Genomic DNA, 55188 nt, shown 5'->3' with positions numbered 1-55188 from the left:
TTGATTCACGATCCGCGGGAATTTGAGCAGCGCTTGGCGCAGCGGCAGCAGGTCAATACACCTTTGCCTTTCGCGCTTTAAGATCAAAAGATCGCAGCCTTCGGCAGCTCCTACATGGAATCACATAGGAGCTGCCGAAGGCTGCGATCTTTTTCTATGGGTTTACAGAGATTCCAGGCACCCGGCCAGATCGTTACCCAGCTTCTCCAACACCTGCTCATAGCCCTGAGCCGTCGCCGGTGTATACCCGCCCAACGCATCCAGCTCAGCCAGTTTCACTGGCAGGCCAGCGACCAATGTCTCCGCCAGACGCGGACGCAACGGCGGCTCGCTGAACACACAAGTCTTGCCGACTTCCTGCAAACGCTTGCGCATCGCCGCGACATGCTGTGCACCCGGCTGCACTTCCGCTGCAACACTGAATACCCCAGCGTGCTTCAGGCCGTAAGCCTCTTCAAAGTAATCAAACGCCTCGTGAAAGACGAAGTACGGCTTGCCTTCAACACTGGCCAGACGCTGCTTCAAACGCTGATCCAGCGCATCCAGACGCGCGTCAAACGCCTTGGCATTGCTCTGATAACGCTCGGCGTTGGCCGGGTCGGCAGCGCTCAAGTCTGCCGCCATCTTGTCGGCAATCACCCGCGCATTGACCGGCGACAACCACAAATGCGCATCCAGCGTGCCCGGACGGTGGTCGTGATCATGCTCGTCGGCCTCTTCCGCGTGGGAGTGGCTGTCTTCAGCAAAACGCCGCAGTTTCATCCCCGGCAGATCCTGCACGGCGACGCTCGGCAGCGTACGACCATTCAGCACGCGCGGCAGGAAACCTTCCATGTCCGGGCCGATCCAGTAGAGCAGATCGACCGATTGCACCTTCCGTACGTCGGATGGCCGCAGCGCGTAATTGTGCGGCGACGCACCCGGCGGCAGCAGCACTTCGGGAATCGCCACGCCGTCCTGCACGGCCGCTGCAATCAGCTGCAACGGTTTGATGCTGGTGAGGACTTTGACCTCGGCCTGAGCCGAACCGATCAACAGAAAACTGGCGACAAAAGCCACAAAAACAGAAAAAAGTCGGGACACGATGACCACTCAAGGAGGCGAGAACGGGTAACATAATAACGTCTCTATCAAAACTCGTCGCCGCCCATGCCTATTACACCGATTGCCAGCCGTCCCCACGACCACTCTCATTGCGTGCATAGCGCTTTGTCCGAGGCCGATACCTTGTGCGCCCAGAAAGGCTTGCGCCTGACCGCGTTGCGCCGCCGGGTGCTGGAACTGGTGTGGCAGAGCCACAAGCCGCTGGGCGCCTACGACATTCTCGCCGTGCTCAGCGAGCAGGACGGCCGCCGCGCCGCGCCGCCAACCGTGTACCGCGCGCTGGATTTCCTGTTGGAAAACGGCCTGGTGCACCGCATCTCTTCGCTCAACGCCTTCGTCGGCTGCGTCCACCCCGAGCATGCGCATCAGGGCCAGTTCCTGATCTGCCGCGATTGCCACGCCGCCATCGAACTTGAGCAAAAAGTGATCAGCGACGCGATCATCAACAGCGCCAAAGACGTCGGTTTCATCGTCGAAGCACAAACCGTCGAAGTCGTCGGCCTGTGCTCCGGTTGCCAGGGGGCTTGATGAGCAATGCGCTGATCCGTCTGGAACAGGTCGCCGTCACGTTTGCCGGGCAGACCGTGCTGGACAACATCGAGCTGAGCGTCGAGCCGGGGCAGATCGTCACCCTGATCGGCCCTAACGGCGCTGGCAAGACAACGCTGGTGCGCGCCGTGCTCGGGCTGTTGAAGCCGGACAGCGGCAGCGTCTGGCGCAAGCCGAAGCTGCGTGTCGGCTATATGCCGCAAAAACTTCACGTCGATCCGACCTTGCCGCTGTCGGTGCTGCGCTTTCTGCGCCTGGTCCCGGGCGTTGACCGTCCGCGTGCGCTGGCGGCGCTGAAAGAAGTTGGCGCCGAACACGTCATCGACAGCCCGGTGCAAAGCGTTTCCGGCGGTGAAATGCAGCGCGTGCTGCTCGCTCGAGCGCTACTGCGCGAGCCGGAATTGCTGGTACTCGATGAGCCGGTGCAGGGCGTCGATGTCGCCGGGCAAGCCGAGCTGTACAGCCTGATCACCCGTCTGCGCGATCGCCATGGTTGCGGCGTGTTGATGGTGTCCCACGATTTGCATCTGGTAATGAGCACCACCGACCAGGTGGTCTGCCTCAACCGTCACGTCTGCTGCTCCGGGCATCCCGAGCAGGTCAGCGGCGATCCGGCGTTTGTCGAACTGTTCGGCAAGAACGCGCAGAGCCTGGCGGTTTATCACCACCATCACGACCACGCCCACGACCTGCACGGTTCGGTGGTCAAAGGGCCGGTTATTGGCCAACCTCACGTTCACGGAGACAACTGCAAGCATGGCTGATTTTCTGTTGTATGCCCTGCTTGCAGGTCTGGCGCTGGCACTGGTGGCCGGGCCGCTCGGTTCGTTTGTGGTCTGGCGGCGCATGGCTTATTTCGGCGACACCTTGTCCCACGCCGCGTTGCTCGGTGTGGCTTTGGGCTTTCTGCTGGATGTCAGCCCGACCGTTGCGGTGACCGTTGGCTGCCTGCTGCTGGCGGTGCTTTTGGTGACCTTGCAACAGCGCCAACCGCTGGCGTCTGACACGCTGTTGGGAATTCTCGCACCAAGCACGCTCTCTCTCGGCCTGGTGGTACTAAGCTTCATGCATGAAGTGCGGATCGACCTGATGGCCTATCTGTTCGGCGACCTGCTGGCGATCAGCCCGACCGACCTGGCGTGGATTCTCGGCGGCAGCGCGGCGGTGCTGGTGTTGCTGGTGACATTGTGGCGGCCATTGCTGGCGATCACCGTGCATGAAGAGCTGGCCAAGGTCGAAGGCCTGCCGGTTGCAGGTCTGCGCATGGCGCTGATGTTGTTGATTGCGGTGGTGATCGCCGTGGCGATGAAAATCGTCGGTGTGTTGCTGATTACTTCACTGCTGATCATTCCGGCGGCTGCGGCACAGCGTCACGCCCGCTCGCCGGAGCAGATGGCGGTGGGCGCGAGCCTGCTGGGCATGCTCGCCGTGTGTGGCGGGCTGGCACTGTCGTGGTTCAAGGACACCCCGGCCGGGCCGTCAATCGTTGTGACGGCGGCCGCACTGTTTCTGTTGAGTTTTGTTCTGCCCCGTCGTGGGGTGTAGACTTGGCCGCTTTTTGCGCAATTAGAGAGTCGCAGGAATGAAGCCGTTCGCCTCCCGTTATCTGCTCCTTGTCGCATTTTCAGTGCTGCTGGGCGCCTGCCAAAGCACGCCGCCGGTGGCCGAAGTCCCCGATGCGCGGGCTACGGCCATCGCACAGCTGGAGCAAAGCCTGGCCAGCAGCGAACTGGCCACCGCCGAAGACCAATTAGCTGCTTTGCAGAAAGAAACTCCCAATGATCAATCCCTTGAGCAATACCAGCGGCAGCTTGCCGAAGCGTATCTGCGTCGCAGCCAGATCGTGCTGCAGAAGGGAGATGTGAATGCCGCTGCTACGGCGTTGAGCCGTGCCCGCGCGTTGATGCCGAAAGCGCCGGCGCTGACCGGTGGCGTCAACGGCGCCATCACTGAAGCGCGCAAGGCTGAGCTGGAAAAGGCTGAAGCGGCGCTGCTGGCCGCTGAGGCCAAGCCGAAAGCCAAGGTGATCGATCCGACTGCCGAGAGCACCACGGTTGCGTTGAATATCACTGATAGCCGCAAACTTCGCCGGCAACTGGATGCGATTGCCGCCGATGTAGTGAATTATGAGTGTGGGGTGACGATTCAGGCGCCTCGGACCAATGATTATCCTTGGTTGGCGACGTTGCTGACCAAGCGGGTGAAGAAATTGAATCCGGATTTTGATCTGAAGATTGTGAAGCAGACCGTGCGCACGGTGCCGGCGCAGATGGTTCTGAGTCCGCGTAAACCTTAAAAAGATCGCAGCCTGCGGCAGCTCCTACAAAGTCATTCCCTGTAGGAGCTGCCGCAGGCTGCGATCTTTTGCTTTTTAAGCCGGAATGGCTTTCGCCTTAGGCTCACGATCCCAAACCCGATGCTGCCCGATCGCCGCAAAGAACGGTTTGGTCAACGCACCCACATCCTTGCCCTCCAGCAGCCCGGCATCTTTCTCCAGCTTCAACACATCCAGCAGCTGCTTGGCTTCGCCCTGCAACGCGATTGCCTTCAAGTGCTTGTAAGCCTCCAGCACGTAATGCAACGCCACGCCGTCGCCGCTCAACGCCTTGACCGACGCCGCACCACCCGGCACAAACACCGCGTCAAAGATTACTGACGGCATGCCTTCCATCGAAGCGTCCACGGGCAGGCTTTTGCCGTCCGCCGTTTTCACCGGCGCCGAAGTCGGGCCGAGCAATTTCGCGTGCGCACCTTCCGCCGCCAATGCTTTCTTCATCGCCTCAATCGCCGCACCATCGACGCCGTTAGCAGCAAGAATCGCCACTTTTCGCGTTTTGATGTTTTCCGGCAGCAGATTCGCCTGGCTCAGTGCTGGCGAGTGATCGAACGACACCTTGCGCGCATCCACCGTGCCTTTGGCAGGTGCAGGCAGACCCAGATTGGCCGCCACACGCTTGGCCAGTTCCAGATCGATGTTAGCCAGAATCTCGTTCACCTCGCGCGCCCGGATGAACTCGCGTTCAACCTTGCCCAGCTCGAAGCTGTAGGCGGCGATAATGTGCTCTTTCTCGTGGTCGCTCATGCTGTTGAAGAACAACGTCGCTTGGGAGAAATGGTCGCTGAACGATTCGCTGCGCTGGCGGATCTTGTTTGCATCGATGCGTTCCGGATAACTCTCGAAACCACCGTCCTGCGCGGCCGGTGGTGTCTCTTTCGGCCAGCCGCCATCAATCGAGTTCGGCTCGTAGGAAGCACGGCCCTTGTCGATCACCGTACGGTGCTGCGCATCGCGCTGGCCATTGTGGAACGGCGCCACCGGGCGGTTGATCGGCAGCTCATGAAAGTTCGGCCCACCGAGTCGGCTGATTTGCGTATCGGTGTAGGAAAACAGCCGACCTTGCAGCAGCGGATCATTGGAGAAGTCGATGCCCGGCACGATGTGGCCAGGGCAGAACGCAACCTGCTCGGTCTCGGCAAAGAAGTTGTCCGGGTTACGGTTCAAGGTCATTTTGCCCAGCGGCGTGATCGGCACGATTTCTTCGGGGATCAGCTTGGTCGGGTCGAGGATGTCGAAATCGAAGTCGTGCTCGTTTTCCTCCTCGATGATCTGCACGCCGAGTTCCCATTCCGGGTAGTCGCCCATCTCGATCGCTTCCCAGAGGTCGCGACGGTGGTAGTCGGTGTCTTTACCGGCAAGCTTCTGCGCCTCATCCCAGACCAGCGAGCACGTGCCGGCAGTAGGGCGCCAGTGGAATTTGACGAAGCGCGATTTGCCCTCGGCGTTGATCAGCCGGAAGGTATGCACGCCGAAGCCCTGCATGCTGCGCAGACTTTTTGGAATCGCCCGGTCGGACATCGCCCAGATGACCATGTGCGCCGATTCCGGCACCAGCGAGACGAAGTCCCAGAAAGTGTCGTGAGCAGAGCCACCGGTGGGAATTTCATTGTGCGGCTCGGGTTTCACCGCGTGGACGAAGTCGGGAAACTTGATCGCGTCCTGAATGAAAAATACCGGCATGTTGTTGCCGACCAAGTCGAAGTTGCCTTCATCGGTGAAGAACTTCACCGCAAAGCCTCGCACGTCGCGTACGGTATCGCCGGAACCACGCGGGCCCTGCACCGTGGAAAAGCGCACGAACACCGGCGTCTTTTTCCCCGGATCCTGTAGGAAACCGGCCTTGGTCAGCGTCGAATGGTTCTCGTAGGCCTGAAAGAAACCATGCGCGCCAGTGCCGCGCGCGTGGACGATGCGCTCCGGGATCCGCTCATGGTCAAAATGCGTGATTTTTTCCCGCATGATGAAGTCTTCAAGCAGCGACGGCCCGCGCGGTCCGGCCTTGAGGGTGTTCTGGTTGTCAGCAACCTTGACCCCCTGATTGGTACGCAGGGCCTGGCCGGTGGCGTCGGAGCGAAACTTTTCCAGGCTGTCGAGTTTGGCGTTGGTGTTGGCGCGATCCGGGGTATCGGTTCCTGCCATCTGGCTTTTATCGGTCGTAGGCTTCTTGCTCATCAGTCGTAAACTCCTCGGTTGACCCCGATGCTTGTCGGGGACTCTTGAGTGGTTCCCAGGCACGGCACCCAGGGTTTTCAAGTCGCTTACTTAGTGACTGATGAGGCACTCGGGGCGTTCCTTTTTTATGACCTTTGATCTTGTTATTGCCAAATCGAAGGTTAATTGAGAAATAAATGCTAAGAACCTCTATACGGACAGGCTAAAATGCGCGCCCGGCTAACCGCTGATCCTTTTCTAACGCGCCCCACAAGGTTCGCTACGTGATCGAGTTTCAAAACGTCCACAAGACTTACCGCGTCGCCGGTAAGGATATTCCCGCGCTGCACCCGACCAGTCTCTCTATCGAGAACGGGCAGGTGTTCGGCCTGATCGGCCATTCCGGTGCGGGCAAAAGTACCCTGCTGCGTCTGATCAATCGCCTGGAAGACTCCAGTGGCGGCAAGATCTTCGTCGACGGCGAAGAAGTCACCGCGCTGGATGCCAACGGCCTGCGCCGTTTCCGCCAGCAAGTCGGGATGATCTTCCAGCACTTCAACCTGTTGGCCTCCAAGACCGTGGCCGACAACGTTGCATTGCCGCTAACCCTGGCGGGGGAGTTGTCGAGCAGCGAGGTGAATCAGCGCGTCGCCGAATTGCTCAAGCGCGTCGGCCTGTCCGACCACGCGAAAAAGTACCCGGCGCAATTGTCCGGTGGCCAGAAGCAGCGCGTCGGCATCGCCCGCGCCCTGGCAACCAAGCCGAAGATTCTGCTGTGCGACGAGGCCACCAGTGCCCTCGACCCGCAGACCACCGCTTCGGTCCTGCAACTGCTGGCCGAGATCAACCGTGAACTGAAACTGACCATCGTCCTGATCACCCACGAGATGGATGTAATCCGTCGCGTCTGCGATCAAGTCGCGGTGATGGACGCTGGCGTGATCGTCGAGCAAGGCTCGGTGGCCGATGTGTTCCTGCATCCCAAGCACCCGACCACCAAGCGTTTCGTTCAGGAAAGCGAGCAGATCGACGAGAGTGAACAGCGTGATGACTTCGCTCACGTGCCGGGGCGCATCGTGCGTCTGACCTTCCAGGGCGAAGCGACCTACGCGCCGCTGCTCGGTACCGTCGCCCGGGAAACCGGCGTCGACTACAGCATCCTTGCCGGTCGTATCGACCGCATCAAAGACATTCCGTACGGGCAATTGACCCTCGCCGTCACCGGTGGCGACATGGAGGCGGCTTTCGCCCGCTTCACCGCCGCTGACGTTCACATGGAGGTATTGCGCTAATGGAAGACCTGATCAGTTTCTTCACCAATATCGACTGGTACGAAATCTGGCTGGCCACCGGCGACACCATGCTGATGCTTGGCGGTTCGCTGCTGTTCACCGTGCTGCTCGGCTTGCCGCTGGGCGTGTTGCTGTTCCTCTGCAGCCCGCGTCAGTTGCTGGAAAGCCGTGGCCTCTACGCGTTCATGTCGTTGGCGGTGAACATCCTGCGTTCGCTGCCGTTCATTATTCTGTTGATCGTGATGATCCCGTTCACCGTACTGATCACCGGCACGTCGCTGGGCGTGGCCGGTGCGATTCCGCCGTTGGTGGTGGGTGCGACACCGTTCTTCGCGCGTCTGGTGGAAACCGCGCTGCGTGAAGTCGATCGCGGCATTATCGAGGCGACCCAGTCGATGGGCGCGACCACGCGGCAGATCATCATGAACGCCTTGCTGCCGGAAGCCCGCCCGGGCATCTTCGCGGCGATTACGGTGACGGCGATTACACTGGTGTCCTACACGGCGATGGCCGGTGTGGTCGGCGCCGGTGGTCTGGGTGACCTGGCGATCCGTTTCGGTTACCAGCGTTTCCAGACCGACGTGATGATCGTCACCGTGGTGTTGCTGTTGATTCTGGTGCAAGTGCTGCAGATGGTCGGTGATCGACTGGTCGTGCATTTCTCGCGCAAATAACCGGTTTTGTAATCAAGAGATGAGCCGGCCATTCGCTGGCAGGCGCCAGACGGGCGCTTTGAAAAGGAGTTAGCTGAATGAAAAAACTGATCGCTGCTTTTGCTGCCGTTGCAGCATTCTCGGCCCATGCCGAAACCCTGACCGTTGCTGCCACCCCGGTGCCGCACGCAGAAATCCTCGAGTTCGTGAAACCAGCCTTGGCCAAAGAAGGCGTGGAGCTGAAGGTCAAGGTCTTCACCGACTACATTCAGCCGAACGTACAGGTCGCTGAAAAGCGTCTGGACGCCAACTTCTTCCAGCACCAGCCGTACCTCGATGAGTTCAACAAGGCCAAGGGCACTAACCTTGTCGCCGTGACCGGTGTGCACCTGGAGCCGCTGGGCGCTTATTCGAGCAAGCTCAAGGATCTGAAGGATCTGCCAAGCGGCGCCAACGTGGTGATTCCGAACGACGCCACCAACGGCGGCCGTGCCCTGTTGCTGCTGGCCAAGGCTGGCGTGATCACGCTGAAGGATCCGACCAACATCCTGTCGAGCGTCAAAGACATCGCGACTAACCCGAAAGACCTGAAGATCCGTGAACTGGAAGCCGCGACCATCCCGCGCGTGCTGACCCAGGTCGATCTGGCGCTGATCAACACCAACTACGCGCTGGAAGCCAAGCTCGATCCGTCCAAGGATGCGCTGGTGATCGAAGGTAACGACTCGCCATACGTGAACATCCTCGTGTCCCGCCCGGACAACAAGGACAGCGACGCGATGAAGAAACTCGCTGCAGCACTGCACAGCCCGGAAGTGAAGAAATTCATTACCGAGAAGTACAAAGGCGCGGTATTGCCGGCGTTCTGATTTAGATTGCTGTAACGAAAAAGGGACGCCACTGGCGTCCCTTTTTTGTGTCTGAAATATCGCTCCGGTAGCACTAAATTTGTGGTGAGGGGATTTATCCCCGATGGGCTGCGCAGCAGCCCCAAATGCAGCATTTGCGCGCTAACTGGTGTGCTGCATTCAGGGGTATTGGGACGGCTGCGCCGTCCATCGGGGATAAATCCCCTCGCCACAAAGGGTTCTCGGTGCGTCCATTGGTGACTTATTTGCGGTTTAGCATCACCGGGAGTTGCGCCACCAGTTTGGCGTTGTTCAGCGGCGCACGAATAAACCCCCGCTGCGTCCCGTCCGGCCCGATCACTGCCAGATTGCCGCTATGGTCGACGGTGTAATTCGGCTTACTGGTATCCGCCGGAATAAACGGAATACTCACCGCATTCGCCACCTTCTGCAGCTCTTCAATCGAAGTCGGCGTCAAGCCAATGAACTGCGGATCAAAGTAGCCCAGATACTGCTTCAACTGCTTCGGGTTATCGCGGTTCGGGTCAACGCTGACCAGCACGATCTGCAATTTATCCACAGCGTCCTTCGGCAGTTCACTCTTGATCTGGCGCAGCTGTGCGAGGGTAGTCGGGCAGATGTCCGGGCAGAAGGTGTAGCCAAAGAACAGCAAACTCCACTTACCTTTCAACTCATTGATCGCCACCGGTTTGCCGTCCTGATCGGTCATTGTTACGTCCGGTAGATTCCTGCTCTGCGGCAGCAGAATAATGCCTGCATCGATCAGCGCCGTCGGGTCGCCCTGGCCCTTGCCGCTCAGCACTTTGTTAACGGTAAGTCCCAGGATCAGCGCGATCACGGCGACGAGGATGAAGACGGTTTTCTGGGTTCGAGTCATAGGTTCAACAGTAAGTAGTGGTCTACGAGCAGGGCGATGAACAGCAGAAACAAGTACCAAATAGAGTACTTGAAGGTGTTGATCGCCGCGTGCGGCCGAGTGCCACGGTACAGCACCACGGCCCATTGCAGAAACCTTGCGCCCAGAGCGAGCGCGCAAATCAGGTAGAGCACGCCGCTCATGTGGATCACGTACGGCAGCAGACTCACCGCCAGCAGCGCGAAGGTGTACAGCAGAATGTGCACTTTGGTGTAGTGCTCGCCGTGGGTGACCGGCAGCATCGGTATGTCGGCCTTGGCGTATTCCTCTTTGCGGTGAATCGCCAGCGCCCAGAAGTGCGGCGGCGTCCAGGCGAAGATGATCAGCACCAGCAACAACGGTTCGGCGCTGACATGGCCGGTGGCAGCCGTCCAGCCGAGCAGTGGCGGGGCGGCGCCGGCGAGGCCACCGATGACGATGTTCTGTGGCGTCGCACGTTTGAGGAAACCGGTGTAGATCACCGCGTAACCGAGCAGCGAAGCGAGCGTTAGCCACGCCGTCAGCGGATTGGTGAAAGCCAGCAACAACGCCTGACCAAGCAGCGCCAATGCCAATGCAAAGGTCAGCGCTGCTGCAGGCGAAACCCGACCTTCAGCCAACGGCCGTTTATGCGTACGCGCCATCACTGCATCGATGCGCCGATCGACCACATGATTGACCGCTGCCGCGCCGCCGGCACATAGCGCAATCCCCAGATTGCCGAACACCAGCACCGTCCATGGCACCCCGGCGCGGGTCGCGAGGAACATGCCGACCAGCGAGGTGATAAGCATCAGCACCACGACTTTCGGTTTGGTCAGTTCCAGATAATCACGCCAGATCGCCTGATGCGGACGTTCGCCAATCAGAATCGCCACGGCGTTTCTCCTTTAATAGTGATGGGCGCGGCCGCGTGTTTGCGCGGGCTCAGGCGCCAGCGTGCAAGCACCGGTTGCTTGACCCGAACCAGACTGGTGCGCGCGTGATAATTGACCAGCACCATGGTCAACAACAGCGCGGCCCCGCCGGCGTTATGCGCGACCGCCACTGGCAGCGGCAGATGGAACAACACGTTGCTGATGCCGAGGGTGATTTGCGCCGCGAGGGCGACGAGAACCAGACCGGCCAACCGCGTCATGCCAACCACTTTTAGTTGCCAGGCGAGACCGAGCAGCACCAACGTCACCAGCAACGCGCCGATACGATGAGTCAGGTGAATCGCCGTGCGCGCATCGCTGTCGAGTTGCCCGCCGAGATAATTCGGGCCGATGTGTTGAGTCAGGTGAAATCCATTAGCGAAATCCGCTGGCGGCAACCACTGCCCGTGGCAGGTCGGGAAGTCGATACACGCCACCGCCGCGTAGTTGGAACTGACCCAGCCACCCAGCGCGATCTGGCCAATCACCAACAACAATCCCGCCGTCGCCCAATACTGCAAACGCTTGGGCACGGTCAGCGCCGGCAGCACGCCGGACAATCTCAACGTCAGCAAAAACAGCAGACTCAACGTCGCAAAACCGCCGAGCAAATGCCCGGTGACCACCTGCGGCCAGAGTTTGAGCGTCACCGTCCACATGCCGAACGCTGCTTGGGCAAACACCACCGCCAGCAGAAACAGTGGCAGCTTCAACGGCTGCCCCGGATGACGACGGTTAACCCACGCGCGCCCGGCCAGAATCGAAACGAGCAGGCCGAGGGTGCCGGCGAAGTAGCGGTGGATCATCTCGTTCCAGCCCTTGTGCGCCTCCACGGGCGAGTCGGGGTAATGCAGTTCGGCATGGGCCAGTTGGGCTTCGCTTTTCGGCACGCTGATAAAACCGTAGCAGCCCGGCCAGTCCGGACAGCCGAGGCCGGCGTGGGTCAGGCGCGTATAGGCGCCGAGCAGCACCACAATCAGCGCCAGCAGGGTGGCAAACAGCGCGAGGCGAAATCCAGGTTTGGCCATGACGATGCCCTTATCCGATGTTCGACAGTTTCAGCAGGTGACGCAGGTCGTTGAGCAGATCCTTGCCCTTCACATTCGGCTCATAACGCAGCACGAGATTGCCGTGGGGGTCGATGATCCACAGTTGCGGCGTGGCTTTGTCGCCCGTGGTTTTACTGAACACAGCGGCGTCCAGCGGGTAGCGTTGCAGCTGTGGATATTCGCGGTTGAGCTTGGCGTCGTAATCAGCGCTGACCGGTTGAGCAGCGGCGAGGGCATGGCTGGCGCGGCCGGCATCGCGGCCCAGACCGATCTGGATCTGCCGCGCCAGATACACCAGTTGCTGGCAATCCACCGCGCAATCTTTCGGCGCGGTGACCAGGATCTGCCAACGATCCTCGTCGGCCTGCACGCCGAGGTCGGCGCGGGTCTGGCCGTTGCCGATCAGTTCACCGTGATAGCTGCGACCTTCCGGTACCCAGAACTGCAACTTGTACATGCCGGTGGCGAGCACCATCGGGCCGATCACGCCGAGCACAATCAGCAGCAACTGAACGCGCCCGCGACGGCGGCTGGCGGCAGGTTTCGCCTCAGACATGCTGGGTGGATTCATGGCCGTTCCCATGGTGTTTCTCCTTTGCGTTGTGCAAGCCCAAATAGACGTAGAGGCCGAGCAGGGCGGTGGCCATGGCGAACCACTGCACGGCGTAACCGAGGTGTTTTTCCGGGCCCATCGCAACCACCGGCCAATCGGCCTCGTAGCTGGCCGGGCCGGGTTCGGCGCGTAATTCGTAGGCGAAGCCGTCGCGGTCGAGGGTTTGCCACAGCTTGGCGGGTTCGACGGCAGTGATGGTTTGCGGCCAAGTGCTGCTGACTGGATCAGCGTGCAACTGGAAAGTGGCGCCGGGGGCGACGTAGACCCAGGCATCGACATTCAACGACTCTGTGGGCGTGGTGAATTGCGGCGGTACGCGGCGATCCGGCCACGGCAACCAGCCGCGGTTGACCAGCAGCCACAGACCGCTGCGTTGATCCTGAAACGGTTGCAGCAACTCGACGCCGACTTTGCCGTTACGTTGGCGGTTATCCAGCAGCAGACTGTGCGCGGCATCGAACTGGCCGTGCAGATGCACGCGGCGATACGCCGGATCGGCGCTGTTCAGCAACTCAGTGCTGGCCATCGGCTCGGCCGCACGACGTTCGGCGTAACTGGCGAGCAGGGCGGTTTTCTCCGCGCCACGGCTCAGTTGCCAAAAGCCCAGCGACACCAGCAGCGGCAGCAACAACGCCACCACCACGGTTGGAATCACGCCCGGACGAAAGCGCTTCATGGCCGTGCCACAAAGTCAGTCGTTGCGATCGCTATACTCAACTGCATCGCCTGTCCCCCGGAGTTCTTCCCATGCTCAAAACAGCGATCGTCCTGATGCTGATTGCCACGGTGATCAGCCTGTTCAGCGGCCTGTTTTTCCTGGTCAAGGACGACAGCAGTTCCAATCGCCTGGTCATCGCCTTGAGTGTTCGGGTGGCACTGGCCGCTGGCACCGTCGGCTTGATCGCCTGGGGCTTTTACAGCGGCCATTTGGTCTCGCATGCACCTTGGTAGGGTTGTTCCTCAGAGTACGTAAACGAAGATAAACAGGCCGATCCACACCACGTCGACGAAGTGCCAATACCAGCTCGCCGCTTCGAAACCGAACTGGTGCTCGTTGTCGAAGTGGCCCTTCATGATGCGCATCAGCATCACAAACAGAATGATCGTGCCGATTGTCACGTGAGCGCCGTGGAAACCGGTGAGCATGAAGAACGTCGCGCCATAAATGCCCGAACCGAGGGTCAGGCCCAGTTCGTGGTAGGCGTGAATGTATTCCTCAGCCTGAAAACCGAGAAACGCGCAGCCAAGCAACACGGTGATCGCCAGCCAGATTTTCAGCGCACCGCGATGGCCCTTCTTCAAGGCATGGTGGGCGATGGTGATGGTCACGCTGGAGCTGACCAGCAAAATCGTGTTGATCAGCGGCAGGCCCCACGGGCTGATGACGTCCTTGGGCGGCGGGAACAGTTTCGGATCCGGCGTGTGCAGCAGCGGCCAGGTGAACTGGAAGTTCGGCCACAGCATGTGCGCGATGCCTTTGGTACCTTCCCCGCCGAGCGCCGGGCCGGAGACGTGGCGCACGTAAAACAGCGCGCCGAAGAAGGCGACGAAGAACATCACCTCGGAGAAGATGAACCAACTCATGCCCCAGCGGAACGAGCGATCCAGCTGCGCGCTATAGAGGCCCGCGCGGCTTTCCTTGATCACCGCGCCGAACCAGCCGAACAGCATGTACGCCAGTAACAGGCCACCGACGAAAAAGATGTACGGGCCGTGGGATTCCGGGCGCGCTGCCTTCAGATCGTTGAACCACGTAGCGAGGCCATACACGGTGATGGCCATGCCGAAGGTCGCGATGATCGGCCATTTGCTTTGCGGCGGAACGTAATAATGCTCATGAGTTGCCATTTATTGTTCTCCTTATCGGGCACGCTCAACCGCCAGTGTTTGCAGCCACCGGCGGATGTCGGGCGGTGATATCGAACAGCGTGTAGGACAGCGTCAGGTGCTTCACTTCCTTGGGCATGTCGCGATCAACAATGAAACGCACTGGCATCTCGATCTGCTGACCGGGCTGCAGCACCTGCTGGGTAAAGCAAAAGCATTCGGTCTTGTGGAAATACGCCGCCGCGTTACTCGGCGCGATGCTCGGCACGGCTTGCGCGCTCATCGGTTTGTCGGTGGGGTTGCGCGCGATGAAGATCATTTCGTTGACTGCGCCGGGATTGGCGGTGAGTTCGTCATGCTTGGGGTAGAAATCCCAAGGCATGTCGGCGGTGTTGGTCGACAGAAACTGCACGCGTACCTGGCGCGAAGTGTCGACCACTTGCTCGCCCTCGTACTGCCCGGCGGTCTTGCCGTTGATGCCGAAGGCTTTGCACATCACGTCGTAGATCGGCACCAGGGCAAAGCCGAAGACAAACATCGCCACCACTACACCGAGCAGACGGGTGACCAGTTTTTTCAGCGAGATCGAGTCAGCCATGATTTTCAGCCTCCACATGAATCCTTGTGGGAGCTGGCTTGCCAGCGATGGCTGCCTGCCTGACACACTGCGCTGGCCCTATCGCTGGCAAGTCGAATCGTCGCACCGCAGCTCCCACAGGGTTTGTCACAGGACTGATGGTGTTCATTTCACTTCCGGCGGTGTGGTGAAGGTGTGGTACGGCGCCGGTGACGGCACGCTCCACTCCAGACCTTCCGCACCATCCCACGGTTTGGCCGGTGCTGGCGGGCCGCCGCGAATGGTTTTGATCACGATGAACAGGAAGAAAATCTGCGTCGCACCGAACATGAACGCGCCAATCGACGAGACCATGTTGAAGTCGGCGAACTGCAGGTTGTAGTCCGGAATCCGTCGCGGCATCCCCGCCAGCCCGACAAAGTGCATCGGGAAGAAGGTCAGGTTCATGCCGACAAACGACAGCCAGAAATGCAGCTTGCCGAGGGTTTCGTCGTACATGTGGCCGGTCCATTTCGGCAGCCAGTAATAGGTCGACGCGAAGATCCCGAAGATCGCCCCCGGCACCAGCACGTAGTGGAAGTGCGCGACCACGAAGTAGGTGTCCTGGTACTGGAAGTCCGCCGGGGCGATGGCCAGCATCAGTCCGGAGAATCCGCCGATGGAGAACAGGATCACGAACGCCACGGCAAACAGCATCGGCGTTTCGAAGGTCAGCGAGCCTTGCCACATGGTGCTGGCCCAGTTGAACACCTTCACCCCGGTCGGCACCGCGATCAGCAGCGTCGCGTACATGAAGAACAGCTCGCCCACCAGCGGAATGCCGACCACGAACATGTGGTGCGCCCAGACGATGAACGACAGGAAGGCAATGCTCGCCGTCGCATAGACCATCGAGGTGTAGCCGAACAGCGGCTTGCGCGAGAAGGTCGGGATGATCGAGCTGACGGCGCCGAATGCCGGCAGAATCATGATGTACACCTCGGGATGCCCGAAGAACCAGAACACATGCTGGAACAACACCGGGTCACCGCCACCGGCCGCACTGAAGAAACTGGTGCCGAAGTGGATGTCCATCAGCATCATCGTTACGCACCCGGCGAGTACCGGCATCACCGCGATCAGCAGAAACGCGGTGATCAGCCAGGTCCAGACGAACAGCGGCATTTTCATCAGCGTCATGCCGGGGGCGCGCAGGTTGAGAATGGTCGCGACGACGTTGATCGCGCCCATGATCGAACTGATCCCCATCAAGTGGATGGCGAAGATGAAGAAGGTCACGCTTTCCGGCGCGTAGGTCGTCGACAGCGGCGCATAGAACGTCCAGCCAAAGTTCGGCCCGCCACCGGGGGTGAACAGGGTCGAGACGAGGATCAGGAATGCCGCCGGCAACAGCCAGAAGCTGAAGTTGTTCATCCGCGGCAGGGCCATGTCCGGCGCGCCGATCATCAACGGGATCATCCAGTTGGCGAGACCGACGAAGGCCGGCATCACCGCACCGAAGACCATCACCAGACCGTGCATGGTGGTCATCTGGTTGAAGAACGCCGGCTCGACGATTTGCAGCCCCGGCTGGAACAGCTCGGCGCGAATCACCATCGCGAACGTACCGCCGAGCAAGAACATGCAGAACGCAAACCACAGGTACAGCGTGCCGATGTCCTTGTGGTTGGTGGTCAGCACCCAGCGCATCAGGCCTTTGGCGGGGCCGTGGGCGTGGTCGGCATGACCGTGGTCATCGATGACAGCGCTCATGGCCGGTCTCCTTTACGTGAGTGGGCGGGGCGGGCCGGGGCGCGTTGCCCCGGCCGTTTCACGAAGTACGCGATAGACCGGCTCATTTGCTTTCCGCCTGTTTCAGCTCCAGCACTTCTTTTGGCGTGACCATGTCGCCCTTGTTGTTGCCCCAGGCGTTACGTTCGTAAGTCACGACCGCTGCGATATCTACTTCCGACAGCTGCTTGCCGAACGCCGCCATGGCGGTACCGGGCTTGCCGTGGAAGACAATGCTCAAGTGGCCTTCTTTCGGGCCGGTGGCGATTTTCGAGCCCTTGAGCGCCGGGAACATTGGCGGTAGGCCCTGACCTTCGGCCTGGTGACAGGCGACGCAGGTGGTGTGATAGATCTTGTCGCCGCGTTCCTTGAGTTCGTCGAGCGTCCATTCCTTGCTGGTCAGCTCTTTAAGCTGCGCGGCTTCGGCTTTGCGCTCGGCAAGCCATTTGTCGTAGTCGGCCTTGTCCTTGACCTCGACCACGATCGGCATGAAGCCGTGATCCTTGCCGCACAGTTCGGCGCACTGGCCACGGTAAATTCCGGGCTTGTCGATGCGCGTCCACGCTTCGTTGACGAACCCAGGAATCGCATCGCGTTTAACTGCGAAGGCCGGCACCCACCACGAGTGGATAACGTCGGCGGAGGTCACGAGGAAGCGCACCTTGGCCCCGGTCGGCAACACCAACGGCTTATCGACCTCGAGCAAGTAGTGCTCGCCCTTGGCTTCCTTGTTGTGGATCTGCTCGGCGGGGGTGGCCAGGTTGCTGAAGAACTCGACGTCCTGCCCCAGGTATTTGTAGTGCCACTTCCACTGATAGCCGGTGATCTGGATATCGATATCCGGCTCACTGGTGTCGTACATCTTGATCAGGGTGGCAGTCGCCGGCACGGCCATCGCCACCAGAATCAGAAACGGTACGACGGTCCAGAGAATTTCGACGGTGGTGCTTTCGTGGAATTTTGCGGCGACCTGCCCGGTAGAACGGCGGTGCACCATCATCGACCAGAACATGGCGCCGAAGACGATGATCCCGATCACCACACAGATCCAGAAAATGGTCATGTGCAGGTCGAATACTGCGTGACTGATTTCAGTCGCTCCAGGCGCCATATTCACAGTCCAGGCAGCGTGTGCCGGACTGAAAATCGACCACAACAGGAGGCCCATCCAGACGTGTGGATGTCGCATCATTGCGGGTTCCCCTTATCGTTCTTGTTATCCCGCCGGCTTTCGCCTGCGGCAAGGGAGCGGCTGCATCAGACTACGAACTTGAATCGCCGGGCCTTGCTGCGGGTGCAGTCGGGCGTCATCAGCTAACTCCATTCACTGGCGAGTATAGTCAGCGGCTGAGAAATGCAATGTGCTGAAGTAAATGATCTGAAACAGCGGGTGCTTGCATTCGAGGGCACGAATGGAGAAGGATGCAGACGAGTGGTGGCAAATCGATATAACGCAGTTGCATCAAGGATGAAATAATTATGACAAATGCGTCTTAGCATTTTTCGTAAGCCAGCTAACTTATGTCTTCCCTATTTCATTGCCTTGTTTCCTGGAGTTTTCATGAACACCGCCGCATTGCGCGAGCAGATCCAAACAGCCCAACAACATGAGAAAGACACTGGCCTGCTGACCCGTCAGCTGGAAAGCAAGCTGCCGCATCTACACCCGTCGATCCAGTTACCGGAAGCCGACGCCAATGGTGTGCTGACGCGTTTTGTCGCCGCCTACATCGATGAAGTGCCGGACCTGCTGGACGCAGCCAATGAAGTCGCCAGGGAAGCGGGAATCGAATCGCAGATCAAACCGGTGCTGAAAATCGCCGAGCAGTATTTCCTCCAGCCGCCGGCCATCATGGCCGGGCACGTTGGCCTGGACAGCCTGCTCGACGAAGCCTACCTGGCGCACCGTTTTGTCGAAGAGGTCAACGACCTGTACATCAAGCATTTCGGCCAGCCATTGATCCCCCTGGACATGACGGTCGCCAACTTGATTGCTCACCAATTGATCGGTGAGGAATTTGCCAACCAACTGGACGAAGCGGTGCATCACGCCATCGACGAGATGCTCAACGACGAGAGTTTTGCCCTGGAATCGGTAGAAGCCTACCGCGACAAACTCAGCAGTCCGGACACCGGCGCCGCGTGGAAACGCTGGCCGTGCATGGGCCGCCGCCTGGGCGTGGGCCTGGAACTCGACCAGCCCGCCGCCTGAGTTCACACGATCCAATGTAGGAGCTGCCGCAGGCTGCGATCTTTTGACCTTGTTTTTTACAATCAAGATCAAAAGATCGCAGCCTGCGGCAGCTCCTACAGCGGTTGAGTTCAGCCAGCAAATTTATCCGGCTGCACCGATGCCTGTTGTTGTGCGAATCCGCCCTTCAAGCCTGCGCTTCAACCCCCGCGACTCGATCAACAGTTTCGAGCCCTTCGCCGCATTCGCCCGGCCCCACTCCTCCAGCAACTCCAGACACGAATGGTCGATGTAGCTCAGGTTATTGAGCGGCACATGCACCGTCGTGCCCAGCGGAATGCTGCCCAGCACCTGCGTCAGCGCCGGCACCTTGAGGAAGGTCGCCGCGCCGACCAGACGCAACTCCATTTCGCCTTCCTGCGGCAGATCGATCAGGCTGATCTTCAACCGCGAAGCCTTGAACGCCAGTTTCAGCAGGGTCATACCGAAACCGATCAGCACACCCGTCAGCAGGTCTGTGAAGATGATCGCCAGCGCCGTAGCCGCGTAAGTGAACATCGGCATCCGTCCGTAACGACCCAGACCACGAAATGCCTTGAGGTCGACCAGTTTGAAACCGGTATACACCAGCACCCCCGCCAGACTCGCCACCGGAATGCTTTGCAGCACGCTCGACAGCAACAGCACGAACGCCAGCAGCCACAGGCCATGGAAGATCGTCGAGTAACGCGTGGTCGCACCGGCCTGAACGTTGGCCGAACTGCGCACGATGACCCCGGTCATCGGCAGCGCGCCGACCAGGCCGCAGAGCATATTGCCGATACCTTGCGCCGACAGTTCACGGTCAAAGTCCGAGCGCACACCGCTGTGCATTCGATCCACCGCGGCGGCAGACAACAGGGTTTCCGCACTGGCGATAAATGCCACGGCGAACGCCGCGATCAACAGCGTCGGGTCAGCCAGGCTGAGCAGATCGGCAGGCCTGAGCCAATCAATCGCTTCCGCCAGGTTCGCCGGTACTTCAACGCGTTTCACCTGTAACGCCAGCAGCAGACTCGCCCCTGTCGCCAGGCCGACACCGAGCAATGCCCCGGGCACGAAGCGCAGCGAATGCGGGCGAAACTTCTCCCACAACCACATCACCGCAATCGTCGACAGCCCGAGCAACCCGGCCTGCCAGCCGAACGACGGCAGCGCTTGCGCCACGGCTGCCGGGAACGCCGTGAGGTTATCCAGCCCTGAAGGTTTCGGTGACGCATCGAGCATCACGTGCACCTGTGACAGCACGATCAACACACCAATCCCCGCCAGCATCCCATAGACCACCGCTGGCGCCGTGACCCGAAACCAGCAACCGAGCTTCAAGCGCCCGGCCACCAGTTGCAGAAAACCGGCGAGCAGCAGAATCGGCCCGAGCATCTCGATGCCGTGCTGGCGCACCAGTTCAAAGACCAACACCGCCAGACCCGCCGCTGGCCCACTGACCTGCAACGGCGAACCCGCCAGCCAACCGACCACCAGACCACCGATGATGCCGGTGATCAGACCCTTGGCCGGCGGCAACCCTGAGGCAATCGCAATGCCCATGCACAGCGGCAGGGCGACCAGAAACACAACCACTGAAGCGAGCAGCTCCCGTGGCAACACCGCTTTCAATTGAGCCGCACGCATGGCGATTCTCCCGAAGTTTTCTTCAGGCATGGCAAGGCCGGGTCGCTGAATCAGCGACCGGCGTCAAACCACACAGATGTTTAGGAGGATTTAGAAGCGCGCTTTGGGCGTCGCCACCGGAATCGGATGGCTGCCATCGAGCGGCAGGAAGCGTCCCTGATCCGCGTCGTAAGCTTTGATTTCGCTGGTTTCGATGTTGTAGACCCAGCCATGGATGAACAAATGACCGTTCGCCATGCGCGAGGCTACCGAAGGATGGGTACGCAAGTGCTGCAACTGGGCGATGACGTTTTCCTCGGTGAGGATCGGCATGCTTTCTTTTTCGTCGGCGCAGTGACAGTTGTCATGCACCATGGTTTTCGCGACTTCGGCGTGGCGCAGCCAGGCTTTGACCGTCGGCATTTTTTCCAGGCTGTCCGGGTTGAGCACCGCACGCATGGCGCCGCAATCGGAGTGGCCGCAGATGATGATGTGCTGCACGCCGAGGGCCAATACCGCGTATTCGATCGCGGTGGACACGCCGCCGTTCATCTGGCCGTAAGGCGGGACAACGTTGCCGACGTTACGGGTCACGAACAGGTCGCCAGGCGAGCTTTGGGTGATCAGCTCGGGGACGATGCGCGAGTCGGCGCAGGTGATGAACATCGCTTTTGGCGACTGGGCCGTGGCGAGTTTCTTGAAGAGTTCTTCCTGCTGCGGAAAAACCTCATGATGAAAATGCAAAAAGCCATCTACGATCTGGCGCAGCGCTGCATCGGCGGATTCCGCTTCTGGGGTTTGCGCCGACGCAGCCAGCGGCTGTTTATCCTTATCACTCATGATTCATCCTCTTTGACGGATTCAGGGAATCTTCCCCGGTATTCCGGTATGAAGCCAGTGGCTGTTTAAACTATCCCGGTCATCCCGACCGGTCAGTCACTCGATGAACAAGGTAGCCGCCGAAACTTAACTCAAACTGAATCAAACGCTCTAGAACGTGTGTTCCAGGTCACAAAAAACGTGACTGGCGACTTTCGACGGAAGGATTCCAACCCCTCAACCCAGAGCTAATTGTCGCTAAATCAACGACATCTGGCGACCCGGCGGACAGAAGGCTGTGCAATCGAGGTTGTAGCCTTCGCGATGATTCAGACCAAGACGTTTAATCGCCTTCGAAAACCGCTGAGCCAACAGATCGGCAAACACTCCTTCGCCGCGCATGCGTGCGCCAAAACGACTGTCGTACAGCTCGCCGCCACGGCTCTGACGGATCAGGCTCAAGACATGCGCCGCCCGTTGCGGATAGTGCGCCTGCAGCCACTCTTCGAACAGCGGCGCCACTTCCAGCGGTAGACGCAACATCATGTAGGCGGCACTTTGCGTGCCGGCGGCGTGGGCCTCGTTGAGCAGGTTTTCGATCTCGCTGTCGTTGATCATCGGAATCATCGGCGAACACAGCACACCGACCGGAATCCCTGCTTCGCGCATTACCCGAATAGCGCGCAATCGCGCCTTGGGCGCCGCCGCGCGCGGTTCCAGAATGCGTTTGAGTTCATCGTCCAGCGTGGTCAGGCTGATCATCACCGCTACCAGCCGCTGCTGCGCCAGCTCGGTGAGCAGGTCGAGATCACGCAAGATCAGCGAGCCTTTGGTGACGATGGTCACCGGATGCTTGTAGCGCAGCAGCACTTCGAGGATCTGCCGGGTGATTTTGTGTTCGCGCTCGATCGGCTGATACGGATCGGTGTTGGAGCCCAGATTGATCGGCGCACATTGATAACCGCGTTTGCTCAGTTGTTCTTCCAATACCTGAGCGGCGTTGGTCTTGGCGATCAGCCGGGTTTCGAAATCCAGCCCCGGCGACATGTCCCAATAGGCATGGCTGGGCCGCGCGTAGCAATAGATACAGCCGTGTTCACAGCCGCGGTAGGGATTGATCGAGCGATCGAAGGGCAGATCCGGCGAAGTGTTACGGGTAATGATGGTTTTCGCGGTTTCGATCATCACCTCGGTGTTCTGTGTTTCGGGCACTTCCTGATACCAGCCGTCGTCCTCGGCCACCGAACGATTCGGTGCAAAGCGGTTGTGCGGGTTGGTCGCGGTGCCGCGACCGCGAGGTGGCAATGGAGTAGACATGAAAACGCCCCGATACTGTATATGTACACAGTATCGGGGCGTTGCGCATCTGGCTAGTGCCGTCGGGCGACTGGTCAGTTGTGCTGTGTTACCTGACCGAGATCATCGCTGGAGGTGTGTTTCATATCCTCCTTGCGCAGCTCGGCAACATCAGCAGCCTTCACCGGCGCACCCTTGTTGCCCCAACTGCCACGAATAAAACTCACCACGTCTGCCACTTCCTGATCCGACAAACGCCAGGCGAAACCCGGCATGGTGAAAGTAGAAGGCGCGGTGTGCGTCGCCGGCAGGGTGCCGCCCTTGAGCACGATGTGAATCAGCGAGGTCGGGTCTTCCGATTGCAGCACCGGATTGCCAGCCAGGGCCGGGAACACTCGCGTGTAGCCGTGACCATCGGTGCGGTGACACGCCGCGCAGTTGTCGATGTACACCGAGGCACCGCGTTGGCTGTCGTCGCCGTTCCACAGGGCTTTGGCGGCTTTCTCGTCGTACTGATGCGGTTGATCGTTTGGGTCATTGGCCGGCAGCGACTTGAGGTAGCGGGCGATGGCGGTCAGGTCGGCGTCGGTCATGTATTGCATGCTGTGGGTGACCACATCACTCATGCCGCCGAACACCGCGCTGCGATCGCTGCGACCGGTCTTGAGGAATTGCACCAGTTGCTCTTCGCTCCAGCCGCCGAGCCCGTCCTTGTGATCGCCGCGCAGACTCTTGGCGATCCAGCCTTCCAGCGGCGCACTGCCGGCGAGGAAGTTGCTGCCATCGGCCGCGCTTAAGGATTTTTCCTGCATGGTCAGCGCACGTGGCGTGTGGCAGGCGCCGCAATGGCCGAGGCCCTCAACCAGATACGCCCCTCGGTCGATCACCGGGTCGGCACTGGTTGCTTGGTAGTCCTCGACCTTCGGCGCAAACATCCAGCGCCAGCCCATCAATGGCCAACGCATGCTCAACGGCCACGGAATATCGCTGGCCTTGTTCTCTTGCGCGACCGGTTCTACGCCATGCATGAAGTACGCATACAGCGCCTGCATGTCGGTTTCGCTGACACGCGCGTAGGACGGATAAGGCATCGCCGGGTACAACGTACTACCGTTTTTGGCGACGCCATGGCGAACGGCCTGATCGAAGTCCTCGAAGCTGTATTCACCGACGCCGGTTTTATCCGGGGTGATGTTGGTCGAATAGATCGTGCCGATCGGCGTTTCCATCGGCAGACCACCGGCGAACGGCTTGCCGCCCTTGGCCGTATGGCAGGCGACGCAGTCACCGGCGCGGGCGAGGTATTCGCCTTGTTTGATCAAACTTTGATCAGCCTCAGCCGCGTGGATTGAGGCACTGCCGAGCAGCGCCAGGGTGGCGATAACGAAATTTTTCATGGTCATCGCTCCTTAAGCCTGAACCAGCGGGCCGGGGTTTTTCAGGTACTGCTCGCGGATCGCTTTTGCCGACCAGTAGGTCAGTGCAGCCACCAGTCCGGTCGGGTTGTAGCCCAGGCCTTGCGGGAACGCCGAGGCGCCCGGAACGAAGACGTTATGCACGTCCCAGCTCTGCAGGTAACGGTTCAGCGCGCTGGTCTTCGGATCGGTGCCCATGATCGCGCCACCGTTGAGGTGGGTAGTCTGGTAGGACGCAGTGTTGAAGTGGTCGCCGACTTTCTTGCCGATCACCGCAATGGCTTTCGGGCCCATCGCTTCGGCAACCTTGCCCATTTTCTCGACCATGAAACGGTTCATCTTGATGTCGTTTTCCTGCCAGTCGAAGGTCATCCGCAGCAGCGGCAAACCGTAGGCATCGCGGTACACCGGATCGAGGTCGAGGTAGTTGCCACGGTAGGACTGATGCGCGCCGTGGGCGTCCATCGACACCTGGTGGGTGTAGTAATCGGCGGTCGCGCGTTTCCAGTCACTGCCCCAGGCCGGGGTGCCCGGCGGGTTCGAGGTGCCGGCAATCGGCCGGCTGCCGGCCTGGTTGACCCACATCGGCGAGCCGCCGACGAAGCCGTGCGGGCCGTGGTCGAAGTTGTCGGCGTTGAAGTCGTCCAGCGCCACGCCATTGCCGCCAGCGCCGATGAAGTTGTTGGTGTGGGTGTCCTTGTCAAAGAACGCCTTGATGGTCGCCATGTTCTGGTAGGCGAAGTTACGCCCGATCACGCCTTCGCCAGTCTTCGGGTCGTACGGTTTGCCGATGCCGGAGAGCAGCATCAAACGCACGTTGTGCAACTGGAACGCGCTGAGGATCACCAGATCCGCCGGTTGCTCGATCTCGCGGCCCTGGCCGTCGACGTAGGTGACGCCGGTGGCTTTGCTCTTGGTGCTGTCGAGGTTGATCCGCAGCACGTTGGCGTTGGCGCGCAGCTCGAAATTCGGCAGCGGTTTCAGCGCCGGCAGAATGTTCACGTTCGGCGAAGCCTTGGAGTACATGTAGCAAACATAACCGCTGCAGAAACCGCAGAAGTTGCACGGACCCATCTGCGCGCCGTAAGGGTTGGTGTACGGCCCCGACGTATTCGCGGACGGCAGGTTGTAGGGTTTGTAACCGACTTCTGTAGCCGCTTTGCCGAACAGCTGTGCGGACACCGTATTCTTCTGCGCTTCCAGCGGGAACGGGTTGGAGCGATCGGGCGCGTATGGGTTGCCGCCCTTGCCCTGACCCACCAGTTGACCTTTCACGGTCCAGGCCTGGCCGGAGGTGCCGAAGACTTTCTCAGCGAAATCGAAAAACGGCTCCAGCTCTTCATAGCTGACGCCGAAGTCCTGGATGGTCATGTCCTTGGGGATGAAGCTTTTGCCGTAGCGCTCTTCGTAGTGGCTACGCATGCGCAACTCGATCGGGTCGACCCGGAAGTGCACGCCCGACCAGTGCAGGCCGGCACCGCCGACGCCGTTGCCCGGCAGGAACGCGCCCAACTGGCGGTTCGGCAGGGCGATGTCGTTGACGCTGTGGCGAATGGTGACGGTCTCTTTGGAGATGTCTTGAAAGAGTTTTTTACGCACGCTGTAGGTGAGTTCGTCGATCACCTGTGGATAGTTGCCGTCGGGGTAAGTGTCCTGCATCGGCCCGCGCTCCAGCGCCAGCACATTGAGACCTGCTTCGGTCAGTTCCTTGGCCATGATTGCGCCAGTCCAGCCGAAACCGACGATGACTGCGTCAACCTTCTTCATTACCGTTGCCATGCTTACGCCCTCTCGCCGCGAATCGAAACTGCCGGGAAGGGGTATTGCTCGTTGCGTTCCACCCAATCCATGAAATCGGCGCGGGCGCCGGGGAAGCCGATCATGGTCCAGCCGACCATGCCTTTATTGCCACCGTGGATCGGGTCGCAGAAGAACCCTTCCTTGGTGTTTTGCAGCAGCAGATTGAAGAAAATCTTCGCCGGAACCGCATCGAACTGTGGTTTGCCGGCTTCAAGTTGCTTGAGCAAATCGTCTCGGGTAGCGCTGTCTTGCTCAGCAAATACTTTACCGTTGAGGGATTTTGCCCACTGATCCGTGGCGGCGATGCCGAGGCGATAGATCTCTTTGGGCACCAGTTTGCTCTGCCAGCCCATTTCCGGAGCGGCGTCGGCGTTGAACGGGCCTTGCATGTACCAGAGGGCGCCGGCGGCGTACGGCGTGTTCATCTGCCGGTCGATGTATTCCGGCACGCCGGCTTCGAGCGCGCCTGGGCCTTGGGCATCGTTGGGGATCAATTGCGCGACGGCGGCATTGATGAACGCCCATTCTTCGGCGGTGAAGTAATTCGGCTGATACGCGCTGGCGTCAGCGCGAGCGGCTTGCGCGGCCGGTGCAGCAGGCGCGGCTGCGGGCGCCGCTTGCAGCACGCTGCTGCCCAGACCGGTACCGGCCAGGGTGACCACCGGGATCAGGGTCAGGGATTTGCGCAAAAACTCACGCCGCGGGTTGTCTCGACTTTCATCAGACATGGGGTGCACCTCATCAGGCATCAGGGGGTAACCGTTTCTGCGAACGGCTTGAGGATTTTTCGTCGCGACGCGGCCGGATGACCCGGAAAAGGGCGACGCGTCTGCAACATCGTGTGACAAATGGTAGCAGGCTAAGCTTCGGGATGAACCGATTCAGTGGAAAAAAGAGCGGTTTTGTTGGCTGTACGCCATGAAACAGCGCTGATTGACGATTCTTTTACAAAAGGCTCACGGGGCTTTGACCGCCGAACATCGAAGCTGTGGTTCCTCTCACCGATGAATCACGACACGGTCACCAGCATGTCCCAAGTGCGTTTGTTCTCTGCTTTGTGTTTATCGCTTGTAGTGCTGCTGCCCTGGATGCCGGCCCATGCCGCGTCGGCAACGGCTGTTCGTCCGACTGAATGGGCGCAGCCGGTCGAGGCGCAATACAACTTGTTCCAGATGTCGCCAACGCTCTATCGCAGCGCATTACCCGATGGCGGCGCGGTGCCGCTGCTGAAAAATCTCAAGGTCGCCACGGTGATCAACTTCCTCCCGGAAGCGGACAGCAACTGGCTGTCGGAGCCGGGCATCAATCAAGTACAACTGCCGTATCGCACCAACCACGTCGACGACGCCGATGTCCTCAAAGCCCTGCGCGCCATTCAGGCTGCTGAAGCCAACGGCCCGGTGCTGATGCATTGCAAACACGGCTCCGACCGCACGGGCCTGATGGCCGCCATGTACCGTGTGGTGGTGCAAGGCTGGAGCAAAGAGGACGCCTTGAGCGAAATGACCCAAGGCGGATTCGGCGAGAGCGGCCACTTTCGCGACAGCGTGCGCTACGTGATGCAGGCTGATGTCGACAAACTGCGCACGGCGCTGGCCAATGGTGATTGCAGCACCAGCGCATTCGCTACCTGCTCGATGAAGAGTTGGTTGCAGTCGGTGAATCTCAAGTAAGCGCAGGGTTCAATTCGCCTTCGACTGCCGTGGGTTCAAGGCTGACGGGCTGACCGAGGAACATTTGCATGGCGCTCAGTAGCGAAGACGAATCGCCGGATAAAAACGCTTCGCGAAACGCCCGCCCGGTGTGCGGGTTGAACACGCCATCGTGCTGAAAACGTTTGAACGCCTCGGTCGCCAGCACGCCTGACCATTTGTAGGCATACACCGAGGCTTCGTAGCCGGTGGCCAGATAATCGAAGCTGTTGGCGAACCGGCAATAGTCCGGCATTTGTAGCGTGGGAAATTCGCGCTGCACCGCCTCGAATACCTGCGCAATACTGCGGCCGTCGCCGTGGCTTTGGTGCAATTCAAAATCCAGTAACGCCCCCATCAGCAACATCGCCGTGGCCCTGCTGGTCTGTGCCTCAAGCGCGGTCAGTGCGGTGTTGACCCGCTCTGCGGTCAGACGCTCCCCCGTTTGATGGTGAGCTGCCAGCCACAAGAGAAACTCCTGCGACAAACACCATTGCTCAAACAACTGCCCGGTGAATTCGGCGCTATCGCGGGCGAATTGTGAAATGCCTGACAAATTGAAGTGCGGCGAGCGCGTCAGCACCTGTTGCAGGCAATGCCCGAATTCATGGAGCAGCACCCGCAGATCGTGATGCGAAAGCAGGCACGGGTGCTCAGTCGTCGGGGCGGTGAAATTGCTCGACAGCACGGCTATCGGCGTCGCCAAGCGCCCTTCGGCATTGATTCGCCGATTACGCACGGTGCCTGTCCAGGCATAGTCGGGCGCATTCTCAGCCGCATACGGATCCAGATAGATGTGCCCGATTACCTGGTCGTGCTCACTGACCTCGAACAGGCGCACCTGCTCATGCCAGCGATCAAACGTGAGTTGCTCGCGAATCGCGATACCGAACAGGTGTTCGCTGAACCGGCATAACCCGCGCAACGTGCTTTCCAGCGGGAAGTACTGGCGTAAGCCCTGCAGGGCGCCGTCCAGTTGCTGCACACGTAGTTGCTCGGCGAGAAAATCCGCATCCCACGCCTGAATCGTCCCGAAGCCCTGCTGATCGGCGAACGTTCGCAGCGTTTGCGCCTCCTGCTCCAGCAAAGGTTTCGCCAGCGCTACCTGCTGGCGCAGAAAGGCGCTGACCTGAGTGGTGTTGGTGATCACCCGGTTGTCGAGGCGCAACTCGGCGAAATTGTTGAAGTCCAGCACTTGGGCTTTCTCGTGACGCAACGCCAGCAGCAAGCTCAACACCGGCTCGTTATCGAACTGATCCGCCTGCGGGCCCTGATCGGAAGCGCGGGTGCTCCAGGCAATGAAGTATTCCTCGCGCAAGGCACGGTCGCGAGCGTAGGTCATGATTTGCTGGCAAGTGTGCTGGTCCAGCGTGAGCAGCCAGCCGTCGAGCCCGGCTTGCCTGGCCTTGAGCGCCAGTTGCGCCTGACTGTGCGGGCTGAGACCGGCGAGCAACGTGACATCGGTGATGTGCTTGATCCACGCGGCATTGGCGAGTTCGATCTGGCTTGAAAACAGTTGTTCGAGCAGGCCGATAAGGCGATTCAAACGTGCCAGCTTCTCCTGTGGTGCCGCCGGTAACTCAACCCCGGACAAGCGAAACCCGCGCACGATTTTCGCCAGTGATGCTTTGCGCGCGGCATCGAAATGGCTGGCAGCCGCACTGTTTTCCAAGCGTTGAAACGTACGGAACAACGGCACGCTCGCCAACTTGTCAGTCCGGTACTGCCCGGCGATCTGGCTGCACTGTGCGCTGGCTTTTTCCCACGCGCTATCAGCGGATTTCCCAATCGAAAGGTATTCGATCACCGCCATGGTTTCCGCCAATCTGGCATCGGCTTCATCAACGGCAAGGATCACATCATCCCAGTTCGGCTGTTCGGTCTGGCTGGCGATTACTTGCTCAATGATTTGCTGGTTATTGGTCACGATCGCGGTAATCGCGGGCAGCAGATGTTCGCCACGCACGGTCGACCACGGAGGCAGCGTCCAGCGTTGTAACAGCGGATTGGAATCAGGCATGACGTCTTCCTTGAAGGATGGCTGAAAGAGCCAGCCTAATCAGGAAGCGCAGGGGAAGGGTGGTACATAGTTACCACCTTTCACCGAAAAATCGGTGAAAGGTGGGTTAGCCGTCAGTGTTGCTCGTCAGGCTTTTTCTTCAGCTTCGGGTTGGGAAAAAACTGTACCGCTTGCACAGTCTTGTCCGGTGCCGGTTTGCTGCTCGCGCTGGTGTTGACCCGCGTGCCCAGCTCCTTTGGCACCGACAGCCCTTGCTCGTTGAGCGTGTCGGAGTAACCGCAAGCCACACATTCACGGTGCGGCACGCTGTCTTCGTTCCACATCATCAACTTGTCCGGCTCGCTGCACGCCGGGCAGACCGCCCCGGCGATAAAGCGTTTCTTGGTAATCACAGGCCCGTCACTCATGCTGCCGCGTCCTCACTCAGGCCGCTGTGGCGCAACAGTGCGTCAATCGACGGCTCACGGCCACGGAAGTCGACGAACAGCACCATCGGTGCCTGCGAACCGCCGCGCGCCAGAATCGCTTCGCGGAAGGCGCGACCGGTGTCTGCGTTGAGCACGCCGTCTTCTTCGAATTTCGAGAAGGCATCGGCCGACAACACTTCAGCCCACTTGTAGCTGTAGTAACCCGCCGCATAACCGCCGGCGAAGATGTGCGCGAAGCTGTTCGGGAAGCGGTTGTAGGCTGGCGGACGCATCACCGACACCTCGTCACGCACGCCTTCGAGCACCTGCGCGGCAGTGCGGCCGTCACCGTGGGTGGCGTGCAGTTCGAAGTCGAACAGCGAGAATTCCAGCTGACGGACCATCATCAGGCCGGACTGGAAGTTCTTCGCTGCGAGCATTTTTTCCAGCAGATCCTGCGGCAGCGGCTCACCGCTTTCGTAGTGAGCGGAAATCAGCGCGAGGCCTTCCGGCTCCCAGCACCAGTTTTCCATGAACTGACTTGGCAGCTCGACCGCGTCCCACGCCACGCCGTTGATCCCGGAAACACCGGCGTGATCAACGCGGGTCAACAGGTGGTGCAGGCCATGCCCGAATTCGTGGAACAGCGTGGTCACTTCATCGTGGGTCAGCAGCGCAGGTTTGCCGCTGTCGGCCGGGGTGAAGTTGCACACCAGATTGGCCACCGGGCTTTGCAGAACGCCGTCAATGGTGCGACGACGATCGCGGGCGCCGTCCATCCACGCACCGCCACGCTTGTTGGCGCGGGCGTAGAGGTCGAAGAAGAAGCGGCCGACGTGCTGGCCGTTTTCCTTGATCTCGAACAGGCGAACATCCGGGTGCCAGGTGTCGAAGCCTTTCTGTTCGGCGATTTCGATGCCGTACAGACGCTGAACGATGGCGAACAATCCGCCTAGCACTTTATCGATCGGGAAGTAGGCGCGCAGGGTTTCCTGAGCGACGCTGTAGCGTTGTTCACGGAGCTTCTCGCCGTAGAAACCGCTGTCCCAGCTTTGCAGATCGGCGCAGCCCTGTTCGGAGGCGTAGGCGCGCAGCTGTTGCAGATCCTGCGCGGCGAACGGTTTGCTGCGCTTGGCCAGATCGCGCAGGAAGCTCAATACCTGATCGCTGGAGTCGGCCATTTTCGTCGCCAGGCTCAGCTCGGAGAAGCTGGCGAAGCCCAACAGCTTGGCCAGTTCCTGACGCAGGTCGAGGATCTCTTCCATCACCGGGCCGTTGTCGTTCTGGCCGGCGTTCGGGCCTTGATCCGAGGCGCGGGTGCAGTAGGCGGCGTAGACTTCTTCACGCAACGCACGGTCTTGCGCGTAGGTCATCACCGCGTAGTAGCTCGGGAATTCCAGGGTGATCAGCCAGCCATCGAGGCCTTTGGCCTGAGCAGCGGCGGCCATTTGCGCCTTGGCCGAATCGGTCAGGCCGGCGAGGGCGGCTTCGTCGGTGACGTGCTTGGTCCACGCCTGAGTGGCGTCGAGCAGCTGGTTGGAGAAGCGGCTGCCCAGCTCGGACAGTTTGCTTTGCACTTCGGCGTAGCGTTTCTGTTCGGCTTCCGGCAGGTCGATACCCGACAGACGGAAGTCACGCAGGGCGTGTTCCAGAATAGTCTTCTGCGCCACGTCGAAACCTGCGGCTTGCGGGCTGTTGGCCAGGGCTTCATAAGCCTGGAACAGCTCGCGGTTCTGGCCCATCTCGGTGGAGTAGGCGCTCAGGGCTGGCAGGCACGATTCGTAGGCTTCACGCAGTTCGGCGCTGTTGCACACGGCGTTGAGGTGGCTGACCGGGCTCCAGGCAGCGCCGAGGCGATCATTGAGTTCGTCCATCGCCAGTACCAGGCCGGCCCACGTCGGGTTCTGCACTTGGGTCTTGAGGATTTCGGCGATGGCGGCGCGGTTGTCGGCCAGGATGGTTTCAATGGCTGGCAGGACGTGTTCGGCACGGATCGTGGAGAACGGTGGCAGGTCGTAGGACTGCAGCAGAGGGTTGTTCACGCTCACGGTTGGCACCTTGGCTGGGGAAACATTGCCCCATCTTAATTACAATCGGCATTCACCGCAGCTATCGGCGACAGAGAGAGAAATTATCGTGTCCGTTCGCAAGTACCAGAATCACACCCCCAGCCTGAGCAAAGGCGCATTTGTCGACAGCTCGGCGGTGGTGATTGGCGACGTCGAAATCGGCGCAGACAGCTCGGTCTGGCCGCTGACCGTGATCCGTGGCGACATGCACCGCATCCGCATCGGTGCGCGCACCAGCGTGCAGGACGGCTGCGTGTTGCACATCACTCACGCCGGCCCGTTCAACCCTGACGGCTTTCCGCTGCTGATCGGCGACGACGTGACCATCGCCCACAAAGTCATGCTGCATGGCTGCAGCGTCGGCAGCCGCGTGCTGATCGGCATGGGCAGCATCGTCATGGACGGCGCGGTGGTTGAAGACGACGTGATCATCGGCGCCGGCAGCCTGGTGCCGCCGGGCAAGCGCCTGGAAAGCGGCTTCCTGTATGTCGGTAGCCCGGTGAAACAGATCCGCCCGCTTACCGACAAGGAAAAAGCCTTCTTTACCTACAGCGCCGCCAATTACGTGAAGCTCAAGGATCTGCATCTGGCCGAAGGCTACGACACACTCTGAACTGAATTGGCGACTGCCCAGGAATTCCCATGCATTACCAAACCGTACTGTTTGACCTCGATGGCACCCTAACCGACCCGCGTGAAGGCATCACCCGTTCCATTCAGTTTGCCTTGGCCAAGCTCGGCATCGATGAGCCGGATCTGACCAAGCTCGAACACTTCATCGGCCCGCCGCTGTTGCAGGCGTTCATGCAGTTCTATGACTTTGATGAGGCCAAGGCGTGGGAAGCGGTGAATTTCTATCGCGAGCGTTTCAAGGTCACTGGCCTGTACGAGAACCGCGTGTTTGATGGCGTCACACCGTTGCTGGAAACCCTCGGTGGCCAAGGTCGGCAGCTGTATATCGCGACGTCCAAACCGTGGATATTCGCCCGCGAGATCGCCCGGCACTTTGATTTCGCCCGGCATTTCAAAGTCATTTACGGCAGCGAACTGGATGGCACGCGCACCAACAAGGTCGAGTTGATTGCGCACCTGATGAAAGAAGAGGGGCTGGATCCGGCGAATACGCTGATGATCGGCGACCGCAAACACGACCTGATCGGTGCGCGCAGCAATGGGCTGGATGCGGCGGCGGTCGGTTATGGATTTGGCAGTTTTGAAGAGCTGAATGCCGAGGCGCCGGCTTATCACTTTGAAACGCTGGATGAGATGCATCAGGCCTTTCTGCGGCGCTGATCAGTAAGCTATCGCTGGCAAGCCAGCTCCCACAGGTGAGCGATGTGCTCAGGCTCAGCGCTGTCCCTGTGGGAGCTGGCTTGCCAGCGATGAGGCCAGATCAGCCACTGATATCTCATCATCTGCCAATGCTTTCAGTGCCGCCTTGCGCTCAGTCACCGGTAACCCACCCAACCGCTCAACCTCAGCATAAAATCTCAGCCAATCCCCCCCGACCTGTTTGAACAACGCCGAAAACGCCGGCACCCACTGGTCATACAGCCCAAACGGTAACAACCGCGCGTTGTTCAGCGGCGCGTTCACCCAGGCGTCATAGCGCTTGTCCCCGGCCCACTGGCTGTCCCTCATCACCCGATAATCCCGGCGAAACCGTTCGAACTCGGCCGCTTTGCGTTCGCGCATCCGCTCAGCCGGCAATGGCTGTGCGTACAGCTTTTCCAGCCGTGAGCGGGTATCGAGGACTAACTCAATGAATTGATCGCGTTGCTTTAGCCGAGAGTCTCTATCCGCCGGCAACCCGCGAAACGCGCGCCACTGCCGTGTGCCTTCCTGCTCGACAAAGGTGGCGAAGGACTCGTTGAACTCGGTGTCATCCTTCACATAGAAACGCTGATGCGCCAGTTCGTGAAAGATCAGCGTGGCCAGGCGTTCATCGCCCCAGCCCAGCATCGTGTTGATGATCGGATCGTTGAACCAGCCGAGCGTCGAGTAAGCCTCGACGCCGCCAATCGACACGTCCATGCCCTGCAAGCGCTGGATCGCCGCTCCACCCCGCGCCGCGCCCTGGCTGTAATAGCCGCGATAGGCCACGCACCCGGCAATCGGAAAGCAATGATTCTGCGGCGTCAGGGAAAACTCCTGAGTGGCGAACACATTCCACACCACGAACGGCCGGCCAATGTCGGCGTACAGGCGATAGCTCTGGTTGTCCGGCAGGTGCAGATGCTCGCTGGCGAATGCGCGGGCCTTTTGCGATTGGCTCAGGTGCGCGCGCAACGTGGCGTCGCGGCTGGGGTCGGCAATGACCTTTGCCACCGGCTCACGCGCCCGCAACAGTTGCAGTTGGCCACTGGCCAACTGGCCGTAATAGCTGACGCTGGCGCAACCGTTGAGCAACAAAAACATCACACCCGGAAACAAAACCCGAAAAACGCGATCAAGTAACCCATGGCTTGCAAACGGCCTGATCAAAATAAGAAATCCCCCCGGAGAGTCTGCTCGCAAGACTATCCCGCCTTAAGGAGCACCGCTATGCGCATGTTGATGCTGACGGGAGGCCTGCTGACGCTGGCCGGTTGTGCCCATTTCGGAATGCCCGATCCGGACCCTTCGCAAGCCTGGATTGATCTTGATGCACGGCAGCAGGACACGGCACTGCAAGCGCTGAAGGTCGATAGCAGCGAGGCCGTCGATAAACGTTACTTCGAGGTACAGCCCGGCAGCCATGAGTTGACGGTGCGCTATCAGTTTCCGGTCGACGCCACCAACATCGGCCCCGATGCCGAACCGCTGTGGCGTGATTGCCGGATGAACGTGAAATTCAAGGATTTCAATGCCGGTCAGCGTTATCAATTACAGGCCGGCAGCATCGGTTTCCGGCCATGGGCCAAACTTTATGATGAGCAGCGCAACGTGGTGGGGCAGGGCACACCGGCGGGCTGCCAGAAGACTTGATCGGCGGTATGCTGGCTGTCCACATCAAAGGACATTTGATCATGCGCAGGTTGACGTTGTTGCTGGTAGGAAGTGTGCTTGCCGGCTGTCAGAGCCCGCTGCCAGCGGTCGATCCACAGATGGCCTGGGTCGATTTTTCGATGCCGACACCCGGCGGCAAAGTGTTGATGGCTGAACGCCTGGATAATCAGCGTCTACGCGATGGGCGTTTTTTCCAGGTCACGCCGGGCAGTCATGAACTGACGGTGCGCTTCGATTTCGAGATTTTCGGCGGCGGCCAGGGCATGGACACCGACCCGCAGGAGCGGCTGTGTTACATGACCGTGCCTTATGACCACTTCGAAGCCGGGCAACGTTACCGGCTCGAAGCCCGCTCGCTGGCCTTCACGCCAAGCGCCCGGTTGATCAATCGTCAGGGGCAGATCGTTGCCGAAGAACGGCAGATCAACTGCGTGCCGTAGGCGTTATCAGGAGTCGTTCTTCTGATAGATGATCGCTTTGGTGCCGTTCTCACACGAACCCACCACCATGGCGATGTCGTGTTTGGCCGCCTCTTCCTTGCTGACGATTTCCAGCGTGTACGAGGGCACGGCTTTGGCCTGGATCTTGATCTCGATTTCTTTTCTCAGTTCTTCGCAGTCTTTCGGTGCTGCAACTACCGAGGTGGCCAGTGCACTGCAAAGGATCGCCAAGCCAATACGTTTCATGAGTGAAGCTCCCTGAGGCAGCGCGCACGGGCGTGCGCTGAAGCTGCTGTCATGTATTCGACCATATTTTCATAAAACGAGTTCTGACTTCGCTCACAAGATGTGTGGAGGAATTGACGAAATATCAGGTGCCCTGAAAAACCTGTGGGAGCTGGCTTGCCAGCGATGGCGTCGGCACAGCGACCATTGAGGTCGCCAGATACACCGCTATCGCTGGCAAGCCAGCTCCCACAGGGATTATGTTGCTGTGGCTGGATCGCGCGCGATCAACTGACCAACGTCGCCTCAAGGCTGATCTGCGCATTCAGCACTTTCGACACCGGGCACCCTTCCTTGGCCTTTTTGCTCAGCTCATCAAACTGCGCCTGCGTGGCTCCCGGGATTTTCGCCTTGAGGATCAGCTTCACCGCAGTAATCGCGAAACCGCCCTCAACCTGATCGAGGGTCACTTCAGCCTGGGTGTCGATGCTGTCAGCCTTAAGGCCCGCATCGCCGAGAATCATCGAAAACGCCATGGAGAAACAACCGGCATGTGCAGCGCCGATCAGTTCTTCCGGGTTGGTGCCCTTGCCGCCCTCGAAGCGCGCCTTGAAACCGTACGGTGCTTCTCTGAGGACACCGGTTTCAGTGGAGATCGAGCCAATGCCGGTTTTCAGATCGCCTGCCCAATGTGCGGATGCTTTCTTCACGATAGCCATGTCTGCCTCCTCAAGATCTGACGCGGAAACGCCGCGTCGTCGTGGTTTTTGCTTGCAAGGCTTCTGAGGATAGACGTCGGAACAAAGTTCAGCTCGTCTGAATCGTTGACTTTTTTAGTAGGAAATTTCGGCTCCGCTATTGAAACTCGGGTATATGCCCTTATTGCACAAACAAGCTTATGGATTCGGCAGGTATTCGTTTGCAAGAAAAACCTGCCGCCTCACTCGGAGACGCAGGTTTATGAAGCAACTGTCCGACGTAAAATTTTCTACCCTCGATCTGGTGCCGGTGCGCGAAAACGGCAGCCCGGCGCAGGCGCTGCGCAATTCGCTGGACCTGGCGCAGCACGTCGAGAAATTCGGCTACACGCGATTCTGGGTGGCGGAACACCACAACATGGACGGCATCGCCAGCTCGGCAACGTCGGTGCTGCTCGGCTATCTGGCCGGCGGTACGTCGACCATTCGTGTCGGCTCCGGTGGCGTGATGTTGCCCAACCACGCACCGCTGGTGATCGCCGAACAGTTCGGCACGCTGGAAAGCCTGTACCCGGGGCGGATCGATCTGGGTCTGGGCCGTGCGCCCGGTTCCGATCAAATGACCGCGCGTGCGCTGCGCCGTGAACGCTCCGGTAGCGCTGATGATTTCCCTGAAGACGTCGCCGAACTGGTGCGTTTCCTCGGCCCGCGTACCCCGGATCAGCGGGTGATCGCGATGCCGGGCACGGGTACCAATGTGCCGATCTGGTTGCTCGGTTCCAGCCTGTTCAGTGCGCAACTGGCCGGTGAGCGTGGTTTGCCGTACGCCTTCGCCTCGCATTTCGCCCCGCGCTTCATGCACGAGGCGATCCGCGTTTATCGCAATCACTTCAAGCCGTCGGCAGTGCTCGACAAGCCGTACGTGATGCTCGGTGTGCCGTTGGTGGCAGCGGATACCGATGAACAGGCTGATTACCTGGCGACTTCGGTGTACCAGCGCATTCTGGCGTTGATGCGTGGGCAGAGTCTGGTGCAGCGTCCGCCGGTGAAAACCATGGACGGCCTGTGGCTGCCGCATGAGCGTGAGGCGGTGGGTGATTTCCTTGGGCTGGCGATGGTCGGCAGCCCAGCGAAAATCCGCGCGAAGCTGGAGGTGTTGGTCGAGCAAACACAGGCCGATGAGCTGATTTTCACCAGTGATCTCTACGAACACGCCGATCGCGTGCATTCCTACGAACTGCTGGCACAAGTCATGAAGGGATAACGCGCGCCCCCCTGTAGGAGCTGTCGAGTGAAACGAGGCTGCGATCTTTTGATCCAGGTTTTTAGAGCAAGATCAAAAGATCGCAGCGTGCCGCAGCTCCTACATGAGACACAAAAAAGCCGACGCATTGGCGTCGGCTTTTGTATTTCAGGCGCGATCAACCGCGTTTGTAGACGATTTCCTTGGTGCCACCTTCGCAGGTGCCGACCACTTTACCGTCAGCTGCGGCGCCTTTATCGACAACCTCCAGCGAGTAATTGGACGCACCTTTGGCATCAATTTTCGCCGCGATCTCGCTTTTCAGCTCTTCACAAGGCTTACCGGCAGCAAACGCACCACCCGCAAGGCTCAACAAACCTACTGCCAACATGAACTTCTTCATCGGTCGCACTCCCTGGTCGGATTAAAAGAGGCGGGCATCGAGCGTTCACCCGATGCACTCACCCTGTAGCGCTTTGCCATTCCTATGGCACTCGGCCAGCGCGCAAGTTCAGAAGACTAGACCAAACTCAGCTACTGGCAATCTTGAAACCGACTTTCAATGTCACCTGAAAGTGCGCTGCCTTGCCGTCCTTGATGTGACCACGGGTTTCAGTCACTTCAAACCATTCCAGGTTGCGAATGGTCTTGTTGGCTTCAGCAATTGCGTTGTTGATGGCGTCTTCGATGCTGGTGGTGGACGAACCGACCAGCTCGACTTTCTTGTACGTGTGGTGGTCACTCATAACGAACTCCTTGGCGTGTGGAATTGAGACTAGCAGTGAATCTGCACTGTTGATTTCGGTGGCTCTGCGAAGGCGAAGTTCAGATTTTCTGCACTTTCTCAAACCGTTGAAGTCCCAAACAACACACGCCACTCATCACCAATGCAGGAGAGCCACCATGGCCAACACCTCTTTACGTAAAGCCTCGTTGCAAAGCATGGAAGCCGAGATCGAGAGTCTGCTCAAGTCGTTGGAAAGCCTGAAGGACGACGCTTCGGACGAGTCGCGCAAGACCCTCAAGGCGCTGAAAAGCAACGCCGAAAGCGCGCTGAAACATTCGCGTCATCTGCTCAGCGACGCCTATGAAGAAGTCAAAGTAAAGACCCGCGAGACCGGGATCGCCACCCGCGACTACGCGCAGGAACATCCGTGGACGACTGCCGGTGTTGCGGTCGGTGCAATCGGTCTGCTCGCCGCTTACTTGCTGTTCAAGCGCGGCGAGTGATCGCTCTGGCGCAGCTCATTCTTGAGCCATTGCGCCAGTTGCCGAGCGCGTCCGTCTGCGGCGCGCTTGGGTAGCCACAACGCCAGTTGCGCCGGGGTTTCACAGAAACCCCATGGCGCAACCAGGCGACCGGCCTTCAAATCTTCCGTCACCAGCGGCTCCGGCGCGATCGCCACGCCGAGACCAGCGACGGCTGCCTCCAGTAAATAATACAAATGCTCGAAACCTTGCCCGAGCTTCAACGCTTTTGCGTCGAGGTCGCTTTGCTGTGCCCAGCTTGGCCACGCTTGTGGGCGCGAGGTGGTGTGCAGCAGCGGTTCATTGAGCAGGGCCGAGGCTGGCGCGGTTTGCAGACGTTGGTAGCCGCTGAACAATGGGCTCATGACCGGGCCGATACGTTCTGCGGCCAATTCATAAACTTGCATGTCTGCCGGCCATGGCGGTTCGGCGAACAGCAGCAAAGCATCCAGCCCCGGACGCCGAGGATCGAGATCGCCTTCACCCGCTGAAAGATGCAGACGCAAATCCGGCAGATCGGCATTCAATCGTCCCAAACGCGGAATAAACCAGCGCGCCAGCAGACTTCCCGAGCATCCCAACACAAACGGCGCATCGGCGGTACTCTGAGTTAACTCGGCGCAAACACTGCGCAGCCGATCAAAAGCTTCGCCACTGGCATCACGCAAACGCATACCGGCATCTGTGAGTTTCAAGCCGCGACCATCCTTGACGAACAGACTGACGCCGAGGTGCTCTTCCAGCACCTTGAGCTGACGACTGACTGCGCCGTGGGTAACGTGCAGCTGCTCGGCAGCCTGACTGACACTGTTCAGCCGGGCGGTGGCTTCGAACGCGCGCAGGGCGTTCAGCGGGGGAAGGTCATGGCTCATGGTATCTGTGAGTTTTCCTGACAGGTTGTGGCGATCTTATCGGTTTTCAGCCTGGAAGGTCAGGGGTAGAGTGGTCGTCATTGTCTTTTGACCCGAATTCACCTGGAGCAACTCATGACCCAGACTTCGAACACCTCTGATCTGCGCAACGGCCCGGACGATAACGGCCTGTTTGGCTCGTTCGGTGGCCGCTACGTGGCGGAAACCCTGATGCCGTTGATCCTCGACTTGGCCCGCGAATACGAAGCGGCCAAGGAAGATCCGGCCTTCAAAGAAGAATTGGCCTACTTCCAGCGTGACTACGTCGGACGTCCGAGCCCGCTGTATTTCGCTGAACGCCTGACCGAATTCTGCGGCGGCGCGAAGATTTATCTCAAGCGCGAAGAGCTGAACCACACCGGCGCGCACAAGATCAACAACTGCATCGGCCAGATCCTGCTGGCGCGACGCATGGGCAAGAAACGCATCATCGCCGAGACCGGCGCCGGCATGCACGGCGTGGCCACGGCCACCGTCGCCGCCCGTTTCGGTCTGGATTGCGTGATCTACATGGGCACCACTGACATCGAACGTCAGCAGGCCAACGTCTTCCGCATGAAATTACTGGGCGCTGAAGTGATTCCAGTGGTTGCTGGCACCGGCACTCTGAAAGACGCGATGAACGAAGCCCTGCGTGACTGGGTGACCAACGTCGACAACACCTTCTACCTGATCGGCACCGTGGCCGGCCCACATCCATACCCAGCGATGGTTCGCGACTTCCAGGCCGTGATCGGCAAGGAAACCCGCGATCAGTTGCAAGCACAGGAAGGTCGTCTGCCGGACAGCCTGGTGGCGTGCATCGGTGGCGGTTCCAACGCGATGGGCCTGTTCCACCCGTTCCTCGACGACAAGAGCGTTGAGATCATCGGTGTTGAAGCGGCCGGTTACGGCATCGAAACCGGCAAGCACGCGGCGAGCCTGAATGGCGGCGTTCCGGGTGTGTTGCACGGCAACCGTACGTTCCTGTTGCAGGACGACGACGGCCAGATCATCGACGCCCACTCGATTTCCGCCGGCCTCGACTACCCGGGCATCGGCCCGGAACACGCGTGGTTGCATGACATCGGTCGCGTTCAGTACACCTCGGTGACCGACGACGAAGCCCTCGACGCGTTCCACAAATGCTGCCGCCTGGAAGGGATCATTCCTGCACTGGAAAGCGCCCACGCCTTGGCTGAAGTGTTCAAACGCGCACCGAAGCTGCCGAAGGATCACCTGATGGTGGTCAACCTCTCGGGCCGTGGCGACAAAGACATGCAGACCGTCATGCATCACATGGAAAACGCTCAACAAGAGCCATCCAAGCAGGAGAAACACTGATGAGCCGCCTGCAAACCCGTTTTGCCGACCTGAAAGAACAGAACCGTGCCGCGCTGGTGACCTTCGTCACCGCCGGTGATCCGGACTACGACACTTCGCTGGCGATCCTCAAAGGTTTACCGGGTGCCGGCGCCGATGTGATCGAGCTGGGCATGCCGTTCACCGACCCGATGGCCGACGGCCCGGCGATCCAGTTGGCGAACATCCGTGCCTTGGGCGCCAAACAGAATCTGGTGAAAACCCTGCAAATGGTTCGCGAGTTCCGTGAAGGCGACAGCGATACCCCGCTGGTGTTGATGGGTTACTACAATCCGATTCATATGTATGGCGTTGAGCGCTTCATCGCTGACGCGAAAGAGGCCGGTGTCGACGGTCTGATCGTGGTCGACATGCCGCCTGAGCACAATGCCGAGCTGTGTGATCCGGCGCAGGCTGCAGGTCTGGACTTCATCCGTCTGACCACCCCGACCACCGATGATGCGCGTTTGCCTAAAGTGCTCAATGGCAGTTCCGGTTTCGTTTACTACGTGTCGGTGGCTGGTGTGACCGGTGCTGGCGCTGCAACGCTGGAACACGTCGAAGAGGCGGTGACCCGTCTGCGTCGGCATACCGATCTGCCGATCAGCATCGGTTTCGGCATCCGTACCCCGGAGCAAGCGGCGGCCATCGCGCGTCTGGCTGATGGTGTGGTGGTGGGTTCGGCATTGATCGATCACATCGCTAATGCGACCACTCCAGCCCAAGCCGTCGACGGTGTGTTGGGCCTGTGCTCGGCACTCTCCGAAGGCGTGCGTAAGGCCCGCGTCAGCTGAAGGTAAAGTTCCTGATACAGAGGAATTAGCACCTCAAAGTGCAGACTAATCCAGCAAGACCGAGGGCTTCAGAACATCGTTCTGAGGCCCTTTTTGCTGTTTGTGCCGTGAGGAAAGACTCGATGAAAATGCCGAAACGTCTGATGGCCGGACTGGGCGTGCTGATGATCAGCGCGACTCCGCTGCTGGCCAGCGCCGATCAGCGCGATGATCACGACCACGGCGGCCCGCAGCAGGGCCAACACGACAACCGCGGCGACAACCATGGTGATGATCACCACGGCCCGCAGAACAACCACCGTGGTGGCCCGCCACCGCGCGACTTTGGCCCGGTGCGCCAGACCATTCGCGACAATCATGGCTACTTTGTCCGCGGGGCGCCGCCGCCTCCGGGGATTCATCTGGAGCGTGGCCGGCCGTTGCCGCATGGGTATTACGGGGAGCGTCTGGATAATCGCGCGTTGGGTCGCTTGCCGGTGTATCCGGGGTATGAATGGCGCCGGGCGGGGGGCGATATCGTGCTGATCGCGGTGGGTACCGGGATCGTGTACGAAATCCTGGATGGCGTCCTGTATTGATCTGACACACATCACCTGTGGCGAGGGGATTTATCCCCGTTCGGCTGCGCAGCAGTCGCAGTCCAGCGGACGCGGTTTATCTGATTGACCGGGTTCGCTGATTTTGGGGCCGCTTCGCGACCCAACGGGGATGAATCCCCTCGCCACAAGGTATGCAATCAGGCTCAGTTTCAGGGGAGTTCCAGGCCGCCAGAAGCCTTGTGCAATTTGCGCAAATGCGCGCCAATCTGCTTCACATTCTCCTCACTCGCGGCAATCTCGGCAGCGCGCTTCGGCTCCAGCAACTTGCGCACCTCCGCGTCGAGATCCCCCGACAGCACCAGCAACTTCTTCTGCCGCTGGCTGCTTTCATCTTCCAGTCGCTTGAACTCACTCGGCTGTGGCAACCCATAACCACGACTATCAAGAAGCTCTGCCGGACGACTGAGGAATCCACTGTTGGCGAGGATTTCCTGCAACGTCGCGTTGGCCTTGTCCATGCCGCCATTTTCCAGCTCGCGAGCACCGAGGTATCGTTGCTTGACCTCATCCTGAGCCAACAGCAACTGACGTCGATAACTCGCCTGCTCCAGCAACAACAAGGCAGCGCTGGTGCGCAGATCCGCACGCTCGAACCACTCGCGGCGTTCTTCGGCAGTGAGCGACAGCCATTCCTCAACGGTGGTCTGTTTGATCGGCAGTTGTTTCTTCAGCACATCAAACATCGCCTGGTAGCGATCGCGGAACGAGTCGAAGCGATAACCCAGACGCAGCGCTTCTTTCGGATCATCGAGCACGCTGGTATCGGCCAACCCGCGCCCCTTCATCACTTCCAGCAAGCCGTTGGGCATGATGCTGTCCAACCCGACGAACTGGCTGTTGTCACTGCCGCTGCGCAACAGTTTCAGACCCTCTACCGCGCAGTTGTTGGAGAGGAAGAAGTAGTTGCCGTCGTAGCTCCAGTGCATTTCGGCCGCATGCTCGACCACGCCCTCGATCTCTTCCCGTGACAGGTTGATCGGCACGGAGGCGAGGCTGCGCAATTCGGTCTTGGTGTATTCGTCGATCACCTGCGCAAGCGGCAGGACGAACAGCCGTGAAGGGTATTTGCCGACCAGTCCGTCCCAACTCGACAGCTGCACATCGCCGACAAAGGCGCGGTACGACAACACCAGATGTTGATCCAGATCGAGTCGGCAATCCGGGCCACGCGGACGGCCCGGCGCGCAGATCACCAGGCGCAACATGCTGTGGCCCCAGCGGCTGACCCAGTTCTGATTGGCTTCGGCCAACAAGTAATCAACCGCGTAAACCCGCTCCGGATCGACCTGCCCTAAAGGCTGTTTGGCGAAATCGTTACCCGCGTTCAAAAACGCAAAGGTCTTGCTGCAAGTGTCCTTGGCCGGCGGCGCCCAGCCGAAGTGTTGCTGGTAATAGCGATACAGCGCCGGGCGACGGCAGGCGTAGCTCGGGTCGAGAAGGAAATACTCCATGTTGACCGCGACGAACTCTTTCGGGCTGGAAATTTCGTACAGATCCGGGCTGCGGGCGATCTGTCGGTTGTGCTGCTCGCGTTCACCGCGACGGCCGACGTATTGCTGCCAACCGGCGAGGTCGAGCACGCGCGGGTCGTCGCTGAGGGTGAAGCGGCGACCGTTCTGGCCACGGCATTCGTCAGGAATGCCAATCAGCCCGGCACTGTTGAAGCGGCGTGTGCAGCGCTGGATCAGCGTGCGCTCGGCGGCTGGCCACAAGCGCGCGCGGTCATAAATGTGGGTGATTTCGTGCAGCACCGTGGCGAGCAATTCCTGGCGCACTGTGCCGTGGGGGCGATTGGTTTTTTCTTTCGCTGCGCTGCCGTCGGTAAGGCTGGCGAGCAGTTTGCGGTTCAGATCGAGTTCGGCAACCAGCGTGGCCTGGCCGTAGGCATTGGCAGGCATGTCGTCGGTCCAGCCGACATCAATGCGCCGATCCAGCCGCTCGATAAAGCTCGGCGGCAATCTCTGCATGGCCTCATCGATCAACGCCTGACTGGCCTGTTGTTGGGCGGGGCTCAGACCGTCAGTCTTGAGCCGCAATTGCAGGCTGGCGTGGGCGCTGTTGCCAAGCAGCAACAACGCCCCGGCCAGCAGCCAGGCGCCGAGTGACTTCACAGTGCGAGGATGGCTTCGGCGAGGACCTGATCACTGGCGTCGCGCGCTTCCGGGACGCGCGTGCGCAAGGTGTTGAGGGCGGCTTCCAGATGCGCGCCACGGATATCACCGTTGGTGGCGACGAAACTGGCGGCGTCATCGTGCGCTTCACGGATGATCTTCGAGTCGCGAATCGACGTGGTGGTGTCGGAGGTGAAATCGATGGTGCGCTGGGAGGCACGAACGATGATGTTACTGGTGGCTACCAGGGTGTGCGCCTGGGCCACGTCGGCCAACAAAAACAGGCCAAGGGCGGCAGCAATCAGCGGGCTACGCATGGAACGACTCCGAAGGGACAGGTTAACTAAGGGCTAGGTTAACTATTGGACGAGAATTGCTTCTGCCAGTTCAAGATCAGAGACATGAAGTTTCGGCCGTTTTTTACGCAGGTAATTAAGCGCGGATTCCAGCTGCGCCCCACGCAATTGGCCGTCACTGGCCACGAACGCTGCCGCGTCATCGTGAGCGGCGAACAGCAGTTTACGGTCGAAAGGCGCGGAAGACACCATGCTGGTGGCGTAACCACTGACGACAATGCCTTGCGTCGACGCGTTGAAAGCATCATAGGCATCGACCGACGTCGCCCAACAGGCGCTCAGCAAAACGGAAGGGATCAGCAGACTTGGAAGAAAACGCATCGGACTCGGTAACTGTTAGCGAGCCGCAAGGCTAGCGCAATGCCCGGGCCAGAGCCAGTCTCGAAACATCGGGACACGCCCGGCGTGTCCCGTAATGCCTTGCAGCGATTAGATCGTCAGGATGGCCTGAGCCAGCTCCGCGTCAGTCGCGTTCAGTTGTGGAGCCTGGTGGCGAATGTGATCCAGCGCGCTTTCCAGTTTCACGCCACGGATGTCGCCTTGGGTGGCGACGAAGCTGGCCGCGTCATCACGGGCAGCGAGGACGATTTTGTCGTCACGGAACGACGAGGTCACGTCGGAAGTGGCATCGGAGGAAGATTTCAGCGCACCCACGACGGCGTCGGTGGTAACGATGAAGCTGGTGGCGCTGGCGTTGGCAGCCACGGCCAGCAGGGCGGCAGCGCTGAGCAGACGAAGACGGGACATAGGGTAACTCCTGTGAATAAACCGTATTGAGAGGTGGCTCGGTATCTGAGGAGTCAGACGCCTGTTGCGCATCATTCGCCACGTTCTGTGTGGATATTAGGCGCAGATCCGTTCGCCAAACCAGCATCCAGACGAAAAACCGTAGGAGCTGCCGAAGGCTGCGATCTTTTGCTTTGGATTTTCAAGATCAAAAGATCGCAGCCTTCGGCAGCTCCTACAATTGTAGTGGTCTTATTTCAAATTATGTGAACTGTACTGGTATTGCTTTTCAAGAGCTAAAACGACAAAACCCGTCGCGGTTTCCCACGACGGGTTTTGCTTGTTCAATTCGGGTTGCTGGCGGTGGGTCTAACGACCAGAGCCAGCGACGCTGCTTAGCGCCAGAACGGCTTGCTCAGCTCTTCGTAGCGTTGTGCTTCGCTGATACCGGCGTCAGCCAGCAGACGCGAATCCAGACGGGCCAACTGGTGGCGGCTGGAGATGCGGCGCTGCCACAACATCAGGTTGGCGAGAACGCGCAGAGGCAGGGAAGCCTGGGTGTTTACAGCTTTGTCTTCGAAGAACAGTTCGGAACTGAGTGTACGTTCCATGGTTGACATCCTTCCGCTTGTGGCGGGATCAGGTAGTGGTTTGACTGGTGCCCATGATCCTCTCGTTTGCCTAGTCCCTCTAGATACAGTTCAACAGTATTGTGAGTGACCAGTTAACTGTTTATACGCGGTGTACGGGTCAAAATTGAGCAAACTGTACCTATGCGCACTTAAGTGGTGCATTTTTGCTTATTTCGGCAGGAAAGGTAGGCAAATGCCGTAGGAAATGACCAGTACAGCAGTACAGTTTTTGTCGGTCGCATGACTTGCGGAAGTTCGCTGACGCAAACTGTGTTTGCATCAGCGGTTTATCTGTGTGAATTACACGGCCAGCATGCGCCCGGTTTCTTCCAGATTCATGTGCCAGCTCAGCGCTTCACGCAGGATGTGCGGCGTGTGGCCGCCGATAGCACAGGCTGCCGTGAAGTAATCGTTCAGTGCCTGGCGGAAGTCCGGGTGCACACAGTTATCAATGATCACCCGCGCACGTTCCCGTGGCGCCAGGCCACGCAGGTCAGCCAGACCGACTTCGGTCACCAGAATGTCGACGTCATGCTCGGTGTGGTCAACGTGGCTGACCATCGGCACCACGCTGGAAATCGCGCCGCCCTTGGCGATCGATTTAGTTACGAACACCGCCAGATGCGCGTTGCGCGCGAAATCACCCGAGCCACCGATACCGTTCATCATCCGCGTACCGCAGACGTGGGTCGAATTGACGTTGCCGTAGATGTCGAACTCCAGCGCCGTGTTGATGCCGATGATGCCCAGGCGACGCACCACTTCCGGGTGGTTGGAGATCTCCTGCGGACGCAGCACCAATTTGTCTTTGTACTTCTCCAGATTGCCGAACACGTCACTGTTGCGGCGCTCCGACAAGGTGATCGAACTGCCCGAAGCAAAGCTCAGCTTGCCGGCATCGATCAGATCGAAGGTCGAATCCTGCAACACTTCGGAGTACATGGTCAGGTCTTCGAACGGCGAATCGATCAGGCCACACATCACCGCGTTGGCAATGTTGCCGATACCGGCCTGCAACGGGCCGAGCTTGTTGGTCATGCGCCCGGCGTCGACTTCCTGTTTGAAGAAGGTGATCAGGTGCTCGGCGATGGCGTTGGTATCGACGTCCGGCGTCGACACGGTGGACGGCGAATCCGACTGCTGGGTAATAACGATGGCGACAATCTTCTCCGGCGGAATCGGAATTGCGGTGCTACCGATGCGGTCGTCGACTTTTACCAGCGGGATCGGCGTGCGCGTCGGACGGTAGGTCGGGATATAAATGTCATGCAGGCCTTCGAGGTTGGCGTTGTGCGCCAGGTTGATCTCGACGATCACCTGTTTGGCGAAAATCGCGAAGCTCGCCGAGTTGCCCACCGAGGTGGTCGGCACGATGTGGCCTTGTTCGGTGATGGCCACGGCTTCAATGACCGCGATGTCCGGCAGCTTTAGTTGCTGATTGCGCAGTTGCTCAACGGTTTCCGACAAATGCTGGTCGATGAACATCACCTGGCCGGCGTTGATCGCCTTGCGCAAGGTGCTGTCGACCTGGAACGGCATGCGTCGCGACAGTACGCCGGCTTCGGTCAGTTGCTTGTCGAGGTCGTTGCCCAGGCTGGCACCGGTCATCAGGCTGATCTTCAGCGGCGTGACCTTGGCCCGCTCGGCCAGTGCGTGAGGGACGGCTTTGGCTTCGCCGGCACGGGTGAAACCGCTCATGCCAACGGTCATGCCGTCCTCAATCAGAGCGGCTGCGTCGGCGGCGCTCATCACTTTATCCAACAACGAAGGCAGGCGAATACGGTCACGGTACATGGATTATTATCTCGGGAAGCGAGTAGCAGGATGCGCAGTCTAGTGAATTTGACGGGCGCCTGTCCCGCTACCAAGGTCGCAAACGAGGCGTCTATTTAGCGGGTTTCAAGTAAAACACCGTTACCGGATCTGCAACAACGCGGCATATTGTCCGACTGTTTGCGCAAACAAAAACGCCCCGACAAGTCGGGGCGTTCGGTGTTGCAGCGGGGAATTATTCGACCGCTTTAACCATGTCTTCGATGACTTTCTTCGCGTCGCCGAACACCATCATGGTCTTGTCCAGATAGAACAGCTCGTTGTCCAGGCCGGCATAGCCGCTGGCCATCGAGCGCTTGTTGACGATGATGGTCTTGGCCTTGAACGCTTCGAGAATCGGCATGCCGGCAATCGGTGACTTCGGATCGTTCTTCGCCGCCGGGTTGACCACGTCGTTCGCGCCCAGCACCAGCACCACGTCGGCCTGGCCGAACTCGGAGTTGATGTCTTCCATCTCGAACACCTGATCGTAAGGCACTTCGGCCTCGGCGAGCAGAACGTTCATGTGCCCCGGCATACGGCCGGCAACCGGATGGATCGCGTACTTCACGGTCACACCACGGTGAGTCAGCTTCTCGGTCAATTCCTTCAGCGCATGCTGCGCACGCGCTACTGCCAAGCCGTAACCCGGCACGATGATCACGGTGTCGGCGTTGGTCAGCAGGAAGGTCGCGTCGTCAGCCGAGCCGGATTTCACCGGACGTGCTTCTTTCGCACCGGCAGGGCCTGCATCGGCCGTGTTGCCGAAACCGCCGAGCAGTACATTAAAGAAGGAACGGTTCATCGCCTTGCACATGATGTACGAGAGGATCGCACCGCTCGAACCCACCAGCGAACCGGCAATGATCAGCATCGAGTTGTTCAGCGAGAAGCCGATTCCCGCCGCCGCCCAGCCCGAATAGCTATTGAGCATCGACACCACCACCGGCATGTCGGCGCCGCCAATCGGGATGATGATCAGCACGCCCATCACGAACGCCAGCGCCAGCATCAGCGCGAACGCGGTGAGGTTGCCGGTGAACATGAAGGTCAGGCCGAGTGCCAGTGTAGCCAGACCCAGCACGGCATTCAGCTTGTGCTGACCGGTGAACTGTACCGGTGCGCCCTGGAACAGACGGAACTTGTATTTGCCCGACAGCTTGCCGAAGGCAATCACCGAACCGGAGAAAGTAATCGCACCGATGGCAGCGCCGAGGAACAACTCCAGGCGGTTGCCCGCCGGGATCGAGTCGCCCAGCTGTTTAACGATGCCCAGCGATTGCGGCTCAACCACCGCAGCGATCGCGATGAACACTGCCGCGAGGCCGATCATGCTGTGCATGAAGGCGACCAGTTCCGGCATCTTGGTCATTTCAACGCGCTTGGCCATGATCGAACCGGCCGTGCCGCCGACCAACAGGCCAACGATGACGTAGCCGATACCGGCAGTGGCCAGCTCAGCGCCCAACTTATAGATGAGGCCGACAGTGGTCAGGATGGCCAACGCCATGCCGAGCATGCCGAACAGGTTGCCGCGCCGCGAAGTAGTCGGGTGCGACAGGCCTTTGAGGGCCTGGATAAAGCAGATCGACGCGATCAGGTAGAGCGTCGTGACGAGATTCATGCTCATTACTTCGGCGCCTCTTCTTTTACTTTCGGGGCTTTCTTCTTGAACATCTCAAGCATGCGGCGGGTGACCAGGAAGCCACCGAACACGTTGACCGCGGCCAGTGCCACGGCGAGGGTGCCCATGGTTTTGCCCAGCGGCGTAACGGTCAGTGCGGCCGCGAGCATGGCGCCGACGATCACGATCGCCGAGATGGCGTTGGTCACTGCCATCAATGGCGTGTGCAGCGCAGGTGTAACGTTCCAGACCACGTGGTAACCGACATAAATCGCCAGCACGAAGATGATCAGGTTGTAGATACCGGGGGAGATAAGCTCTTCCATCGTCTGAATCCCTGCTTAGGCGTTTTTGCGGATGACTTGGCCGTCGCGGCACATCAGGCACGCGGCGACGATGTCGTCTTCGAGGTTGACGTCGAACTGACCTTCTTTGGTGAAGACCAGCTTGAGGAAGTCCAGCAGGTTGCGTGCGTACAGCGCCGAAGCGTCTGCAGCGACTTCGCCGGCCAGATTGGTCGGGCCACAAATGGTCACGCCATTTTCGACCACGACCTGATCAGCCACGGTCAGCGGGCAGTTGCCGCCCTGAGCAGCTGCGAGGTCGATGACCACCGAACCCGGTTTCATCTGCGCCACGGTGTCCGCGCTCAACAGCGTCGGTGCCTTGCGGCCCGGAATCAGCGCGGTGGTGATGACGATGTCAGCTTGCTTGGCGCGCTCGTGCACGGCCTGCGCCTGACGCTGCATCCAGCTCGCCGGCATTGGCCGCGCGTAACCGCCGACACCGACGGCGCATTCGCGCTCTTCATCGGTCTCGTAAGGTACGTCGACGAACTTAGCGCCGAGGGATTCGATCTGCTCTTTCACCGCCGGACGCACGTCGGACGCTTCGATCACCGCACCCAGACGTTTCGCCGTAGCAATCGCCTGCAACCCGGCCACGCCGGCGCCGAGAATCAGCACGCGCGCCGCTTTCACGGTGCCCGCAGCCGTCATCAGCATTGGCATGAAGCGCGGATAGTGGTGAGCGGCCAGCAACACAGCCTTATAGCCGGCAATGTTCGCCTGCGACGACAACACATCGAGACTCTGCGCTCGCGAGGTGCGCGGCGCCGCTTCGAGGGCGAACGCGGTAATGCCGCACTCGGCCATCTTCGCGATGGTTTCGTTGTTGAACGGGTTGAGCATGCCGACCAACACCGTACCGCGCTTGATCAGCGTGAGTTCGGCATCGCTTGGCGCGACCACTTTGAGAATCAGCTCGGCGCCAAACGCGTCATTGGCACTGCCAATGGTTGCGCCTGCCGCTTCATAGGCACTGTCGACCACACTGGCGTTAACGCCGGCGCCGGTTTGCACAGTGACCTTATGACCTTGGCCGATCAGCTTTTTAATGGTTTCCGGGGTTGCAGCAACCCGTGTTTCACCGGTCTGGGTTTCGAGAGGAACACCAATGTGCACGTCAAATCTCCTGCGTGATCTTATTGAGTAAACCCATGCACTACGGATGGTGCGACTGGGGCGGCCGATCAGCACGATCCCGCCAAATCAGGGCGGGGCGCGGCATTTTGCAGGCGAACTTTATGCCCTTCAAGGGATTATGACGGGTGACGGAAAATTAACTACAAGTCATGCCGTGACCGAATGTCGCACATGCCCTGTCGAATCCCTTACAGGCCGTGCCCTGCAAGGATTCTGGCGCAATATGGAAAAATTTCTCATCGGTGACGTGAATAGACCGCAATACGTCGTGAATGGAGGCTCAAAGCCACGTCTTCAGGCGCTTGTAGGACGTCTGTACGACTTTCGGATACAGTCTGCGCATATGCGACAAATACTTATATCTGTAGGGCTTTGGTTTTTCTGACTACGAGGTCAATAATCGCTGAAAGCCTTCACCCTTCTAGGCTGTAGCTCTGTGCCTGATTTACCAGCCAGTCGCGAAATGCCTTTAAAGACGCCGATTCGACCTTTCGTTCGGGAATCATCAGGTAATAGGCCTTGATGCTGGCGAGTGCCTGCGGGTTGGCAATCACCAGGCGGTTCTCAGCCAACTCGCGCTGAATCAGGAACGGTGGAATCAGCGCGATCCCCATGTCGTGCATGGCCGCTTGGGCGAGCATGGAGAATAGCTCGTAGCGCGGGCCTGTCATGTCGCGGGGGATATTCAGGTGTTGCGAGTTGAACCACTGTCGCCAGGCGTAAGGGCGGGTGGTCTGTTGCAGTAGCGGTAGCTCGGCAATCTCGTCGGCGGTCAGAAGCGTCTTGTTGCCGAGTAGGGCGGGGCTGCACACCGGCATCGGATTTTCGCCCATCAGCCTGTGGGATTCGGTACCAGACCAGTCGGCATCGCCGAAGTAGATCGCGGCATCGAATTCAGTGTCGGCAAACAGGAAGGGCCGGGTGCGGTTGGTCAGGTTGACCGTGACTTCCGGGTGCTTGAGCTGGAAATCCTTGAGGCGCGGCAGCAGCCATTGCGTACCGAAGGTTGGCACCACCGCCAACTCGATCACATTGGTGCCTTGCTGGCCCATCACCGACAACGTGTCGCGCTCCACTGCATCCAGTTGCGTGGCGACCCGGCGACTGTAGGAAAGTCCCGCTTCGGTCAGCTTCACCCCGCGTCGCGAGCGTCGGAACAGTTCCACACTGAGGAACTCCTCAAGGCTGGCGATTTGTCGGCAAATGGCGCCCTGGGTGAGGGAAAGTTCTTCGGCGGCGCGGGTAAAGCTCTCGTGGCGTGCAGCGGCTTCAAAGCTGATCAGGGCGGTGGTGCTGGGGATCTTCCTGCGCATGTACGTCAACCTCACTAATGCGCCGCATAAAAGGCATTTCGCGACGTTTCGGAGTGAGAAATTAGCACAACAGAATGCGAAATCCTCGTTTGCCGCGACGACGAACCACGCCTAGGATCAATGCCACGTTAATTCACCCGATTTGCGAGGACACACTCATGGGCGGTAAAGCTAGCTTCAACTGGATCGATCCCCTGCTGCTGGATCAACAGCTCACCGAAGAAGAGCGCATGATCCGCGACACCGCCGAGCAGTTCGCTCAGCAGAAGCTCGCGCCGCGTGTTCTTGAAGCTTTCCGTCATGAGAAGACTGATCCGGCGATCTTTCGCGAAATGGGCGAAGTCGGCCTGTTGGGCGCGACCATCCCTGAGCAATACGGTGGCAGCGGCCTCAACTACGTGAGCTACGGCCTGATTGCTCGCGAAGTGGAGCGGGTCGACTCCGGCTATCGCTCGATGATGAGCGTGCAATCGTCGCTGGTAATGGTACCGATCAACGAATTCGGCACCGAAGCACAGAAACAGAAATACCTGCCGAAACTGGCTTCCGGCGAGTGGATCGGCTGCTTCGGTCTGACCGAGCCAAACCACGGTTCCGACCCGGGCGCGATGATTACCCGGGCCCGCAAAGTCGACGGTGGATACAGCCTGACCGGCGCGAAGATGTGGATCACTAACAGCCCGATCGCCGACGTGTTCGTAGTCTGGGGTAAGGACGATGCCGGCGACATTCGTGGCTTCGTCCTGGAGAAGGGCTGGAAAGGCCTGAGCGCTCCGGCGATTCACGGCAAGGTCGGCCTGCGTGCGTCGATCACCGGCGAGATCGTTATGGACAACGTGTTCGTGCCGGAAGAGAACATCTTCCCGGACGTGCGCGGTCTGAAAGGCCCGTTCACTTGCCTCAACTCTGCGCGCTACGGCATTTCCTGGGGTGCACTGGGCGCTGCCGAGTTCTGCTGGCACACCGCCCGCCAGTACACGCTGGATCGCCAACAGTTCGGTCGCCCATTGGCCGCTACTCAGCTGATCCAGAAGAAACTGGCCGACATGCAGACCGAGATCACGTTGGCGCTGCAAGGCTGCCTGCGCCTGGGTCGCATGAAGGACGAAGGTACCGCTGCGGTCGAAATCACTTCGATCATGAAGCGCAACTCCTGCGGCAAGTCGCTGGACATCGCCCGTATGGCGCGCGACATGCTCGGCGGCAACGGTATCTCCGACGAATTCGGCGTGGCGCGTCACCTGGTCAACCTGGAAGTGGTGAATACCTATGAAGGTACTCATGACGTTCACGCACTGATCCTTGGGCGTGCGCAAACCGGTCTGCAGGCGTTCTATTAATAGGAGAGCGACCATGGGCGCGCTGTCGCATCTGCGGGTACTGGATTTATCGCGCGTGTTGGCCGGGCCGTGGGCCGGGCAGATCCTCGCCGACCTTGGCGCCGAGGTGATCAAGGTTGAGCGCCCGGGTAATGGTGACGACACGCGCGCTTGGGGGCCGCCCTTCCTTAAAGACGCTTATGGCGAGAACACCTCGGAAGCGGCTTATTACCTGTCGGCCAACCGCAACAAGCAATCGGTGACCATCGACTTCACCCGCCCCGAGGGTCAGAAGCTGGTGCGCGAGTTGGCGGCGAAGTCGGACATCCTCATCGAGAACTTCAAGGTCGGTGGTCTGGCGGCTTATGGGCTGGACTATGGGTCGCTGAAGGCGATCAATCCGAACCTGATCTATTGCTCGATTACCGGGTTCGGCCAGACCGGGCCTTATGCCAAGCGTGCTGGCTATGACTTCATGATTCAGGGGCTGGGCGGGCTGATGAGTCTGACCGGTCGTCCCGAGGGTGATGAAGGTGCCGGGCCTGTGAAGGTCGGTGTGGCACTGACGGATATCCTTACGGGGCTTTATTCGACTGTCGGGATACTGGCGGCGTTGGCTCATCGCGATCACGACGGGGGTGGTCAGCACATCGATATGGCGTTGCTGGATGTGCAGGTTGCGTGTCTGGCGAACCAGGCGATGAATTACCTGACGACGGGCAACGCGCCGAAGCGTCTGGGCAATGCGCATCCGAACATCGTGCCTTATCAGGACTTTCCTACAGCTGACGGCGATTTCATTCTTACCGTGGGTAATGACGGGCAATTCCGCAAGTTTGCCGAAGTGGCCGGGCAGCCGCAGTGGGCTGACGATCCGCGGTTTGCTACTAATAAGCTGCGAGTAGCGAATCGGACGGTGTTAATTCCGCTGATTCGCCAGGCGACGGTGTTCAAGACGACTGCCGAGTGGGTTGCCGAGCTGGAGCAGGCGGGCGTACCTTGTGGGCCGATCAATGATCTGTCGCAGGTGTTTGAAGATCCGCAGGTGAAGGCCCGTGGCCTGGCGATAGAGTTGCCACATGCGTTGGCGGGAATGGTGCCGCAGGTGGCCAGCCCGATTCGTATGTCGCAGACACCGGTTGAGTATCGTCGTGCCCCGCCTTTGTTGGGTGAGCATACGCTGGAGGTTCTGCAGGGTGTGCTGGGCTTGGGCGCGGGTGCGGTGGCTGAGCTGAAGGCGGCTGGGGTGCTCTGAAGATCCCTTCTATATATAGGAACCACGTTTGCTGCCTATATATGGGTGCATTTGGTCGTTATTTAACCAATCTGCAAGTGATTGAAAGAAAAGCGAAATTAACGGTT

58 protein-coding genes (1 of these 58 only partly in view) are annotated in these 55188 nt (G+C 59.6%); 22 read left to right on the top strand and 36 right to left on the bottom strand.

Annotated features, from left to right (window positions below):
* Window positions 1–81: the final stretch of a homoserine kinase gene (locus PMI37_RS12425; RefSeq protein WP_008081229.1), read on the top strand. 873 nt of this gene lie to the left of the window's left edge; 81 of the gene's 954 nt are visible here — the last part of the coding sequence; its start codon lies off the left edge, out of view; it ends in the stop codon at window positions 79–81.
* An 81-nt stretch (window positions 82–162) separates the two neighbouring features.
* On the opposite strand, the gene PMI37_RS12420 is transcribed toward PMI37_RS12425, so the two are convergent.
* Entirely contained in the window at window positions 163–1083 is a 921-nt protein-coding gene (locus tag PMI37_RS12420) for a zinc ABC transporter substrate-binding protein ZnuA (protein WP_008081226.1), read from the bottom strand.
* A gap of 66 nt (window positions 1084–1149) precedes the next feature.
* Between PMI37_RS12420 and PMI37_RS12415 the strand changes: the two genes are divergently transcribed.
* The 4 genes from PMI37_RS12415 to PMI37_RS12400 are packed head-to-tail and all read left to right on the top strand — an operon-like array spanning window position 1150 to window position 3949.
* The gene (locus PMI37_RS12415; RefSeq protein ID WP_007911760.1) at window positions 1150–1632 is read left to right on the top strand and encodes a Fur family transcriptional regulator; all 483 of its coding nucleotides are present in this window, start codon (window positions 1150–1152) and stop codon (window positions 1630–1632) included.
* Window positions 1632–2417 (top strand): zinc ABC transporter ATP-binding protein ZnuC, encoded by a 786-nt coding sequence (znuC, locus tag PMI37_RS12410; RefSeq protein ID WP_008081224.1) that lies wholly within the window; start codon window positions 1632–1634, stop codon window positions 2415–2417. Before PMI37_RS12415 ends, znuC begins: the two co-directional genes overlap by 1 nt.
* Window positions 2410–3198: a zinc ABC transporter permease subunit ZnuB gene (gene znuB, locus PMI37_RS12405; protein ID WP_008081222.1), complete on the top strand. Its 789-nt coding sequence runs from the start codon at window positions 2410–2412 to the stop codon at window positions 3196–3198. Before znuC ends, znuB begins: the two co-directional genes overlap by 8 nt.
* Before the next feature lie 37 nt (window positions 3199–3235).
* On the top strand, window positions 3236–3949 hold the full coding sequence (locus PMI37_RS12400) for a PA5502 family lipoprotein (RefSeq protein ID WP_008081221.1): 714 nt from the start codon (window positions 3236–3238) through the stop codon (window positions 3947–3949).
* 75 nt (window positions 3950–4024) lie between these two features.
* Here the strand turns inward: PMI37_RS12400 and katE are convergent, their stop codons facing one another.
* Window positions 4025–6166, bottom strand: coding sequence for a catalase HPII (gene katE, locus PMI37_RS12395; protein ID WP_045123122.1), 2142 nt, complete (start codon window positions 6164–6166; stop codon window positions 4025–4027).
* Between the two features lie 260 nt (window positions 6167–6426).
* Between katE and PMI37_RS12390 the strand changes: the two genes are divergently transcribed.
* The 3 genes from PMI37_RS12390 (at window position 6427) to PMI37_RS12380 (ending at window position 8956) form a co-directional block, all read left to right on the top strand.
* A complete protein-coding gene (locus PMI37_RS12390; protein ID WP_008081216.1) occupies window positions 6427–7434 on the top strand; it encodes a methionine ABC transporter ATP-binding protein in 1008 nt (335 codons plus the stop codon).
* Window positions 7434–8108 carry a methionine ABC transporter permease gene (locus tag PMI37_RS12385; RefSeq protein WP_008081214.1) on the top strand — a complete coding sequence of 225 codons (675 nt, stop codon included), beginning with the start codon at window positions 7434–7436 and terminating at the stop codon, window positions 8106–8108. Before PMI37_RS12390 ends, PMI37_RS12385 begins: the two co-directional genes overlap by 1 nt.
* Before the next feature lie 77 nt (window positions 8109–8185).
* A complete protein-coding gene (locus tag PMI37_RS12380) occupies window positions 8186–8956 on the top strand; it encodes a MetQ/NlpA family ABC transporter substrate-binding protein (protein ID WP_008081212.1) in 771 nt (256 codons plus the stop codon).
* 241 nt (window positions 8957–9197) lie between these two features.
* On the opposite strand, the gene PMI37_RS12375 is transcribed toward PMI37_RS12380, so the two are convergent.
* From PMI37_RS12375 to PMI37_RS12355, 5 genes are read right to left on the bottom strand one after another with little or no spacing between them, the layout of a single operon-like run.
* Complete coding sequence (locus PMI37_RS12375; protein WP_008081211.1) at window positions 9198–9833, bottom strand: SCO family protein; 636 nt, start codon at window positions 9831–9833, stop codon at window positions 9198–9200.
* The gene (gene cyoE, locus PMI37_RS12370) at window positions 9830–10729 is read right to left on the bottom strand and encodes a heme o synthase (RefSeq protein WP_008081209.1); all 900 of its coding nucleotides are present in this window, start codon (window positions 10727–10729) and stop codon (window positions 9830–9832) included. The genes PMI37_RS12375 and cyoE overlap by 4 nt, the downstream gene beginning before the upstream one ends.
* Entirely contained in the window at window positions 10717–11796 is a 1080-nt protein-coding gene (locus tag PMI37_RS12365) for a COX15/CtaA family protein (protein WP_008081206.1), read from the bottom strand. The genes cyoE and PMI37_RS12365 overlap by 13 nt, the downstream gene beginning before the upstream one ends.
* 10 nt (window positions 11797–11806) lie before the next feature.
* Complete coding sequence (locus tag PMI37_RS12360; protein ID WP_008081204.1) at window positions 11807–12400, bottom strand: hypothetical protein; 594 nt, start codon at window positions 12398–12400, stop codon at window positions 11807–11809.
* Window positions 12366–13106, bottom strand: coding sequence for an SURF1 family protein (locus tag PMI37_RS12355; RefSeq protein WP_008081203.1), 741 nt, complete (start codon window positions 13104–13106; stop codon window positions 12366–12368). Before PMI37_RS12355 ends, PMI37_RS12360 begins: the two co-directional genes overlap by 35 nt.
* 71 nt (window positions 13107–13177) lie before the next feature.
* Between PMI37_RS12355 and PMI37_RS12350 the strand changes: the two genes are divergently transcribed.
* The gene (locus PMI37_RS12350) at window positions 13178–13381 is read left to right on the top strand and encodes a twin transmembrane helix small protein (protein WP_008081201.1); all 204 of its coding nucleotides are present in this window, start codon (window positions 13178–13180) and stop codon (window positions 13379–13381) included.
* Between the two features lie 9 nt (window positions 13382–13390).
* On the opposite strand, the gene PMI37_RS12345 is transcribed toward PMI37_RS12350, so the two are convergent.
* From PMI37_RS12345 to coxB, 4 genes are all read right to left on the bottom strand, one after another.
* Window positions 13391–14278: a cytochrome c oxidase subunit 3 gene (locus PMI37_RS12345; RefSeq protein ID WP_008081199.1), complete on the bottom strand. Its 888-nt coding sequence runs from the start codon at window positions 14276–14278 to the stop codon at window positions 13391–13393.
* Window positions 14279–14303: 25 nt separating this feature from the next.
* Window positions 14304–14855, bottom strand: a complete 552-nt coding sequence (locus tag PMI37_RS12340; RefSeq protein WP_008081196.1) for a cytochrome c oxidase assembly protein — start codon at window positions 14853–14855, stop codon at window positions 14304–14306.
* Between the two features lie 144 nt (window positions 14856–14999).
* Window positions 15000–16586 carry a cytochrome c oxidase subunit I gene (ctaD, locus tag PMI37_RS12335; RefSeq protein WP_008081194.1) on the bottom strand — a complete coding sequence of 529 codons (1587 nt, stop codon included), beginning with the start codon at window positions 16584–16586 and terminating at the stop codon, window positions 15000–15002.
* Window positions 16587–16668: 82 nt separating this feature from the next.
* Entirely contained in the window at window positions 16669–17796 is a 1128-nt protein-coding gene (gene coxB / locus PMI37_RS12330; RefSeq protein WP_008081192.1) for a cytochrome c oxidase subunit II, read from the bottom strand.
* A 369-nt stretch (window positions 17797–18165) separates the two neighbouring features.
* Here coxB and PMI37_RS12325 point away from each other — a divergent pair, with 369 nt between their 5' ends.
* Window positions 18166–18816, top strand: a complete 651-nt coding sequence (locus tag PMI37_RS12325; protein ID WP_008081191.1) for a hypothetical protein — start codon at window positions 18166–18168, stop codon at window positions 18814–18816.
* A gap of 123 nt (window positions 18817–18939) precedes the next feature.
* On the opposite strand, the gene PMI37_RS12320 is transcribed toward PMI37_RS12325, so the two are convergent.
* From PMI37_RS12320 to PMI37_RS12295, 6 genes are all read right to left on the bottom strand, one after another.
* Window positions 18940–20466 carry a SulP family inorganic anion transporter gene (locus PMI37_RS12320; protein WP_008081189.1) on the bottom strand — a complete coding sequence of 509 codons (1527 nt, stop codon included), beginning with the start codon at window positions 20464–20466 and terminating at the stop codon, window positions 18940–18942.
* 90 nt (window positions 20467–20556) lie between these two features.
* Window positions 20557–21285 carry a carbonic anhydrase gene (locus tag PMI37_RS12315; protein ID WP_008081186.1) on the bottom strand — a complete coding sequence of 243 codons (729 nt, stop codon included), beginning with the start codon at window positions 21283–21285 and terminating at the stop codon, window positions 20557–20559.
* A gap of 237 nt (window positions 21286–21522) precedes the next feature.
* Entirely contained in the window at window positions 21523–22581 is a 1059-nt protein-coding gene (locus PMI37_RS12310) for a PA0069 family radical SAM protein (protein ID WP_008081184.1), read from the bottom strand.
* A 74-nt stretch (window positions 22582–22655) separates the two neighbouring features.
* Window positions 22656–23957, bottom strand: a complete 1302-nt coding sequence (locus PMI37_RS12305; protein ID WP_008081183.1) for a c-type cytochrome — start codon at window positions 23955–23957, stop codon at window positions 22656–22658.
* Window positions 23958–23969: 12 nt separating this feature from the next.
* The gene (locus PMI37_RS12300; protein WP_008081181.1) at window positions 23970–25754 is read right to left on the bottom strand and encodes a GMC family oxidoreductase; all 1785 of its coding nucleotides are present in this window, start codon (window positions 25752–25754) and stop codon (window positions 23970–23972) included.
* 2 nt (window positions 25755–25756) lie between these two features.
* Entirely contained in the window at window positions 25757–26503 is a 747-nt protein-coding gene (locus tag PMI37_RS12295) for a gluconate 2-dehydrogenase subunit 3 family protein (protein ID WP_008081179.1), read from the bottom strand.
* Between the two features lie 300 nt (window positions 26504–26803).
* On the opposite strand from PMI37_RS12295, the gene PMI37_RS12290 reads away from it, so the two are divergent.
* Entirely contained in the window at window positions 26804–27448 is a 645-nt protein-coding gene (locus tag PMI37_RS12290; protein ID WP_045123121.1) for a dual specificity protein phosphatase family protein, read from the top strand.
* On the opposite strand, the gene PMI37_RS12285 is transcribed toward PMI37_RS12290, so the two are convergent.
* From PMI37_RS12285 to prlC, 3 genes are all read right to left on the bottom strand, one after another.
* The gene (locus PMI37_RS12285; protein WP_008081175.1) at window positions 27441–29486 is read right to left on the bottom strand and encodes a M3 family metallopeptidase; all 2046 of its coding nucleotides are present in this window, start codon (window positions 29484–29486) and stop codon (window positions 27441–27443) included. The two genes, PMI37_RS12290 and PMI37_RS12285, sit on opposite strands and share 8 nt — an antisense overlap.
* Window positions 29487–29599: 113 nt before the next feature.
* Complete coding sequence (locus tag PMI37_RS12280) at window positions 29600–29893, bottom strand: YheV family putative zinc ribbon protein (protein ID WP_008081173.1); 294 nt, start codon at window positions 29891–29893, stop codon at window positions 29600–29602.
* The gene (gene prlC / locus PMI37_RS12275) at window positions 29890–31941 is read right to left on the bottom strand and encodes an oligopeptidase A (RefSeq protein WP_008081171.1); all 2052 of its coding nucleotides are present in this window, start codon (window positions 31939–31941) and stop codon (window positions 29890–29892) included. Before prlC ends, PMI37_RS12280 begins: the two co-directional genes overlap by 4 nt.
* An 88-nt stretch (window positions 31942–32029) precedes the next feature.
* Here prlC and PMI37_RS12270 point away from each other — a divergent pair, with 88 nt between their 5' ends.
* Entirely contained in the window at window positions 32030–32575 is a 546-nt protein-coding gene (locus tag PMI37_RS12270) for a gamma carbonic anhydrase family protein (RefSeq protein WP_008081169.1), read from the top strand.
* Between the two features lie 29 nt (window positions 32576–32604).
* Window positions 32605–33255, top strand: coding sequence for an HAD family hydrolase (locus PMI37_RS12265; protein ID WP_008081168.1), 651 nt, complete (start codon window positions 32605–32607; stop codon window positions 33253–33255).
* Window positions 33256–33309: 54 nt separating this feature from the next.
* Here the strand turns inward: PMI37_RS12265 and PMI37_RS12260 are convergent, their stop codons facing one another.
* Window positions 33310–34446: an aminopeptidase gene (locus tag PMI37_RS12260; protein ID WP_052635289.1), complete on the bottom strand. Its 1137-nt coding sequence runs from the start codon at window positions 34444–34446 to the stop codon at window positions 33310–33312.
* Window positions 34447–34506: 60 nt separating this feature from the next.
* On the opposite strand from PMI37_RS12260, the gene PMI37_RS12255 reads away from it, so the two are divergent.
* Together PMI37_RS12255 and PMI37_RS12250 are read left to right on the top strand one after the other, a co-directional pair.
* Window positions 34507–34929, top strand: coding sequence for a PA0061/PA0062 family lipoprotein (locus PMI37_RS12255; protein ID WP_008081163.1), 423 nt, complete (start codon window positions 34507–34509; stop codon window positions 34927–34929).
* Window positions 34930–34970: 41 nt separating this feature from the next.
* Window positions 34971–35390, top strand: coding sequence for a PA0061/PA0062 family lipoprotein (locus PMI37_RS12250; RefSeq protein WP_008081161.1), 420 nt, complete (start codon window positions 34971–34973; stop codon window positions 35388–35390).
* A gap of 6 nt (window positions 35391–35396) precedes the next feature.
* Here the strand turns inward: PMI37_RS12250 and PMI37_RS12245 are convergent, their stop codons facing one another.
* On the bottom strand, window positions 35397–35636 hold the full coding sequence (locus PMI37_RS12245; protein ID WP_008081158.1) for a DUF1161 domain-containing protein: 240 nt from the start codon (window positions 35634–35636) through the stop codon (window positions 35397–35399).
* Between the two features lie 266 nt (window positions 35637–35902).
* Entirely contained in the window at window positions 35903–36334 is a 432-nt protein-coding gene (locus tag PMI37_RS12240) for an OsmC family protein (protein ID WP_008081156.1), read from the bottom strand.
* A gap of 241 nt (window positions 36335–36575) precedes the next feature.
* On the opposite strand from PMI37_RS12240, the gene PMI37_RS12235 reads away from it, so the two are divergent.
* The gene (locus PMI37_RS12235) at window positions 36576–37577 is read left to right on the top strand and encodes an LLM class flavin-dependent oxidoreductase (RefSeq protein WP_008081155.1); all 1002 of its coding nucleotides are present in this window, start codon (window positions 36576–36578) and stop codon (window positions 37575–37577) included.
* Between the two features lie 157 nt (window positions 37578–37734).
* On the opposite strand, the gene PMI37_RS12230 is transcribed toward PMI37_RS12235, so the two are convergent.
* Together PMI37_RS12230 and PMI37_RS12225 are read right to left on the bottom strand one after the other, a co-directional pair.
* A complete protein-coding gene (locus PMI37_RS12230; protein ID WP_008081153.1) occupies window positions 37735–37959 on the bottom strand; it encodes a DUF1161 domain-containing protein in 225 nt (74 codons plus the stop codon).
* Between the two features lie 127 nt (window positions 37960–38086).
* Window positions 38087–38302 (bottom strand): dodecin, encoded by a 216-nt coding sequence (locus PMI37_RS12225; RefSeq protein ID WP_008081151.1) that lies wholly within the window; start codon window positions 38300–38302, stop codon window positions 38087–38089.
* Window positions 38303–38459: 157 nt separating this feature from the next.
* On the opposite strand from PMI37_RS12225, the gene PMI37_RS12220 reads away from it, so the two are divergent.
* Complete coding sequence (locus PMI37_RS12220) at window positions 38460–38786, top strand: DUF883 family protein (RefSeq protein ID WP_007911686.1); 327 nt, start codon at window positions 38460–38462, stop codon at window positions 38784–38786.
* Here PMI37_RS12220 and PMI37_RS12215 read toward each other — a convergent pair.
* Window positions 38759–39676: a LysR family transcriptional regulator gene (locus tag PMI37_RS12215; protein ID WP_008081149.1), complete on the bottom strand. Its 918-nt coding sequence runs from the start codon at window positions 39674–39676 to the stop codon at window positions 38759–38761. The two genes, PMI37_RS12220 and PMI37_RS12215, sit on opposite strands and share 28 nt — an antisense overlap.
* Before the next feature lie 114 nt (window positions 39677–39790).
* Between PMI37_RS12215 and trpB the strand changes: the two genes are divergently transcribed.
* From trpB to PMI37_RS12200, 3 genes are all read left to right on the top strand, one after another.
* Entirely contained in the window at window positions 39791–41038 is a 1248-nt protein-coding gene (gene trpB, locus PMI37_RS12210) for a tryptophan synthase subunit beta (protein ID WP_008081147.1), read from the top strand.
* Complete coding sequence (gene trpA / locus PMI37_RS12205) at window positions 41038–41850, top strand: tryptophan synthase subunit alpha (RefSeq protein ID WP_008081145.1); 813 nt, start codon at window positions 41038–41040, stop codon at window positions 41848–41850. Before trpB ends, trpA begins: the two co-directional genes overlap by 1 nt.
* A 122-nt stretch (window positions 41851–41972) precedes the next feature.
* Window positions 41973–42428 carry an anti-virulence regulator CigR family protein gene (locus PMI37_RS12200; RefSeq protein WP_008081143.1) on the top strand — a complete coding sequence of 152 codons (456 nt, stop codon included), beginning with the start codon at window positions 41973–41975 and terminating at the stop codon, window positions 42426–42428.
* Between the two features lie 170 nt (window positions 42429–42598).
* Here the strand turns inward: PMI37_RS12200 and PMI37_RS12195 are convergent, their stop codons facing one another.
* From PMI37_RS12195 to PMI37_RS12150, 10 genes are all read right to left on the bottom strand, one after another.
* Window positions 42599–44560: a DUF7844 domain-containing protein gene (locus tag PMI37_RS12195; RefSeq protein ID WP_008081141.1), complete on the bottom strand. Its 1962-nt coding sequence runs from the start codon at window positions 44558–44560 to the stop codon at window positions 42599–42601.
* Window positions 44557–44877 carry a DUF2388 domain-containing protein gene (locus tag PMI37_RS12190; protein WP_007911662.1) on the bottom strand — a complete coding sequence of 107 codons (321 nt, stop codon included), beginning with the start codon at window positions 44875–44877 and terminating at the stop codon, window positions 44557–44559. The genes PMI37_RS12195 and PMI37_RS12190 overlap by 4 nt, the downstream gene beginning before the upstream one ends.
* 42 nt (window positions 44878–44919) lie before the next feature.
* A complete protein-coding gene (locus PMI37_RS12185; protein WP_008081138.1) occupies window positions 44920–45237 on the bottom strand; it encodes a DUF2388 domain-containing protein in 318 nt (105 codons plus the stop codon).
* A gap of 108 nt (window positions 45238–45345) precedes the next feature.
* On the bottom strand, window positions 45346–45663 hold the full coding sequence (locus tag PMI37_RS12180) for a DUF2388 domain-containing protein (protein ID WP_008081137.1): 318 nt from the start codon (window positions 45661–45663) through the stop codon (window positions 45346–45348).
* 374 nt (window positions 45664–46037) lie between these two features.
* On the bottom strand, window positions 46038–46253 hold the full coding sequence (locus tag PMI37_RS12175) for a DUF1127 domain-containing protein (RefSeq protein ID WP_008081135.1): 216 nt from the start codon (window positions 46251–46253) through the stop codon (window positions 46038–46040).
* Between the two features lie 321 nt (window positions 46254–46574).
* Window positions 46575–48068: an acetyl-CoA hydrolase/transferase family protein gene (locus PMI37_RS12170; RefSeq protein ID WP_008081132.1), complete on the bottom strand. Its 1494-nt coding sequence runs from the start codon at window positions 48066–48068 to the stop codon at window positions 46575–46577.
* A 214-nt stretch (window positions 48069–48282) separates the two neighbouring features.
* Window positions 48283–49716 carry an NAD(P)(+) transhydrogenase (Re/Si-specific) subunit beta gene (locus PMI37_RS12165; protein WP_008081130.1) on the bottom strand — a complete coding sequence of 478 codons (1434 nt, stop codon included), beginning with the start codon at window positions 49714–49716 and terminating at the stop codon, window positions 48283–48285.
* Complete coding sequence (locus tag PMI37_RS12160) at window positions 49716–50036, bottom strand: NAD(P) transhydrogenase subunit alpha (RefSeq protein ID WP_003187417.1); 321 nt, start codon at window positions 50034–50036, stop codon at window positions 49716–49718. The genes PMI37_RS12165 and PMI37_RS12160 overlap by 1 nt, the downstream gene beginning before the upstream one ends.
* A gap of 15 nt (window positions 50037–50051) precedes the next feature.
* Complete coding sequence (locus PMI37_RS12155; RefSeq protein WP_008081127.1) at window positions 50052–51173, bottom strand: Re/Si-specific NAD(P)(+) transhydrogenase subunit alpha; 1122 nt, start codon at window positions 51171–51173, stop codon at window positions 50052–50054.
* Between the two features lie 434 nt (window positions 51174–51607).
* Window positions 51608–52507 (bottom strand): LysR family transcriptional regulator, encoded by a 900-nt coding sequence (locus PMI37_RS12150; protein WP_008081126.1) that lies wholly within the window; start codon window positions 52505–52507, stop codon window positions 51608–51610.
* A 158-nt stretch (window positions 52508–52665) separates the two neighbouring features.
* On the opposite strand from PMI37_RS12150, the gene PMI37_RS12145 reads away from it, so the two are divergent.
* Window positions 52666–53847: an acyl-CoA dehydrogenase gene (locus PMI37_RS12145; RefSeq protein ID WP_008081123.1), complete on the top strand. Its 1182-nt coding sequence runs from the start codon at window positions 52666–52668 to the stop codon at window positions 53845–53847.
* A gap of 13 nt (window positions 53848–53860) precedes the next feature.
* The gene (locus PMI37_RS12140; protein ID WP_008081120.1) at window positions 53861–55081 is read left to right on the top strand and encodes a CaiB/BaiF CoA transferase family protein; all 1221 of its coding nucleotides are present in this window, start codon (window positions 53861–53863) and stop codon (window positions 55079–55081) included.
* Window positions 55082–55188 lie beyond the last annotated feature (107 nt).

This window comes from Pseudomonas sp. GM80 (assembly GCF_000282515.1).
Classification (GTDB): domain Bacteria; phylum Pseudomonadota; class Gammaproteobacteria; order Pseudomonadales; family Pseudomonadaceae; genus Aquipseudomonas.
This window is presented reverse-complemented; position numbering and strand designations above follow the sequence as displayed.

Excerpts from the sequence above, each read along its gene's own strand:
- PMI37_RS12415 (WP_007911760.1), top strand. The coding sequence starts at position 1,150 with ATGCCTATTACACCGATTGCCAGCCGTCCCCACGACCACTCTCATTGC.
- znuC (WP_008081224.1), top strand. The coding sequence starts at position 1,632 with ATGAGCAATGCGCTGATCCGTCTGGAACAGGTCGCCGTCACGTTTGCC.
- znuB (WP_008081222.1), top strand. The coding sequence starts at position 2,410 with ATGGCTGATTTTCTGTTGTATGCCCTGCTTGCAGGTCTGGCGCTGGCA.
- PMI37_RS12400 (WP_008081221.1), top strand. The coding sequence starts at position 3,236 with ATGAAGCCGTTCGCCTCCCGTTATCTGCTCCTTGTCGCATTTTCAGTG.
- PMI37_RS12385 (WP_008081214.1), top strand. The coding sequence starts at position 7,434 with ATGGAAGACCTGATCAGTTTCTTCACCAATATCGACTGGTACGAAATC.
- PMI37_RS12380 (WP_008081212.1), top strand. The coding sequence starts at position 8,186 with ATGAAAAAACTGATCGCTGCTTTTGCTGCCGTTGCAGCATTCTCGGCC.
- PMI37_RS12375 (WP_008081211.1), bottom strand. The coding sequence starts at position 9,833 with ATGACTCGAACCCAGAAAACCGTCTTCATCCTCGTCGCCGTGATCGCG.
- PMI37_RS12365 (WP_008081206.1), bottom strand. The coding sequence starts at position 11,796 with ATGGCCAAACCTGGATTTCGCCTCGCGCTGTTTGCCACCCTGCTGGCG.
- PMI37_RS12360 (WP_008081204.1), bottom strand. The coding sequence starts at position 12,400 with ATGGGAACGGCCATGAATCCACCCAGCATGTCTGAGGCGAAACCTGCC.
- PMI37_RS12355 (WP_008081203.1), bottom strand. The coding sequence starts at position 13,106 with ATGAAGCGCTTTCGTCCGGGCGTGATTCCAACCGTGGTGGTGGCGTTG.
- PMI37_RS12350 (WP_008081201.1), top strand. The coding sequence starts at position 13,178 with ATGCTCAAAACAGCGATCGTCCTGATGCTGATTGCCACGGTGATCAGC.
- PMI37_RS12345 (WP_008081199.1), bottom strand. The coding sequence starts at position 14,278 with ATGGCAACTCATGAGCATTATTACGTTCCGCCGCAAAGCAAATGGCCG.
- PMI37_RS12340 (WP_008081196.1), bottom strand. The coding sequence starts at position 14,855 with ATGGCTGACTCGATCTCGCTGAAAAAACTGGTCACCCGTCTGCTCGGT.
- ctaD (WP_008081194.1), bottom strand. The coding sequence starts at position 16,586 with ATGAGCGCTGTCATCGATGACCACGGTCATGCCGACCACGCCCACGGC.
- coxB (WP_008081192.1), bottom strand. The coding sequence starts at position 17,796 with ATGATGCGACATCCACACGTCTGGATGGGCCTCCTGTTGTGGTCGATT.
- PMI37_RS12325 (WP_008081191.1), top strand. The coding sequence starts at position 18,166 with ATGAACACCGCCGCATTGCGCGAGCAGATCCAAACAGCCCAACAACAT.
- PMI37_RS12320 (WP_008081189.1), bottom strand. The coding sequence starts at position 20,466 with ATGCGTGCGGCTCAATTGAAAGCGGTGTTGCCACGGGAGCTGCTCGCT.
- PMI37_RS12315 (WP_008081186.1), bottom strand. The coding sequence starts at position 21,285 with ATGAGTGATAAGGATAAACAGCCGCTGGCTGCGTCGGCGCAAACCCCA.
- PMI37_RS12310 (WP_008081184.1), bottom strand. The coding sequence starts at position 22,581 with ATGTCTACTCCATTGCCACCTCGCGGTCGCGGCACCGCGACCAACCCG.
- PMI37_RS12305 (WP_008081183.1), bottom strand. The coding sequence starts at position 23,957 with ATGAAAAATTTCGTTATCGCCACCCTGGCGCTGCTCGGCAGTGCCTCA.
- PMI37_RS12300 (WP_008081181.1), bottom strand. The coding sequence starts at position 25,754 with ATGGCAACGGTAATGAAGAAGGTTGACGCAGTCATCGTCGGTTTCGGC.
- PMI37_RS12295 (WP_008081179.1), bottom strand. The coding sequence starts at position 26,503 with ATGTCTGATGAAAGTCGAGACAACCCGCGGCGTGAGTTTTTGCGCAAA.
- PMI37_RS12290 (WP_045123121.1), top strand. The coding sequence starts at position 26,804 with ATGTCCCAAGTGCGTTTGTTCTCTGCTTTGTGTTTATCGCTTGTAGTG.
- PMI37_RS12285 (WP_008081175.1), bottom strand. The coding sequence starts at position 29,486 with ATGCCTGATTCCAATCCGCTGTTACAACGCTGGACGCTGCCTCCGTGG.
- PMI37_RS12280 (WP_008081173.1), bottom strand. The coding sequence starts at position 29,893 with ATGAGTGACGGGCCTGTGATTACCAAGAAACGCTTTATCGCCGGGGCG.
- PMI37_RS12265 (WP_008081168.1), top strand. The coding sequence starts at position 32,605 with ATGCATTACCAAACCGTACTGTTTGACCTCGATGGCACCCTAACCGAC.
- PMI37_RS12255 (WP_008081163.1), top strand. The coding sequence starts at position 34,507 with ATGCGCATGTTGATGCTGACGGGAGGCCTGCTGACGCTGGCCGGTTGT.
- PMI37_RS12250 (WP_008081161.1), top strand. The coding sequence starts at position 34,971 with ATGCGCAGGTTGACGTTGTTGCTGGTAGGAAGTGTGCTTGCCGGCTGT.
- PMI37_RS12245 (WP_008081158.1), bottom strand. The coding sequence starts at position 35,636 with ATGAAACGTATTGGCTTGGCGATCCTTTGCAGTGCACTGGCCACCTCG.
- PMI37_RS12240 (WP_008081156.1), bottom strand. The coding sequence starts at position 36,334 with ATGGCTATCGTGAAGAAAGCATCCGCACATTGGGCAGGCGATCTGAAA.
- PMI37_RS12235 (WP_008081155.1), top strand. The coding sequence starts at position 36,576 with ATGAAGCAACTGTCCGACGTAAAATTTTCTACCCTCGATCTGGTGCCG.
- PMI37_RS12230 (WP_008081153.1), bottom strand. The coding sequence starts at position 37,959 with ATGAAGAAGTTCATGTTGGCAGTAGGTTTGTTGAGCCTTGCGGGTGGT.
- PMI37_RS12225 (WP_008081151.1), bottom strand. The coding sequence starts at position 38,302 with ATGAGTGACCACCACACGTACAAGAAAGTCGAGCTGGTCGGTTCGTCC.
- PMI37_RS12220 (WP_007911686.1), top strand. The coding sequence starts at position 38,460 with ATGGCCAACACCTCTTTACGTAAAGCCTCGTTGCAAAGCATGGAAGCC.
- PMI37_RS12215 (WP_008081149.1), bottom strand. The coding sequence starts at position 39,676 with ATGAGCCATGACCTTCCCCCGCTGAACGCCCTGCGCGCGTTCGAAGCC.
- trpB (WP_008081147.1), top strand. The coding sequence starts at position 39,791 with ATGACCCAGACTTCGAACACCTCTGATCTGCGCAACGGCCCGGACGAT.
- trpA (WP_008081145.1), top strand. The coding sequence starts at position 41,038 with ATGAGCCGCCTGCAAACCCGTTTTGCCGACCTGAAAGAACAGAACCGT.
- PMI37_RS12200 (WP_008081143.1), top strand. The coding sequence starts at position 41,973 with ATGAAAATGCCGAAACGTCTGATGGCCGGACTGGGCGTGCTGATGATC.
- PMI37_RS12190 (WP_007911662.1), bottom strand. The coding sequence starts at position 44,877 with ATGCGTAGCCCGCTGATTGCTGCCGCCCTTGGCCTGTTTTTGTTGGCC.
- PMI37_RS12185 (WP_008081138.1), bottom strand. The coding sequence starts at position 45,237 with ATGCGTTTTCTTCCAAGTCTGCTGATCCCTTCCGTTTTGCTGAGCGCC.
- PMI37_RS12180 (WP_008081137.1), bottom strand. The coding sequence starts at position 45,663 with ATGTCCCGTCTTCGTCTGCTCAGCGCTGCCGCCCTGCTGGCCGTGGCT.
- PMI37_RS12175 (WP_008081135.1), bottom strand. The coding sequence starts at position 46,253 with ATGGAACGTACACTCAGTTCCGAACTGTTCTTCGAAGACAAAGCTGTA.
- PMI37_RS12170 (WP_008081132.1), bottom strand. The coding sequence starts at position 48,068 with ATGTACCGTGACCGTATTCGCCTGCCTTCGTTGTTGGATAAAGTGATG.
- PMI37_RS12165 (WP_008081130.1), bottom strand. The coding sequence starts at position 49,716 with ATGAGCATGAATCTCGTCACGACGCTCTACCTGATCGCGTCGATCTGC.
- PMI37_RS12160 (WP_003187417.1), bottom strand. The coding sequence starts at position 50,036 with ATGGAAGAGCTTATCTCCCCCGGTATCTACAACCTGATCATCTTCGTG.
- PMI37_RS12150 (WP_008081126.1), bottom strand. The coding sequence starts at position 52,507 with ATGCGCAGGAAGATCCCCAGCACCACCGCCCTGATCAGCTTTGAAGCC.
- PMI37_RS12145 (WP_008081123.1), top strand. The coding sequence starts at position 52,666 with ATGGGCGGTAAAGCTAGCTTCAACTGGATCGATCCCCTGCTGCTGGAT.
- PMI37_RS12140 (WP_008081120.1), top strand. The coding sequence starts at position 53,861 with ATGGGCGCGCTGTCGCATCTGCGGGTACTGGATTTATCGCGCGTGTTG.